Here is a 57,671-nt window from a genome sequence, read left to right as displayed (position 1 = left end):
ATGCCGTCGATGAAGTGGCCCGGCTGGATTTGCAAGCCTTGCGCCTGCAATGGTTTGATCATCAATTTAAAGGGTCAGCCAAACCAGCCCTACTGAAGGACAGGATCAATTACCAGGTCATGGGCGCAAATATCTGGAAGCATGTACATACACTGGCAGACATGCAGCAAGGGCAAACAGACTATTATCTGGGCTGCGACCAGCTTGCGGCAAACACCCACTGCCAGTTGTTGCCAAAGCCTTCTATACAAAAGAAAGCCACTAAAAAAATCCCCATGCTGCTGAGCGTCGATATGGCAAAGCGGGATGACATCGCCAGCTATCAGGACAATCCCCCAAGAGTCAGCAAGACACTCACGCCACCGAACGCGCTATTATTCCTGTCTGCCCCTTTGCAGAAAGCGACTGAAATCAGCGGCTTGTTTGCAGGGCACCTGGAATTGATCGTCAACAAAAAAGATGTCGATCTGCTGGTGACTGTCTACGAGCAAATGCCAAATGGTGATTATTTTGAACTGGCATCCTTCATGCGTCGCGCCAGCTATGCAAAAAACCGCAGTCAACGCCAATTGCTGCAGCCCGGCAAACGACAGGTCATCGATTTCACGGCAGAGCGCATTACCAGCAGACAGGCGCAGGCAGGCAGCAGGATCATCATCAGCATAGGCATCCCAAGGCAGCCCGATCTGCAAATCAATTATGGCAGTGGCAAGGATGTCAGCGACGAAAGCATAGCCGATGCAGGCATGCCAATTCAACTGCAACTGCTTGACGGCAGTTACCTACGCCTGCCTTTGGTGGACACGGGCAATGTCAGCCAGAACAGGCAAGGACCAGTTACCCCGTCACTTACTGCTGGCTCATCTGATAGACGACAATGATCCCCCATTTCAGCCAACAACAAGTTCGTAGCGCGTTGCCATATGCGAGGCTGATTCCTGCCTTGTGCCTGGCATTCACCGAAGACATGATCGCCCCCAAGCGACATGCGCATACCCTGTCGGAAGCAGACAGTTCCAGCCTCTTGCTGATGCCGGTCTGGCAAAACCATGGGCACCTGGGGGTCAAGCTAGTGACGGTTGCCCCGCACAATACCGACCTGCCTTCGGTGCATGCGATTTTTGTTTTATTTGATACGCAAACCGGTGCGCCGCTGGCTCTGATGGACGGTGAAGAACTGACTTTACGCCGCACTGCTGCGGCTTCGGCACTGGCGTCGTCATTTGCCTCAAGAACTGATAGCCAGCGCCTGCTGCTGGTCGGCAATGGCAGCCTGGCACCTCATATTGCGGTTGCCCATTGTCACACACGACCCATCAGGCATATCAGCATCTGGGGGCGATCAGGTGACAAATCTGCACAGGCCGCGAGGACGCTGCGTGAACATGCCGAACTGCCTGCATCTGTGGATATTGAAGTGGTCACCGATCTGGTTGCCGCCTGCGCCCAGGCAGACATCATCAGTTGTGCAACCACCAGCAAGACCCCTATCGTGCTGGGTGAGCATGTGCGGGCAGGTACCCATCTGGATCTGGTTGGTGGATTCCGGCCCGATATGCGCGAAGTGGACGATGCCCTGATGCGCAAGGCCATTGTCTACGTGGATACGTATGCAGGTGCACTGGCAGAGGCGGGGGACCTGACGCAAACCCTGGCGAATGGCAGCCTGGTCAGATCAGCCATCGTTGCTGAACTGGCCGAGCTATGCGCAGGCCGTCATCCCGGACGGACGCAAACAGCAGACATCAGTGTGTTTAAATCGGTGGGAACGGCAATAGAAGATTTATGTGCTGCCAACCTGGCCTGGGAAAGTCTGGCTGCCAACGCCTGATGCGTCATGCAGCCATTTCCCTGTCAAGTCAGCCGCATGGTTGCAGGCTGGCGCTGAGTCTTAACCCTTAAGCCTTAACTCTTGGAAAAGCCACCCAGCAAAGCTGCTTTTCTTTGTGGCTTGGCGCTTGTGCCAGCCTTGCTATCGGTTGCAGATGTCAATGGCGTGGCGGCAGATACGCTAGGTTCGTAAGGTTTCAGGAACCAGGGATCAATTTTTTCTCTTGGAGGCTGAAAACTGCGCGTTGGCCGTTCGCTTCTGTCGGCACGATCAGGCCGTTCCGTGCGTTCAGTACGTTCATTGGTACGATCAGCAGTTCTTTCGCTACCCCGGTCAGCACGTTCACGCGGTGCACGGTGTTCTGCCTTATGCACGGAGGTAGCAACAAAACCTGCCAGGTTCAGGCGCACGATCTTTTGCTTGATCATTTTTTCGATATCGATCAGCAGACGCTCATCCTGATCGGTGTGCAGGGAAATCGCATCCCCTTTGGCACCGGCACGACCAGTACGGCCTATACGATGTACATAATCTTCGGCGTTATACGGCAAATCAAAATTGATGACGCACGGCAGCTCTGCGATATCCAGTCCACGCGCAGCCACATCAGTCGCCACCAGCACTTCGACTTCACCCTGCTTGAATGCTTCCAGTGCAGCCATGCGTTCTTGCTGTGACTTGTCACCATGAATCGCCGATGCCTTGACGCCCTGCTTGACCAGATGAACGGCCAGGCGCGACGCACCTATCTTGGTATTGGAAAAGACGATCACCTGTTTCAAACCGCGCTCACGGATGATGAAGGAGACAGCATCGCGTTTTTCTTCGGTGGATACCTTGTACAGAATCTGCGTGACATTGTCAGCCGTGGCATTGCTGCGCGCCACTTCTATGGTCAGCGGATTGGTCAAAAAGCTGGCTGCGAGTTTCTTGATTTCTTGCGAGAAGGTGGCAGAGAACATCAGGTTCTGGCGTTGTTTAGGCAGCAGATTGATGATGCGTTGCAGGTCAGGCAAAAAGCCCATGTCCAGCATACGATCAGCCTCATCCATGACCAGAATCTGGGTCTGCGACAGGTTGATGGTTTTTTGCTGTACATGATCTAGCAAACGCCCTGGGGTAGCGATCACGATTTCGACGCCGGAACGCAGGGCCGCAACTTGCGGTGCCATGTCCATGCCGCCAAACACCACGGTAGAACGCAGCGGCGTGTGACGTGAATAGGCTTTCACATTGTCAGCCACCTGATCAGCCAGCTCACGGGTAGGTGTCAGTATCAGCGCGCGCACGGGATGGCGTGCCGGTGAAGCACTGGTACTCGCATGTGCCAACAGCAACTGGATGATGGGCAAGGAAAAGCCAGCGGTCTTGCCAGTGCCGGTTTGTGCCGCACCCATGACATCACGCCCTTGCAGAACAACTGGAATTGCCTGTTCTTGTATGGGTGTGGGATGGACATAACCCTGATCAGTCAGGGCACGCAAGATTTCCGGCGACAGGCCGAAATCAGCAAACTTCACGTCTGGTGTAGTTTGCTCGGGGACAGGTATAGCTGGGGACTTGATATCAGTCATGGTATTTGGTGGGCCTCCCGTGAGTCGAACACGGTACCAACGGATTATGAGTCCAGCCGTATATCGTCGAATTCTAGGGGACGAGATTAAACTTCTTGAATATTTGGGACAAATTTGGGACACTGTCTTCGACACGTATTATACACATATAAGAAATAGGGATTAAATTTGGCTACATTTACCAAACGGGGGGACTTTCAATGGCAAGCAAAAGTTCGTCGCCAAGGCTATGCACCGCAATCTAAAACTTTCTTGTCAAAATCAGATGCGGAAATCTGGGCGCGCCAAGTTGAGTCAGAAATTGATCGAGGCATCTTTGTTTCCCGGGTTGAGGCGGAAAGCACGACCCTAGCTGAGGGATTGGAACGCTATGCACGGGAAATTACACCACAAAAGAAAGGGGCCAACCAGGAACTGACGAGATTAAAGAAATGGCAATCTCATCCATTAAGTGTACGTTATCTATCAACAATCAAAAGTAGCGATCTAGCAAAATTTCGTGATGAGCGCCGCGCAACAGGTAAAGCAGAGAATACAATTCGGCTGGAATTAGCCCTACTGTCCCATTTCTTCGAGGTCGCACGCAAAGACTGGGGCATGGAGAGCCTTATCAATCCCGTCAAGAACATCCGGCTTCCCAGTGGATCACAACAGCGAGACAGGCGGTTACACGGCAAGGAAGAGAGTTACTTGTTAGATGCCCTAGATATTACAAGCCAACCTATTACACGTCCCATTGCTGAACTAGCAATACATACAGCCATGCGTCAGAGTGAAATTCTTGGACTGACATGGGACAACGTCGATTTCAATCGAAGGATTGTTTTTCTGGCAGACACAAAGAACGGTGATTCTCGCAAAGTGCCCCTATCAAAAGCAGCTTTGGCAATCTTCATTGCACTACCCCGACCGATTGAGGAAGGTCAAATTTTCAATATATCCCAAGATCGCTTGATTCGCACCTTTCAGCGTGCATGCGTGCTGGGTAAGGCAAAGTATTTGGAAGATTGTAAAAAGGTGAGCCAATTGCCAGAAAAGGATTTTCTTGACAACCTGCGATTTCACGATCTGCGCCATGAAGCTACAACCAGATTATTTGAAAAAGGCCTAGATATGATGGAGGTCGCAAGTATTAGCGGGCATAAGTCACTTTCAATGTTAAAGCGATATACCCACCTCCGTGCTGAAGATTTAGCTCACAAATTAGGTTAATTTGTGTAGCTTTAAAACTGTCATAAATTAGGTAAGCTTCTGGTTCTGCTCGGGGATTACCTTATTTATCTAAGATCGTGAACACGTTCTTAGATTTTTATACGCATACATTCGCTGGGCGAATGACAAAATATTATATCTGGCAAGAAGTGAGTCAATTATAAAAATAGTCAGTTTAATATTCAAAAATTCTGTGGTCTGCTCACGGCGGTGTTTACTTGCTTCCCCACAAAATGATGCAAGCAGGTTTTAAACATGCCTTTTTTTACGTAAATTGTTCGCCTTCGTATTGACTCTGATGGAGCGAACGATATCCCGGTGTCCGTTTTCAGCGTCTTGCCATGTTGAGTAGCGTTGCGCTGTTCCGGTTTCTGTATCGGTAAAAATCAAAGTCTCAAAAAAGTAGGGCGTACCCTGTTTTGAGAGTTCCAGTTTGCCGGTAAAAATGGTTGACACTAAAACATCGTCGTGATCGTATTTTGCGACAACTCTTTTTGCTTTTAGCATCCAATACGTCCAATCCAATATATTGACAGGCTTAGGCGTTTTGTTATCAGCATCTAAAATGTAATATTTTTTTGCTTGCATAAATTGCGTTCAGGATGCGAACCCAAATTCGAAATTCCAAGGATTCTGCATCATTGTATTTGGGAATGGATTCACACCAACTTCGACCCAACCACCTGATCAAGTTCCACAGCTGCCCGTAATTCCGGTACTGTAAGATCGGTTGAAGATTAGTACTAATCTACATCTCTTTTAAACAGGGAGTAAATCCACGCAACCGCGAAGCCCAATAGAAAATAATAGCCGAATATCTCCAAGATGACTGTAATGTCAAAAGACGTTACCTCCCCTTTTCGCACTCCCCCTAAAAGGCCGACCAAAAAACTCATAAAACCACATAATATTGGTTGCTTGAATTTTGAAATTTTCCAACGCATGTGTTATTCCTCGGTGACTGTATAGCCTAATCGAAGTAAATTTACTATTCCCTATGGGGTAGACCAATTTTTAGGCAAGTTTCAACCCAGTCACATCCTCAAGCACGGCCTTGGCCACCGCTGCCCGCACTTCCACAACGGTGCCGTCTTGTATAGACACCACACGTTCCGCCGCATTGATGGTTTCTGGCCTGTGCGCCACCATGATACGGGTAAGTTTCAATTGACTTAAAGCCTGATTGACCTTGTGTTCATTATTCACATCCAGATGACTGGTCGCTTCATCCAGTGCCAATACCTTGGGTTGCTTGTACAAAGCACGGGCCAGCAAGACACGCTGCTTTTGTCCGCCAGACAGACTGCTGCCCATATCCCCCACCAACGTTTGAAAGCCCATAGGCATGGCACTGATTTCCTGATGGATAGCTGCCTGCATGGCACTTTCTTCGACACGTTCCTGGTTGATGTGGCTATCAAAGAAACTGATGTTATCCATGATGGAACCAGCCAGTAAAACATCGTCCTGCATCACTGTCCCTACCAGCTGGCGGTAAGTCTTGACACCCAGTTGCGTGATGGGAATGTTATCAATGAGCACTTCGCCTTCAGTTGGCTTTAACAAACCAAGGATAATCTTGCACAAGGTCGTCTTGCCACAGCCACTGGGGCCAACCAGGGCAATGCTTTGTCCTGCCGGTATGGTTAGATTCACGTCCTTCAAGACCCAGGGTTCGCCTTCTGCATAACGGAATTTGATGTTCTTGAGCGTAATCTCAGGATGGATGCGCGAGATGTCCGTTTCCATTGCTGTTTCTGGTTCCGCTTCTTCCAGCACAATATCAGCCAGCCTTTCGCTATGCAGACTCAACATGCGGTAACTGATAAAGACATCAATCAGGCTGGAAATGCGGCCAGTGAACGTACCTGCATAACTGGAGAATGCCATCAACATGCCGACAGTCAGCGTGTTTTGCATGACCTGACCAGCACCAATATAAAACAGGGCCAGACCTTGCACACCAAAGATCAGGGTATTGCTGACCTTGAAGATGATGGACAATTTTTGCGTCTTGATATCGCGGTTCTGTACATCCATCTTCAAATTCTGCCAACGCGACAGGCGTTCAGTTTCACGACCAAACAGTTTTAACGGCGTGACCGCCCGCATGGTTTCCAGAAAGTGACTGCTTTCTTTGGAGGACAGGACCAGTCTTTCTTTCGATGCTTCACGAAACGGTTGGTAAAAGGCCCAGCGCAAGCCAGCGTACAAGGCCACAGCGCCCACCACCAGCGCGCTCAACTTCATGCTGTATACCAGCATCATGATCAGTGCAAGCATGGCCATCAAGCCGTCAAGCGCACTCTCGATGAATATACTGCTTAAAGTTCCTTGTATGGCTCCGATAGCTCCAAATCGAGACAGTATGTCACCCAGATGCCGTTTTTCGAAATATGAAACAGGCAGACGTACTAAATGCGCTAATACTCGCGAAGACCATTGCAGACTGATATCCATACTCCAACGCATCAGGAACCAGCTACGCGCCAGACCGATGGCATTCTGCGTAATCATCAATAAGATAAAACCAAAAACCAATACGGTTAATAGTTCTTTGTCACCACTGACGATGACTTCATCCACAACAAATTGATTGAACAAAGGTGCGCAAATCGCAAAGATTTCCAAGGCCAGGGCCAGGGCGATGACTTTGACAATAGCCGGACGCAGGCCAACGATGTGACCAGTCAATTCACGCAGGGCAACCTGCTTCTTTTCTTCCTTGGGTTGAAAGGCAGGGCTGGGTGCCAGCTCAAGGGCGACACCAGTAAAATGTTTGGATGCTTCTTCAACAGAGACGCGACGTTCACCCACAGCGGGGTCAAGCAAAATCAGCGTATGCTTACCGCGCCAGTCTTTGCGCACCGCTTTCAGTACCACGAAGTGATTCAGGTTCCAGTGCAGGATGCAGGGTACGGCCAGTTGATCGAGTTCGTCCAGTTCCAGACGCAAAGGGCGGCTACTTAAATGCATGGCCGACGCATGACGCATCAGTTGCGCCAGTGTCGCACCTTTGAGGCTGATGGAGAATTGACGACGCAGATCAGCGAGGTCAGTATGATAGCCAAAGTGACTGGCAACCATGGCGAGGCAGGCCAGGCCGCATTCGCTGGATTCGATTTGGAGTTTTAAGTTCATTTGTTCGACGTGAATTGTAGGAATACTTTTTTATTCACATCACCAGATGTGCATATGTTTTAAAATCAGTTAAAAAATAGTATTAATCGCCATCTCTTTTAAACAGCGAGAGACACCAAGCAACCGCGAAACCTAGTAGAAAATAATAGCCGAATATCTTCAAGATGACTGTAATGTCAAAAGACGTTACCTTCCCTTTTAGTATGCCCCCAAAAAGGCCGACCGAAAAACTTAAAAGCCCACATAATATTGGCTGCTTGAATTTTGAAATTTTCCAACGCATGGGTTATTCCTCAGTGACTGTATAGCCCGCTAATCGAAGTAAATTTACTATCCCTTCTGGCCCTGGAATATGAGATCCGCCAACAACAAAAAATACCGGCGCATCTTGTTTCATTAATTCGATAATTCTTTTCGACATTCCAATGTTGCGCTGATTTGTCAGTTTATTAAATATTTCAGGAGTCCAAGACAAATTTTGAATCATAAACTCTTCGTCAATTTTTTTTACGTTAGCAAAATCACCTTGCTTTGTCAGTTCAGCGAGTTTTTGGCTATGAGAAAAATTTTTATCTCTAAGCGTCCTGTTTTCAAACAACGTTATTACTGACTGCATCAATATGTCCATCTCGGGTAACGTAAAGCTTTTTACGGCATTGACGAAATCTGCTGGGTCCTCAAGGATCATTTTTTTAATGTTATTACGATCAGCAATGGCACCAAGATACATTTCAGTACCAGGTAAATATAGGCGGTTATCTGTGGGAACGATATCGCCAATTAATTGGTAAGTTGGAAATGGGTAGTAACGAGAAAATTGGTCAATGACTTGTGCAGGATAAGTTCCTTTGTTTTTTAAAATCGATTTAGCTTTTTCAAAATAAGCAGGTGAAACGAAATCTTCAATGTGTTCGTTGGCTGATAATTTCAATAGTTTCGCTAATGAATGACCCCATTCTGTATCTCGGCCAATTGCTCCCTCTGTTGCTAAGATTCGTGAAGTTTTTAATTTTTCTTCTAACTTGGGGTCTAAAGGATATAGATTTTCTGTACCTATATGCATTGCGCCAACTAGATAGCCACCACCATTTTTCCCATGAATTTTATAAATGACTGCGGCACTCGCCGTAGTTACTTGTCCTAAAAAAATAATGAGAAAAAACAACGAAAATAGTGTCCGAAATAGTCTCGCATTACCTGTATTTATATTCATATATTTTGGATCTGAGCCGAAATTTTCGCGTGACGAAAAAAAGGAGCGGCCAGTAGTATTCTGAACCGCTCCCAATTATTCCTACTTTTACTTATCCTTTACGGGCATCATATCGGAATAAAAAGTACCGCTGCCCAGTGAGCCAACAAATGAATTTGTACAACTAGAACCATTATCGTAATAGCTCGCGTTCAAGTTTATCGTTGTATCGGAAGTTGTGCATACTGCATTAGCAAATGAAGCTCCAGCATTAGTAGACGCGTTAGTTTGGCTATAGGCTGCACTTGCCAATGCGCCAAGAACTATATTCTTGGTGGCAAGACCTATTCCCAACCCAACTCCAAAATCTGCTGCAATAGTTGCAGCTGGTGCGACAAACCCAACACAGATTTCATTTGTGGACTTTGTCGTTGTTGTTATGGACCCCGAATCCGCTGGAGGCGGATCGTCGTCGAGTCCACCACTAACGTCATTTAACAATGCTTCATTTGTAATTACGTACATTTTGTGTATCCTTCGTATAGTTAAAGAGAACCATACCTAATGGTATGGCTTTACTGCTCCGTTCAAGGTCTAGACCACTTTGAACGGTTTTTTCGAACTGAGTCTGTTGGGTTTTCCCGACAGACTCAGCACTCGAATCTGAAATTCTCTGCTTACTTTGCATTCAGGCATGTTGCGTCATCGCCAATACTGGCTCCAGCACCCATTCCCAAATCTTTCTGCTGTCCTGTAATACATCTGCTTCCAGCGTCATGCCTGGTTTGATGGCTTGTGCCTGTCCGTAGGCTTGTATGCTTTGCTCATCCAGCCTGACCCTGATCCGATACAGTGCTTCATTGCTGTTAAACCCATTGATCGCCTGCTGGGCATTGCTCAAAATCGTGCTTGCCAGATGGGGTGGTAACTCTGACGGTGCAAATGGGGTACGGCTGACATCGGTCACTGTTGCGGTATGCAAGCCAAACTTCTGGTAGGGGAAAGCAGCATAACGAATCAATACTTGCTGCCCAGGTTGGATGAAGCCAGCAGTGCGGCTGGGTACATACAAATGCACTTCTAACAGGCCAGCGGTTTGGTCCGCTTTTGATTTATCCGCCCCCTCTTTGGTATCGGACGGTATCAAGCTCGCCAATACCTGACCTGCATTAATGGCCTGTCCATTTTGATTGGTCAGTGCAGTCACTGTCCCCGCCTGTGGAGCCGTAATCTGGCTGGACTGGCGGTTGGCGTTTTCTGCAACTTCTTGCTTCAGGCTGGCTTTGGCTCTGTCGATTTGGGTCAGGTCTGTTGCCAGGGTGTTTGCCAGGGTATTAAGTTCGTCTTGCAGGGCAATTTTATTCGCCTGTAACTGGGTCTTGTTACGTTGCAAGGTGCTCATGCGGGTGCTGATGTCGATCAAGTCTTCCTGCTTTTGCTGGGTCTGGGCGGCGGAGACATAGCCGCTCCCTTGCAAGGTTTCAAACTTGCTGACGCTTTGCTGGGCCAATTGTTGGCGACGTAGTGACAAGGTCAGTTCTTGTTCAAGTTGGCTGTATTCCTGCTCCAGGTTTGCTAGCCTTTGGCTCAATGCCAGTTTCTTTTCTTGATACTGGATTTGGCGCAGTCTTTGTTCTGCTGCCAGACTATCTGCACGGGTGGCTAATTGCTGGGCCACAAGGGCGGTAATTTCGCCCTGGCTGTTTTGTCTTTCAGTGCTGATGGTGAACAAGACTTGTCCAGCCTTGACCAGTTCGCCTTCTTTGACATGGGTATTCAGCAAGATACCAGCATTGGGCGCGGCGACGCTCAACTGACCACCTACAGGGACAGTAATGCCAGTGACGCGGGCTTTTTTGGTAATGCTGCCAAAAGTGATGTAGGCGACCAATGCTGCGGCAATCAGCATTGCCACGATAGCAATCAGACCTGCCGAGGCAGGTTGCGCCAAGCGGATAGAACCCATCCATTGACTACCTAATGCGGCGGTGACTTCGGGGCGGAACAAAGGGCTGGAATTACTCATTAACGCCCTTATTGGTATCAAATTGCTTATTTCTGTATCTCATCTTCGTTTATCTACGGCAATATTCATTGTTAGCGCAATCATGCGCCGTTTGATAAATCATAAGCCGAATTTGCAAACTTTTGTAAAAAAATGTAAAAAAAATTTTTTATTTGGCATGTACCTTGTTCAAATTCTTTTTGTTAAAATCGCGCGCTGGCACGCCTGCGATCATGCTTTTATCTGCATAAAATGTTATTCGGTTATCTGCGCCGCAAAACGCATGGATTACCGGTCGCCTGAGTATTTTGAAGGGCGCCCAAGAACTTCTGAGTCAACGTGGCATAAACGTGGACATTCAACTGCAAGAAGAAATTGCGAATGCAGTCGAAATTGACTCCACCGCTTGGCATTGGGAGGCATTGAGGAAGGAGCTCTTCCGCCTGACTCACGTCCTGACACATCGATCGCGCCTTGCTGTGACTTCTTGATTTCCAGTCGTTCCGAGTTCTGCCACGAGCAGACAGCCAATAGCACGACACATTAAATTACCAATGCAGTCTACATAAGATGAAATTTCATACAGGTATAAGTTTCACTAGTGGACTGCCCCTTGAAGAACTAGGCAACGTAATCCAACTTCACGATGCTACCTACGACTACGAAAATGAGGATGAATGGATTATAGGTACATGTGAGGGCGTGGACAAAATCGATATTTGTCGCACTCACCTGGTTTCGCCCATCGAAACTAAGACGACAGTGTTGCGATATGACTTTGGTGAAGGATCTGTTATACCCAGCGCCGCGCTAATTCAAATTGTAAATAGACTTACTAATATTGGCGTCGCAAATATTGAGGTGAATGGTTTTGACCAGTGGGGTAAATTCCTAACGCAAAGCTTCGACGAAGAGTTTGACCCTTAGTCCGATTTGGAGCGATAGCAGGCTTAAATCGGTGGAAATGTGTCAGGTCAAGTTCAAGCTGCTACAGCTAATCGTCCATAGACCCACATCCTATATGGCAAGCCAAATTGCGCTTTCGCCATTCGTGAAAATATTTGCATTCTTACACTTTAGGCTATCACTTCAAGTTCGGATGTACTCTATCCACAGCTTGTTCTCTTTGATCAACAAGCAGATCATCAAGAAGCGCGCAATTTAATTCATAGTCGCGGTCAAGGCAAACTTCAATGGCAGATAAGGCTGTAGCTCGAAGATAGCTATCGGTGTAAAATTTTTTATAATAAAGATTGCCCCATTTTTCAGTTCGTCCAGTTGCAAATAGCTTGGAAATACCAGAGAAATCGATCAATAACACAGCATCCAAATCATACGCTTGTCGTCTTGCCTCGATAGAATGCTGGGGTCCCATGGCGATTATGCTGCCCACATTGACATTGCCCGACGTCACGTCATCCAATTTTATCCAAATCGAGCCTTCTTTTTCAAAAAGGCCCGGAACTTCAGAATCTTTCAGATTTGCAATAAATAGTTTCAGTTCATCGGAAAGGCGTGCAGTTCCCAAGATTCCTTTGACAATTTCCAAACATGTTTCGGGCCGAGCGACCGAGTGCTGCATCAACATTGACCAATTCTCAAACCCTTCTCTCATTGCAATTGCTGACAGAGCAGTCATGAGCTTGACTCCCGTCGATCTAACCCTTTCTAAAGCCTCTCGTCTGTACCAGAAAATCTGGTACATATTAAAATTTTTTAGCATAATTAAATCCTCAGGCATTTGCATTCGCTCAGGCCACAACCCTCAAATCCAACGAAGTACCATAATCGTTTTGGAAGAAGCCCGGTCTCACTTCACTTGGCTAGTCAATAATATCGGCCAATCCAGCAAGCTCTCTAAACTGCGTGTTGTATCGTTTCGCTGTCCCAATTAGATTCAGAACGAGGATAAAGTCCGCTTCATCAACCGATTCGTTGTATTGAAGCTGGGTAAGTAGTTTTTCGCTTTCCAACAATGCCCCTTGCACAGTTTTTAGTTTTTCGGACATCTCGTAGTCTTTTAGAATTGCTTCTTTGTTCATTACAGCCTCCTTAAATGTAGTTCTAGCGTCCCAAATAAACGGCAGTTATTGCCTCACGTGCGTGCCCCAACTCAGCTGATATTATGAGCCGAGCACTTAAATCACTTTGTTTCATGTCCTGAGTCAATTGCCTGGACGACGGACCACCCCGCACGGGGCTTTCCCAACCTGTTAGTTCCAGATAACGTGTCTGCGCATACTGATGGCGTAGACCATGCAGTTTGTGAAGTCCCTCTCGCTTAGTGCAATTCTCGTAACGGCTCAATTGCTCTTTGTATTTTTGTCCCTTCGGTATCAGCGAGCTAGTTCCGGCGAATGCAGCGATCTTCCTCAAAACTTCACGTTGCAGTTCGTTTCTAATCGGCACTGTCCTTTCGCGTCCCCCTTTGCACCAGCTCGCTTTGAGTTTTATGTTGTCACCGCCATCTGCAACGGCGTAGGCATGCTGGAATTTGATTGATTCCTCCCTCCGCAGCCCAAATGCACGCTGTAATTCGAGCGATAGCCTCACCCTTTCATCTTTGATTCTAGCTAATGATAAATCTGTGACCTGTACAGCCTTGGTTTTATTTGTCACAAATGTTCTGCGCCCGATCCCCAATTCGCTGTTTGTTCTAGGAATTAAATTTTGCTTACCGATTTTCTCTGCCCACCATCGCAGGTGCGCCATTCTATTCTTAAGGGTCGCGTCACTGCATTCGTTCGATTTCCAAAGCCCCAACAATTTGGATACATGCTTTTGTTTCAGTCCAGCCGCAGGCAGGTTATAAATACCCAGCTCAAGCAATTGCCTACCTACCATTGATAGGATGTTTCGCCGTGCAGCCTGAGTTGAAAACGATCCATCTTTGTTTCTATTGCAAAGCTGGATCAATTCTCGCTCAGTATTAATTTTCATTTTGGTCAGTGTTTTATAAAACTCAAATGCAACCTTAGTTGCGTTTGAGGAGGTACAACTGATAAAGCAATCAACCTTAGTCGATTTAAAATTCAATCCATCAATAAATTTGACGCTGCCACTGTAGCGGCCAATCGTCAAATAATTAATGTGCAGAAGGTCTGCCTATTACTGCTCTGATTTACCTGAGTTGGTGTAAATATGTTGTCCGTACAACTGGACTCTATTTGCAATTTCAGGTATTTCAGCGGCCGCCAACAACATTGCACTAGCCGTCAAACTCAGTTCTGGTCGCATCTTGATCAAAGCCTGAGCTGCTTTCCTGACTTTTTTCACTGCGTCCATTGCCTCTTCACTGACTGGCAATTTCACTTCATTTGATGGCTCTATTTCAATGAACTCCGTTCCGCTCCACTGGTAGAGTTTTCCCTTCTGATACTCATTTTCCAATTTCAATTTCTCTCCAATAAACAATAAAGTTAACCCACATTTCTGTAAGCGGCGTTGGTTGCCAATGCACTGTTCAAATTTGCTTGCGCTCTATGAACTCTCTGCCGAGACCTTTTTTTGGGGATGAAAAAAAAGATAAAAAAACGACTTCGTTGCAAAAAAAACTCAAAAACAATTCATGTAAATTTATCGTTAAATATGTAAACGCATGTATACCGATGTAAATTTGTCGCCAATTATGTACACGTGAATAAAATTATCGCTACTCATGCAAACCTCACGACAAATTTACATCCTCTGACTTCATCTTATCCAGTTGGGTTTTATATCTGTTGGCTCTCTCGACACTACTTTTTTGCCTCTCCCTCAATTTCTTTAATTTCAATACTGATCGCACCAGCTCAGAATTTTTTGCTTGAAGTTGTAGTGTCAGAGACGCGACTTCATTTCTCACTACTGCCAATTCTTGAGCAAAAAATTTTCGCTCGCGCTGGTACTTAGCAATCTGTGTTTGCAGCTCTTTAATTTGCTCTGTTTTTTCACTGTCGAATAAGCCCATATTTCCATCCATTTATTACCAATAACCATTAATGCCAATTAATATAAGTCATTGATTTAATTGAATATTTTTGCATTTATGCGCCAAAGTCTATATGATGTTTTTCAATTCGTCACTAAAATTTTTATGGGCGGAGATCGCTTCGCGTCACTACGTCATTCTGACCGTAGAGACGCGAAGCAAAATCCAGGTCAAAATCAACTGCAAAAAGAGATATCTCGCATGCTGCTCGATAAAATTAAAAGCATCACAACGTGCGCAATTTGCTTTTGCTTTGCGCTAATGTTGTGCACGGCATGTTCGCTGAAGCTCATAGCCGTCAAGTACGTCGTAACACCGATGGACGTCGCAAAGTTTGCGCGAACTCAACCCTTTTTGAATTGGCCTTTGCCGTTGCTGTTATATTTTGTCGCTAGTCTAATTTTCTCAACGCTCTTTGCCTTTCTGATTTGGACTGTGCTGAAAAATTACAAGTGGAGTTGGCGGCCGCGATCCATTGATGGCAGTGAATCTGCAGATGCACTCATGCAGCTATCTGCTCAAAAAAATCCAAAAATTTTTGGTGGAAAATTCGATGGAAATAGTTTTTTTGCGTCCGTTGAAGATCGAGGATTGGTGATCGGCCCTCCTGGGACAGGTAAAACCGCCTTCTTATTCAATCAAATATTGAAGTTGACAAAAACAAGGACATCATTCGTAGCCATAGATTCAAAACCTGAGCTCCACAAAACACTTGCATTGACGCTGCAAAATGTCGGGTACAGGGTATTGCGCGTCAATCCTGCAAAGATTGACACGCAAGCAGATCATTGGAATCCTCTGAGCGATATAGATGATGAAACAGAGCTGGCCGAATTGTGCAGTGCTCTCTTGCCCATTCGCGATGCAAAAGAAGCCCCATTCATTGAAGCGCAGAGAGACTGGCTTAAAGCCGCCGTATTCCACGTCTCGTGCCAACCTGGAGGCAGTCTTCCTTCTGCCTTCAATTTTTTAGCATCCAATTCAGACCCGATCTCAATTCTCGATACGCTAAGCAAATCAGAGAGCGAAATAGCGTCACGCTTGGCGAGAAGAATGATTGCAGGGCTTACTGGGGTCAAACCAGACCCGCTAATTCTGCAGGGTTTAACCGGTGCGATGCGAAGTCTGGATTATTTAGCATTGCGAGGAGTCCAAGACGCATTGGGTTACTCGGATTTTTCAGTGAAAGAGGTTGGCATGAAAGGCCAACCTACTGCCCTCTTTCTTCAATTTGAAGAATCAAAAATTAATGCGTTGGGTCCGTTGCTTTCATTCATGTCGACTTCCGTCATCACCACGTTGATCTCAACTGCTGGCGACAGATTGCCTGTGGCACTTTTCCTTGATGAAATAGGAAATATGCCTCCCATACCAAACTTGCCCGAGAAATTAAATACTATCCGAAGCCGCCTCATGCCAACGTGGATGTATTTTCAAACTATCGAGCAAATGAATTTGCGCTACGGCCCAGGAGCGGAAAGTACCTTTTTTTCTTCGTCAGATTTTCAAATGACTTTTAGACTAAATGACGTGTCCAGCAGGGAATTATTTTCAAAACTGATCGGCACGACACAGAAATGGAAATTTTCAACCAATGCAACAGGAGTGACTCGCACTAAACAAACGGTCAATATTATTGATCCACACGAACTTGGTAGACTTAAACCCGGCGAAGTTGTAGTGCTCTATCGAGGTGAAGCAGCAAAAGGTCACGCCACACCTCATTTTAAAGATTACCCTCAATTTAAGCGAAATTAGAAATGCATCAATATATAAATGAAGAGCTAAGGAAGTGCGTAGGACTTGAAGCTCTGTACGCGTTCAAGGCGGTGGACAACTTAAAGAATGAGTTCACAGATGGGATAATCCATGGTGCCTTCCGCCGCACGACCGGAGAAATTTTTTTAAATACTCGTTTGGGTGCAACTCCACGACGCGCAGTAGCTACCTATCTGCATGAAGTTGGCCATTTATTGGCTTATGAATCATGTATGAGTACCAGTCCCAACGCCGACGCGCACAACCCTTACTTTGGAGTTTTGGTCGCGGTAATGTACCGACGAGCCAATCTACTTGAATACTTGGAGATATATGATTTCTGTGACACAAGTGTCGGCCAGAGGGCGAATCACCTTGATCAAATGGCAGAAGACGAAGAATTAATCGCTCGGTTTACATATATTCTGCGTCGTTCAGCAAGACTTGCAAAATTAGAACTCAGTATGGAGCTACTGGCTGCAAAATTGTACTACGAGGATTATGAACAACACAAAAAGACGGGAATTTTCCCCATTCCACCTGACCTCACTAAAGATTTGCCGTGGTTAAAAATAGGTATCGTTTTCTCTGCTTTAACTGGCCTTGCCGCTGCAACTGGCGCAATAGCAGCGGCTATTTTTCCTTGATGCTCCTAGACATGAATCAATACATTAATGAAGTACTAAAAGAGCGCGTCGGACTTGAGAAGCTATATGCTTTCAAAGTGAAGGACAACTTAGTGAGTCGTGTCACAGGTAAACAAATAAATGGCCTTTTCTGTTACAGCACTAAAGAAATTCTATTAGACTCTAGTTTGGGCGATAGCCCGAGGAAGTGCGTTGCAATATATTTGCATGAGGTAGGTCATTTGCTGGCACTAGAATATTGCATGGACACTAGCCCTAACGCCGATGCTCACAATCCTTATTTTGCAGTTTTAGTTGTGACAATGTATCGCAGAGCCAATCTTCTCGAATACCTGAAACTCTACGATTTTTGCGACACGAGTGCTGGTCAGAGGGCTTACCACCTTGATGAGATGCCGGAAGACGAGGAATTAATTGCACGGTTCGAATATATTGTTAGGCGTTCGGCGTCGCTTGCAAATTCAGACTTAAGTATGGAACAACTGGCAACAAAATTGTACTTTGAAGATTATAGGCAGCACATAGTATCGGGTATTTTTCCCACTCCATCTAAAAGCACAACGAAGACCTCTTGGCTCAAAATCTGCATCTATTTCTTTGCCTTGACTGGCTTTGCTGCCGTGAGTGGCGCAATTGCAGCATCTATTTTTCCGTGATGCTCCTATTCTCAATTGTCCGTTACACAGCAACAACAAAGAAACACCAGCATGAATAAACAAGAAGCTAGCATAATTGAACCGCACGACCTTGGGAGACTAAGACCAGGTGTAGTTATTTGACCGGCAGCTTACGCCCCTATACAACCGAAGGAATTTTTTCGGGTTGCGCAAGCACTGTCGGGATACGAGCAGTTTTTTGCTGAACTGCGAGAATATCAATGAATTCCCTCGTCGTTGGAACCTCGCTATCATTTTGCACAAAAACATAATCTATATCGTCAAGGCGAATAGGCAGACGTTTTCCGGTATCTCGCTCCCCGCCAAGAAAACCATGCTCTCCTACTATTCGCCACTCAAGTTCCTCCAGATGGCGTCGCACTTGGACGTACGACAGTAAATTCCAGACATTTTTCATCTCTTCACGCGTTTGCCCCCACAAAATTCCTTTTATTTTATCGATATGAAGAGTAGGAATTTTTGCGTCCATTAATATACGATAAAGGGCTCTTGAGATAGGGGAATTTTCCCCGACATATAAAACTCTCTCCGCTTTATTTTCTTCAAGCCAGGCACGTTTTACAATTATCCCGTAGGCCCCAAAACCAACATGCTGATTCGATAATATTCTTCCCTCCGCTATTTCTGTGAAGCAGAGCATGGGAATTTTTCCGGAAATATTAGTGACTCCATAGGAAAGTACTTGCTTTTCATTGTCGGATACGTTTCCCCTAAACCGGTCTAGATTGCCTAATTTTCGCTCTATTTTGGGATAAATTTCTTGATTTAGTAAAGCATTGAATTCCTTGTCGTCTGTAATCGGACGAAACTCGACTTCATGGTCAGTCAATAACAGCCCTTCAGTTAACGCTTGTTCCAAGAAGGTAAGTTCTCGCATGCTATGAAGAAACTGCAAGCCGCTGGAATATGGTCCAATTGTCATTTTCGTAGATGGTAGTGGTAGCACAGTGTAAGAGTATAAGGTTAAAATCACAACGGCGGCTTCTGGCCGTCTGCTGACATTTCCATTGTGAATGCCGCGGTTCAACTTCAAGTCATTCCGTTGTCCTGGCCAGCATTGTGAGGTGGGTTGAGACAGGATTGCGGTGCGTTAAGTGTCTCGCCCCAGTTCATATCGATACTCGTCGCTGATCGCCCCCTTGAACTCATCGGCATTCTTGATCAGCTCAATCTGCCTGAATCCCAACAGTGATAGGCGCCGATTGCCAGGGTGAGCTAGCGCTCCAGTTCACGCAGTGTCAGCGCCGCCATGCCATCCGAATCGTCCTTGCAGCGTTGGTTCGGGTTGGAAAACGTCGTGCCTGGCAATTCGTGGATCATCTGCATCGCGGTGCCGATGATCGGCTCCACGATGCCACCAAAATGCGGCAAGCCCGGTGGTCGATAGCTCAGCTGAATTCCGTGCTGTTCGCAGCCGCGGCGTAGCGCCTCGCTCTTGAACTCGGTAGCATTGTCCAGATACAGCAGCTTGGGCTTGTCGCTCATCGGCCAACCCATTTCCACATTCAGACGCTCCAAGCTCGGGCGTTTGTCGCAGGCGGCGCGAGCGCAGCCGCCTGCGTTCCTCATTACTGCCGATTCCAAAGGCTTAGCGTACTTTAATTTCTCTTTCGTCAAATGCCCCCGAAAGCATCGAGCCACACCCACGTTCACACCATTACAATGGCTAGCCTTTGGAGTTGCCATAGCACTGCTCATTCGTCAGTTAATCAGTATGTAAGTTGTTGAAATTTTTAAATCTAGGCAATAGGCAAAGATCAGTATGCGCTTCCGCCGGAACATTCCCCAAAGGGGAATAACCCGTCTCCAGCACACACTCATCATTGCCTACTGCATTCAACCTACAGAACGCACGACGCAATGCGTCCTGCTGCCTTCCGCTACGCTCCAGCGCTTCGCTTGACAGAAACTATTCAGGAGTGACCAAGGCCACTCAAAAGGCGCTATCGCGCCAATTGCTTATTACGATTCCGCCATTGAATGCGCGCTTGAGTTCAAGTCTGTCCGTACAGGCAAAACTGATACCAGGGCGCGTCAGGCCTGCAAGGGTCGCTACGCTCAAATCCTCACCCGTTCAGACTCGCCTACGGCTCACTTAGCTGCGGCTTGCGGTTTGCCCCTTTCCGGTCCTCCTTGCGCCCCAGTATCAATGCCTTACCGGCCAGCCATGAACTCAAGAAACAGATTCACGATTCAACAGTTGAAGACCGTACCAAGTAATAAGTACAACCCGGCAACCGAATCTAAGAATCAGATTTTAAAAATCAAAGACAGGAACCTATTTCATAAAATAAACATTATAATTGCAACAACATTTTATTAAGAACATATTGCCGCGAGCCAAAACGAGGCATATTGAAATTTACATAGCAGCGGGAATGAAAATGACCATCACATTAAAAATCGACAAGATAGATGACGGAAGCCAATCACTGGACGCAACAACAACCAATAATATAAATGCTTATCTTGCAGCAGTTGCTCTCGTTGTGAACAACCAACTTTTAACGAAAGACACAAACTTAAAAGTCACGTTTGGAATCATGTCGATGGGCTCGACGATAGGCAGGGCAGGATCATACTTCGGCACATTACCTGGCAGCACGAAGCTGATCAGCGAAGTGGAATCAAAATTGATCAAAGGTATTTCAATGAATGACTCGACTGTTGCTGGATTGCCGACCAACACGTCCGATTTACTCATCGATATATCACCGCAAATTGCCGACGAAATCAACGCAAACTTCAGTTCTGGCTCGACTACTGTAGATACCCATAGCCGTGCGTTTAAGCTTATGTTGCATGAATTCGAACACGCGTTGGGAATAGCATCTGCAAGGAGTCCGAACACTGGCGAAATCTACTCGACAGACTCTATGACTACGTATGACGGCAAAGTAAGCATAGTCAACGGAACACCATTTTTCATCGGAAAAACGGCAATGGCTGTCTATGGAAGTAAAGTGCCTCTCTTCCAATTGGGTGTGTCTGGCGAATCAATTTCCCATTTCACATTAGACTCGACAGGTGGTATCCCGTCGAAAATTGACGCAACAGAACTCCTGATTGGGAACCATTTAGTCACTGGTGCTGAGACGCCCTACTATAGCGATCTAGACTTGGCAGTCTTCCGCGATATCGGCTATCAGATTCGGAACACGATTACGTCACTGGATAAACACACCTTTATTCCGGGAGTACAAACTACCAAGATCACAGGCGATGTTGGCGTTTCAGAGAAAGTTTTTCTCGACGGTGCACGTAACAGTTTTTCGCTGTCACACGTTGGCAATGACACTCTGGTCAAAGCAAGCACCATCATTCCATTAACAGTGTCCAACATCGATACCATTCAGTTTGACGACTACACTGTGAATCTGAAAATTGGTGCAGACGCGAAAACGATTCCTACTGATCAGTTGAATAAATTGGTTCAACTGTACATGGCGTTCTTCAACCGCGTCCCGGATGCAGCGGGCTTGGATTATTGGGTCAATCGGGTTCACGATGGTATGCCGATGAACAACATTGCAGACTCGTTCTTTGTTAATGCCCAAGCGCAAAGCGCAATTACCGGATATTCACCAAACGCTACAAACAAGGAACTGGTACTCAATGTATACAAAAATGTGTTAAACCGCACGACATCGACAGTTCCACCGGACGATGCTGGCGTACAGTATTGGGTACACGATCTGGACTCTGGTGTTCAAACAAAATCGTCTTTGATCAATTCAATGATTGTGGCTGGCTATGCGGACCCGAACACGGCCAAGGTCTTGGACAACAAGTTGTATATCGGCAAGTATTTCGCCGTGGATCAAGGTCTCGGCTTTGCATCGTACGACAGTACGGCTGATGCGAAGGCTGTAGCGATCTCTGCGGCGGTAACGTCAACCGATTACACGGCAGCATTGAAACTCATTGGTGTCAGTGATGTGAGCTTTGCGGCTCAAATTACTTAATTTTTTGGACCGTGTGCGACAAAAAAGAGCTTCAACTGAGAGCTCTTTTTTGCAAGTACAGATGCTTGTTTTAGCTGTTACTTAGCGTTAGCTAAATCCCAGGCCGTTGGAGTACAGGTATTCCATCCTGACAAGCCAGTGGCCTGATTATAGGGCGAGTTCCCTACAGTACTAAAATCACTACCCAGACCCCAACCATACAGCCAGTAAAAAACACCATCATAATAAAATCTGAAACATACTTGGGTCAGCGCGGTACATGTGGGAAAGTCGGTGGCTCCATTTGTGCAAGTTGTGACAGGACTTTTATTCTCTGGCAGAAAAATACATGCGGTCAAGTTCCAATCGCCATATGTGACACCAGAAGGGCAATTATTGGTCACTGAACGATACCGAAATCCAGAATAACCTGCCGGACAAAAATCCCTCTCTGTTGACGTGGATGGTGTGCAACTGGAACCAGAATTACTTGGCGCAAAAGTGCAAGTTGAAGTATTCCACTCGCCATACATCGCGTTGCCGCCCGGGCAACTGGTAGAGACAACACGTGTCTTGTTACCGACAAATCCCGCGTCACAAGATGCTGTGTCCGTATATGAGATCGGTGAACACGCCCCGCCACTGTTACCAGCACAGCCAGAAAACCCCCAGTCAGAATAAGAGACAACATACCCCGGGCAATCAAGATACCGCGAGCGGTTCATCGTCCCAGCGCTGCCATCACTACAGGGAGCTGTTTCATTTGTTATAGTTGTTACACAAGCTGGCACACTACAAGTGTATACCGTACCAACACTGCTTAACATCCGTCCTGTGCAATCAAACGTATTTTCCTGTTGAGAAATACCTGTCTGTCCAGAAGGACAACTGTTATTTTGGGTAACAGTATAGTTCGAGCATGCAGGCGCTGGACTAGAGCAGATAGCACCATCCCAGCTTGGTAAACTGCTTGGGCACCCACATGAGCCATCAGGCTGAACGACCTGATTGCTTGGGCAAGTAATTACTATGCAGTTTGGTTCACCATCAATGGAGCTGTGAACGAGTTTATAACCAGCTGAGCAAGTGAAATCATCCCTCACACAGTGAGCAATTCCAGTGCCTTCAAGGGTCCAGTGCTTCCCTGCACCGCATGGCAGTGCGTTTGGTGTACCGGCACACGCATCAGGGTTCAAATCGCATCGCGGACCGGTCGGTGTTTTGATAGGAAAACAGTTTGAAGTATCGTACTCACGTGAAGATGAAACTTTTCCATCTGGGCATGTTTGGGTAGTCGTAAAATACTTCATGCCAGTGTACCCAGCCCCACATGCCACAGCAGATGAGGCTATTGGCGTAGAGTATGGGATGCATGCCTGTACACCCTGCAAGCCCCCATTTTTTGAGATTTGTGTGGCCTGAGAACTTGCATTCATTTGTGAAAGAAAAGTAAAACAGAACATTAAAACAAAAAGAAGCTTTTTCATAATTTCTGACTCCAGAATAGGTGGAATAGGTGGAACAGTGAAATAACTAAAATTTTCCCTCCTGCAAACCGCGCCAAGGGCGCCGCTGAAGGGGGAGCCGGACGCCCACAAGGGCGTCTGGGGGAAACAAAGAGTTTCCCCCAGGGGTCGAGTTCGGCACGAAGCCGTAGGCGGCGTGAGAGAGGGGCAGGATGCCCCTGCGAACTGGCACTGGCGCGCCCCAGCGCCGCACTTTTGAATTTGGTTGTTAAAAGCATGTTAAAAAAGTTAAGGCGCGCGCGTGTTACAAAACGCCAACTTCAGCAGGCATAAGGCTTTCCGGCCTATGAGTGCGTGTGATACCGCGTGTTCTTACACGTGTGAAACCGCGTGTTTTTACGTGTAAAACCGCGTCTCAATCACGTATGAAACCGCGAGTCTTCAAGTATGAAACCGCGTTAGTTATCCACAATCTTTTTCGTACTTTTCAGCAACTTATTTGTATCCTTCGAGTAAAAATGCACGTACCCGTCTTTAATCAAAAAGCGATAGTCAGGAATATTGTCTGCAGCACGAATGCACTCAAGACCTGCGCGAAATTCATTTATTCTGCTCTGACTGCTTCCACACTTACTTCTAAGCCCGTCAATTTTCATTTTCCAAGCCCCTTGGTTTCCAACGTGTTTCCTGGCGATTTCATAGAGTCGGCGCTCAAGTGGCTTTCTTAGCAAAAAATAATCTGGATGGATGGTTAACACTTTAGTGTTTACAACCTGGTGAAATAGCCAGTCCGATAAAGTGACTGAAACCAGCATTTTTCTTAAATCAGGCGCCGACTTTTCCAAAATTTGCCACTCTTCAATAAGTCCAAACCCCTTCCCCAATTTCAGTTTTTCATTCAAAGACTCTGACGTCTTTATTTGCGTACCTTTCAATCTGTCAAGAGTTTTTTTCAATCTCACATAATTGTCTTTGCGCGTGCCGCTCCGCATCGTCATAAAAAAATTGTGCGCAGTAAAACGAACTGTTCTATTTATTTGCCCACCGATATTTTTTCTGTGGACAAGATGACTGATGCAATAGATAAGAACATCCTTGTCGTGGATCGTTGCTCGCCCATAAAATCCCGGTGCCACTTCTACTGTTTTTTGACCGTCACTGCTCGACCACTTCCAAAGCTTCATATCTTTTTTTGTCGTCAAACTGAAAATAGGCACTTCCAGGGTTGCAAGGTCACTTTTAAAACTAATGATTTCAAGCTCTGCCAGAAAAAACTGTCCTGACGGTTCCTGAACAAATTGTCTTTTGTCCTCCTTGTGAGACGCTTCAATTACTTTCAAATGCATCTGGCGCACAAGGTCAACTGCATTTTTACGTTTACCAGCAATGTGGCTCGCCACTGGTTTCAGATGGTTTTGTGAATTCACTTTTGTCCCTTCACAAGGCTGCTCGTTTTACCTGATCAGCCTTCTTAGGTCGACCTCGCCCTCGTTTAAGTACAGGTGTGACTGCCTGACCTGCCTTGATCCAATCAGCAACATCAGATTCAATCCATGCCAGGCGGCGTGCGCCAGGGAGCTTGAACCATTTGGGCAAGAGATGGCCAAATTGAGCCGCGTTACCTGTGTAGTGACGAATTGTCGACACAGACAGTCCCATCAGCTTGGAGATATCTTCCGTGAACAATAGTCTTGGTAAAGATGTAGGAGGCAATTCACTTGCCCCGAGCGCAGTGCGTATCTGAGATATTTGACTTTGGTGTGCAGTGCTCATTTTCTTCACTAAATTGTTTTCAGTGAAGTCAGCGTACCTTCTGTACCTTGGCAACGCAAAAGCCTGATTTATTCAAATTCGCTAGAAAAAAAATCGCAATTTTTATCCATACACAAACACTTTAAGTATTTGAGCGATCATTTTCAGCTGCAATCTAAAAATTCGTGCATTTGGAAAGAATCGCTTATTTTTTTCCCTACTTAAATGCGAGAAAATCTCACAAAAAAAAGGGCTCTGAGAAAAAAATCACGAATTTACAAAAGGCTCAAAATAGTGGATTTCTGTCGCTTTTTGACCACTAAACACAAGTAACTAGCCAAAACAAAAAGCCCACTCAAGTGAGCAGGCTTTGGGACAATTGCGGGACAGCTAGTATAAATTTTTATTACTTATTGAAACCCACTGTCATTTATAATGAGTTGTAATTAATCACCGTAACACGTTGATTTAACAAGTAATATTTGGGGAATTTTGGTGGGCCTCCCGTGAGTCGAACACGGTACCAACGGATTATGAGTCCGCTGCTCTAACCAACATGAGCTAGAGGCCCAATTCTTTCTGCAAGCTCTGCCTGCTTTAATCTGAGGATAATCCAGGATTGGAAAAATACTTCAGGTTTGCAGGAAAAGCCCGATGCTGCCACCTGCAAAAATACTGTGCCGACAAACTACGCAACTCTGCACAATATCAATTGAATGGGCACCGAAAAAACCGACGCCCATTGTACAACATTAATTACCTTCTAGGAAGCTCTTCAGTTTATCAGAACGCGAAGGATGGCGTAATTTACGCAAAGCCTTGGCTTCTATCTGGCGAATACGCTCCCTGGTCACATCAAATTGCTTACCTACTTCTTCCAGGGTATGGTCGGTAGACATCTCCACACCAAAGCGCATGCGCAGTACTTTTGCTTCACGCGGCGTCAGCGAATCCAGCACATCCTTGACGACATTACGCATGGATGCATGCAGGGCCGCATCGGCCGGTGCCAGTGTGTGATTATCTTCAATGAAATCACCCAGGTGCGAATCATCATCGTCACCGATAGGTGTTTCCATGGAAATCGGCTCTTTCGCAATCTTCATGATCTTGCGAATCTTGTCTTCCGGCATTTCCATCTTGATCGCCAGGGTAGCCGGATCAGGCTCTACGCCGGTTTCCTGCAAAATCTGACGCGAGATACGATTCATTTTATTGATCGTCTCTATCATGTGCACAGGGATACGGATAGTACGTGCCTGATCAGCGATGGAACGGGTAATCGCCTGACGTATCCACCAGGTGGCATAGGTCGAAAACTTATACCCACGGCGATATTCAAACTTGTCCACGGCCTTCATCAAGCCGATATTGCCTTCCTGAATCAGATCCAGGAATTGCAAGCCACGATTCGTGTATTTTTTGGCGATGGAAATTACCAGGCGCAAGTTGGCCTCGGTCATTTCACGCTTGGCCTTGCGTGCCTTCATTTCACCGGCAGACATCTTTTTATTGATGTTGCGCAGATCGGGTAAAGGTAATACAACACGGGCCTGCAAGTCGATCAGTTTTTGCTGCAATTGCTGGACCGAAGGAATATTACGACCCAACACGGCACTATACGAATGACCTGAATTCACTTCGCCTTCGACCCAGCTCAGATTGGTTTCATTGCCAGGGAAGACCTTGATGAAATGCGAACGTGGCATGCCACAACGGTTGACGACTACTTCCAGTATCTGTTTTTCCACATGGCGTACTTCGTCTACCTGGCCACGCAAGGTATCGCACAGTTTTTCAACCACCTTGGCAGTAAAGCGTATGCCCAGCAATTCGCCGGAAATCGCTTCTTGTGCCTTGATGTAAGACTTGGAGTTATAGCCTTCTTTTTCGAAGGACCTGCGCATCTTTTCAAAATTCGTCGCAATGATTTCGAATTTTGCCAAGGAATCACGTTTCAATTGTTCCAGCTGTTCGGCAGAGATGGCAGCAGCGCCAGCGGCACCGCCATCATCATCTTCCTCGTCTTCTTCTTCGTCTTCTTCTTCGTCTTCTTCTGACTCTTCTTCGACGACGACTACAGCAGCGGCAACAGCCGCAGACTCTTCACTCGCATTCGGATCAACCAGGCCATCGACGATTTCGTCAATCTTGATTTCATCAGCAGCAATACGGTCAGCCGCCGCCAGGATTTCAGCAATCGTGGTGGGACAGGCAGAAATCGCCTGTATCATGTCTTTCAGGCCTTCTTCGATTTTCTTCGCGATGACGATCTCGCCTTCACGCGTCAGCAACTCGACCGAACCCATTTCACGCATATACATGCGGACAGGATCAGTGGTGCGGCCAAAATCGGAATCCACAGTAGACAACGCCGCTTCAGCAGCAGCTTCCACTTCATCATCATCAGTCGTAACGGTGACGACGTTATCCGACAACAGCAGGGTTTCTGCATCGGGGGCCTGTTCATACACAGCCACACCCATGTCATTGAAGGTACCGATGATGCCTTCGATCGCTTCCGGATCAACCACGTTTTCCGGCAAGTGATCGTTAATTTCAGCAAACGTCAGGTAGCCGCGATCCTTACCCAGTTTGATCAGGGTTTTCAGTTTCTGACGACGACGCTCGAGTTCTTCTTCTGTGGCTTCCGGATCAGATGAGAACGCATCTTTCAACAAGGCTTTTTCCTTGGCTTTGCGATCTTTTGCCTTGGCCTTGTCTATCGCTTTCATCTCGGCGCGTTCTACCGCGTTCAATGCAGCTATTTCTTCATTCTCAGGCTGATATTCCTTAGGCTTGCGACCACGACGACCAGGCACCTTCACTCCCGGCAATACATAGCCAGAAGTGTCAATGGCGGCAAGCACCGCAGCATCGGTAGTCTGGCTTACGGTAGGCGCAGAACCGGTCTTGATTTCCTGCACCTCTGGTGCAGCTTTTGCTGAATTCTTGGTTGGCTTAGTCACTGTCTTTGAATCGGTTTTGTTAATTGTCACAGAAGCTTTCGATGATACGGATACTGGTTCTGGCTGAGGCCTGGCTAGTGCTGCACTCTTGGCTTTTCCACTTGCCTGAGAACTGGCCGCCTCTGCAGGCAAATTCTCTTTTTTTGCCGGGGGTTTCGCATTCTTGCCGCTCACATCCTTACCAGCCGTTTTTGTCGCAGACCTGGACGTTTCAACATCCACGTCTTTGGCTTTTGTTGCCGCTTTCAATACTGCTTTACTTGCTACCTGTTTTGTTGCCTGTTTTGTTGCCAGCGGTTTCGCTGCAACAGTATTCTTTATTACTTTAGGCGCTTTAACGTCTTTCGCAACCCCTTTTTTCTCAGGCACTTTTCCTGCAGTCTTCACCGGTTTGCTACCGGACTTTGATGCTGATGGCGCGGCAGCAGCGGTTTTACCCGGCTTGCCGGCAACCACCTTCACAGATGCCTTAGCTGCAGCATTACTGCCTGCACTTGCCGCTTTCGCGGTGCTGGCAACGGTCTTTACCGTTTTTGTTACGGTCGTGGCCTGCGCTTTTTTCGGCGCGGTCGTCACGGTTTTTTTAACCGTAGTGGATGTCAGGGTTTTCGCGGGTTTCTTCATTGCGTTAGCCATTGAATCAAACCATCCGGAACTGAGGAAGTCGCCTGTTTGGATTTCACAAAAAAGAAAATGCGCTGCCATCAGATCTTGCGACCTGCATTGCAGAGCAAACTCTTGTTTGTTTCAGACTTCCCGAGTCTCAGCGCCAGTGTTTTGGGTTACTCGGAGGAGCATTACACTCACCTAAACAACACATTCCACGCAAATGCCAAGAGCTTTGCCCAGAATGAAACAACCTAAGACCTTGAATCGAAAGCCTTTAATTATAACACGCGAGCGTACTTTACTCCAGCCCAAGACTATGCCATATAGCTGTTTCCTGAACAAAATTTAGGCAATATCAAGGTAGTTACAGGCACTTCCAAACAATTTTGCACATGACAAATTGCCAAATGATTTAGCAAAATGTGCAATCAACGCGATAATTCTTCAAGTATGTACAGCAATTGATGGCGAAAGCCGCAATAACAAGGGCCAAGTCAAGCAATCATCAGGCCAGCGATGAAAAATCCCCGGAACCTACCTTAAAGGCAACATGTAGGCAGGATAAACGAGCTCAAAACGCCACATCATCGATTGGCCGCTTCAGCATCTGCCTCTTTGCGCAATTGTGCTTGCAACAACATAATTTCACGATAACGCGCAATATCCGCTTCTTCACGCAAACCGCGTGCCGCCAGCGCATCCAGTTCCGAACGCAACACCTGCAAACGCACCTGGCGTATGGCACCCGCCAACTCCTGCCTGACCATGTCGATATCGGTTTCGGTCTGCTCTGCCACTTCTGCAATCAAGCCATCAAAATCCGATCCACTTGCGCGCAACTGTTCCGCCAGGGCGGCAAACTGGGCATGCTCGCCCATGCTTTGTGCAATTGCCACCAATTGCCCCAGCATGGCGGCACCATCCGGTGCCAGCATGGCTGCATCGGACAACATGCTGTCGTCCAACATCATCGCCAGTGAAGGATGCGCCACCAGAATGCGGATAATTTGTCGTTCCAGCCCCACTGGCGCGCTGCGCTTGGATCTGGCAGGTGCCAGCTTCTGGCGTGCCACCGGCTGGCTCAATTCAAACATGGTTTCAATTTCTGCCGGACTGGTCTGCGTCACCTGCGCCAGATTACGCACCAGTTGCAAACGCAGGCCGGAAGGCTGCATCGCCTGCAACAAAGGCTTGGCATCAAACTGCGTCCTGGCCCGCCCTTCTGCCGTCGTCAGGTCATTGTCGCCTATGGTTTCACGCATGAAGAATTGCGACAGTGGCATGGCATCATGCACTTCCTGCTCAAAGGCTTCGGCACCAAATTCACGAATGAAACTGTCCGGATCATGCTCAGTGGGCAAAAACAAAAACTTGATGATCTTGTCGTCATTCGCATGTGGCAGACAGGCATCCAGCGCCCGTCTTGCGGCACGCCGCCCGGCACTGTCACCATCAAAACTGAAAATCACGTGATCCGTCTGACGCAGGAGTTTTTGCACATGGGTCGGCGTACAAGCCGTCCCCAAGGTGGCCACGGCTTGCGGAAAACCCATTTGCGCCAATGCCACCACATCCATATAACCTTCTGTCACCAGCACATAACCGGCCTCACGTATCGGTTGACGCGCTTCAAACAGGCCATACAGTTCAAAGCCTTTTTGAAATAAAGGGGTTTCTGGCGAGTTCAGGTATTTAGGCTCGCCCTGCTCCATGATGCGGCCGCCAAAACCGATCACCTGCCCTTTGGTATTGCGAATCGGGAACATGACGCGATCACGAAAACGGTCATAGCGCTTGCGCCCGCCACCTTCTTCTTCGCTCTTGTCTATCACCAGACCGGCCTCGACCAGCGAGGGGTCACTATAATCATTGAACACAGAACGCAGGCCATCCCAGGCATCGGGTGCAAAACCAAGCCCGAAACGCGCCGCCACTTCACCTGTCAAACCACGTTTTTTTAGATAGGCAATGGCTTGTGGCGCGGTGCGCAATTGCTGTTTGTAATATTCACCGGCCTTGGTCATGACCTCGGACAATGCCAGGCTTTTTGCCTGCACCTCAGCCCTTTGCGCCGGCAACATACGATCTTCTTCCGGCACGATCATGCCATTGCTTTGCGCCAGATCGCGAATCGCATCAACATAGCTGAGGCCGGAATACTCCATCAAAAACCCGATGGAACTGCCATGCGCACCACAACCAAAGCAGTGATAAAACTGTTTGGTGGGACTTACTGTAAAACTGGGGGATTTTTCATTATGAAAGGGGCACAAACCCATGTAGTTTGCGCCACCTTTTTTCAACTGTACGTATTTACCCACCACGTCAACAATGTCAACGCGGGCCAGTAAATCCTGAATAAAACTTTGAGGTATCAAAGCAGGATGCCAGCAAATGAATTCAACACGCGCAGCGCAGGCAAATTATTTCGCCAGCGCTGCCTTGACCAGACCAGACACCTTGCCCATATCGGCACGACCAGCCAGCTTAGCCTTCAATACATCGATGACTTTGCGCATATCTTGCGGACCAGCAGCACCGGTTTCAGCCACAGCGGCAACCACGGCAGCCTGCACTTCTTCATCCGACAGCGAAGCAGGCATGTACTTCGACAAAATTTCCAGCTCGGCTTTTTCTATGTCAGCCAGATCCTGGCGACCACCGGCTTCAAACTGGGTGATGGAATCTTTGCGCTGCTTGAGCATTTTTTCTATGATCACCAATACCATGGCATCGTCCAGCTCTACGCGTTCATCCACTTCTTTTTGCTTCATGGCGGCGGTCAACAGGCGAATAGTACCCAGCTTGACTGTTTCTTTGGCGCGCATTGCAGCCTTCATGTCGTCGGTGATCTGTTCTTTTAAAGTCATGGCCAACCCCTGATGTTAATTAATCAAATAGCAGTCAAAATAATTCGACAAAAACAACAAAGCCCGCTGCGGCTGACCGGAGCGGGCATGCAAACCTAAGCAGATAACCGCGATGCACCCGGCAAACAAACCGCCGAACACAACAGCAGGATTAGTACATCTTCTTAGGTAATTGCTGACTACGAATACGTTTGTAGTGACGCTTAACAGCGGCAGCCAGCTTACGCTTGCGTTCTGCTGTTGGCTTCTCGTAGAACTCGCGAGCGCGCAATTCGGTCAACAGACCGGTCTTTTCGATAGTGCGCTTGAAGCGGCGCATGGCGACTTCGAACGGCTCGTTTTCTTTAAGGCGAATTGTGGTCATGTAAGTTCAAACCATGGAAAGATTTATAGGAAGACCGAGATATTAACAGGAAAATTAGATTAATGGAAGGAGCTTGATCAAATCTTGTCCAAATACTTGCCGCGCCCTTAAGCAAAAGCCTACACAAGGCCCCGCCGCTATTCTTATTTTCCCAAAACTCACGGGAGTATATCGAAATATCAATCAACTCCCCCAGCTACAGCAATAAACTGATATTTATACTCCCTATGAGTATAAATATTACAAAGATCTTATGCAAAAACACAACGCCAGACTGGCCCTCATTAAACAGACAGGCCCGCGGCTGTTCCCGATGCCCAGGCCCACTGGAAGTTATATCCCCCCAGCCAGCCGGTCACGTCGACCGCCTCACCAATAAAATACAGGCCAGGCACTTTATTGCTCATCATGCTTTGCTGTGACAGCTCACGGGTATCAACGCCACCCCGCGTTACTTCGGCCTTGCGATAACCTTCAGAGCCATTCGGCACCAGTTCCCAGCGATTCAGCTTTTCACCTATCAGGCGCAGGCGCTTGTCTGGCATATCGGCCACCCTGGCATCGCCGGCAAACCCGTGCGCCAGCAGCAAGCCATCCACCAGTCGGGCCGGCAGGTATTGTGACAAATGGTTGGCCAGGTTTTTCTTGATCGTGGTTTTGTTTTCCACCAGATCCTGCGCCACATCGACTTCTGGCAAGAGATTGATACGCAAGGCTTTGCCCGGCTCCCAGAAGCTGGATATCTGCAAGACTGCCGGGCCAGACAAACCACGGTGGGTAAACAATAAATCCTCCCTGAATACAGTACGGGCTTTTTTCTCACCGGTCTCTATATCTACTTCCAATGAAATACCGGACAGCGGTACAAACGGCTCCCATGCCTTGGCATCAAAAGTCAGAGGCACCAGAGCAGGACGTGGCTCTATGATTTTCAGGCCAAATTGACGCGCGATTTTATGGGCAAAATCAGTTGCGCCTATTTTGGGTATGGACAAGCCGCCAGTCGCAATCACCACTTGCCCGGCCCGCATTTCACCAGCACCGGTATGCAGGATAAATCCATGGCTATCTTGCTGCACCTGGTCCACCTTGCAGCCCATGCGCCACTCCACTTTGCCGGCATCACATTCGGCTTTCAGCATGCGTATGACATCTTCTGCACTGTCATCACAAAATAACTGGCCTTTGTGCTTTTCATGCCAGGCTATGTGATAACGCTTCATTAGCGCCAGAAAATCTTGCGGCGTATAACGTGAGAGTGCACTTTTACAAAAATGCGGATTCTCGGACAGGAAATTATTCGGCGTCGCATGCAGGTTGGTAAAATTGCAGCGACCACCACCAGAGATACGGATTTTTTCTGCCAGGCGATCCGCGTGATCTATCAATACCACGCGCTTGCCGCGCTGGCCGGCGACTGCTGCACACATCAAACCGGCAGCACCGGCGCCGATAACGGCAAGATCAAACTGTTTGCTCATGGCTTTTTACTTTCACAAAAATCAGGCGAGATTGTAGCCCATGGCCTGATTTTTTCCCGCATCTGCTTCATTCATGTATTCAAAAATAATTTCAAGCGCTGTAACATCTTGATACACAAATGCTGCTCATTTTTCCAATGTCATAATTGGTTTGAAAACTGTCCTATCGTTTTGTGCACACATCAAATGTGACGCACCAAAGCGCCCACTTGTCGCACCATAAAAAGGCAACTCAATTTTGCGTCAATTCATGCACATCCCTGTTTGAAATACACAACATATTTCACGCAAACAGACTATTTAGTTCTAACCAAATAAGTAATTCTTGACTTGTTTCTGGCCAAGAGAGATAACAGCAACGCGGCCACGCAAACGATTACGCAAACGATTGCGATGGTTCCCGTAGTGAAATTTTGATTTCACCACGCCCCATTTCAGGGACGGTGCATATGCACCATCCCGGAACAATCTCGATCAACATCATTTTGGGAACATACCTATGCGCAAAACTATTTCTCAGCAACTACACAAGGGGGTCGGACTGAGCGCCATCGCTTTGGCCGTTGCCGCCGCCTTCCCCATGCAAGCTGCCTGGGCCCAGGAAGCCAAGCCCGACGCAAAAAACGATGGCACGCAGCTCGATACGGTAATCGTGACAGCCAACCGCCGCGCAGAAAACATCAAGGAAGTACCGATGTCCATTTCCGCCATTAAAGGCGAAGCGCTGGATACGTATAATGCCAGTGGTCAGGATATTCGCTTCCTCGCAGCCCGCGTACCAAGCCTGAACGTGGAATCCGATTTCGGCCGTTCTTTCCCGCGTTTCTATATACGCGGTCTGGGCAATACCGATTTCGATTTGAACGCATCCCAGCCGGTAGGCCTGGTCTATGATGACGTCGTGCAGGAAAGCCCGATGCTGAAAGGCTTCCCGGTATTTGACGTGGATCAGGTTGAAATTCTGCGTGGCCCACAAGGCACGCTGTTTGGCCGCAACTCCCCTGCCGGTGTATTGAAGTTTGACTCTACCAAACCAACCCGCCGCTTTGAAGGCTATGCCAACGTCGGCTTTGGTAACTACAAGGCGGTCAATCTTGAAGGAGCCGTCAACGTTCCTCTGAGTCCGGACTGGGCAATGCGCTTCTCTGGTCAGTCACAGACCCGTGATGACCGCGTGACCAATCCACGTTCCACTGGCGAGAAGAACCTCGAAGGCTATCGTGATAACGCAGCACGCCTGCAATTCGCGTATAAAAACGGTGATTTCAGCGCCCTGGTCAATCTGCATGGCCGCGACATGTCCGGCAACGCCACGCTGTTCCGCGCCAATATCATACAAAAAGGCACGAATGAACTGGTCCCTGGTTTTAACTATGGCAGCTACCCGACTGACGGCCTGAACAGCCAGTCCCTGAAATCTTCTGGTGGCAGCCTGCGCCTGAGCTGGGATTTGCCAGGTATCAGCCTGCATTCCATCACCGCCTATGACAAAGCGAAGTTCTACAGCCGCGCCGACGTTGATGGTGGTTATGGCGCATCCTTCATGCCAACCATGGGTCCTGGCTTTATTCCCTTCCCGGCAGAAACTGCTGATGGCTTGCCGAACCTGAAACAGGTCACGCAAGAGTTCCGTGTTGAATCCAATACCAAAGACCCATTGCAATGGATCGCCGGTCTGTACTATTTCAGCGAAGAGCTGCAGGTCGACAGTTTTGACTATAACTCCTTCGCACCAGGCAATCCACAAGATGGTTATGCAGTACAACATCAAAATGCCAAATCCTGGGCAGCCTTCGGTACCTTGAACTATGCGGTGACGGACCAGTTCAAACTGCGCGGTGGCTTGCGTTATACCAGCGATAAGAAGGATTTTGATGCGCAACGTACCTGGACACCAGGCACAGCCTTCGGTACACCGGGCACACCGGTACTCAGAGCCAACCCATCGGCTACCAACATCAGTTGGGACATCGGTGCCAACTACACACTGGACAAGGCAACTTCCGTCTTTGCCCGTATCGCCACCGGCTATCGCGCCCCAAGTATCCAGGGCCGCGTTCTGTTTGGTGACAGCATTTCTGTAGCCAACTCGGAAAAAACCCTGTCTTTCGAAGCCGGTATCAAGAAAGACATCCTGGATAACACTGCACGTGTCAGCGCTACGGTATTCCAGTACATCGCCAAAGACTTGCAGTTGACAGCCGGTAGCGGTGCAGTCAATCAGAACAAGCTGGTGAATGCAGACAAAGCCGTTGGTCAAGGCTTTGAAATGGATTTGCAAGCCAACCTGAACCGCAACTGGAAAACTACCGTTGGTGTCAGCTATAACGACACTGAAATCAAGGATGACAAACTATTCGTCGCCCCGTGCGGTAACGGCTGTACAGTCACCAATCCTGCCGGCCCGGTCAAAGGCACGGTACTGGTCGGCGGCAACCCCCTGCCACGCGCACCTAAGTGGGTAGGTAACTTCTCGCTGCGCTATTCCACACAAATCGGCGAAGGCACGCTGTACGCCAGCACCGACTGGTCTTACAAGGACAGCTACAACATGTTCCTGTATGAAGCCAAGGAATACAAAGCCAAGTCCCTGCTGGAAGGCGGCTTGCGTCTGGGCTATGTATGGGCAGACGGTAAATATGAACTGGCAGCCTACGGTCGCAACATCACCAACAAGCAACAGGTCATCGCCGCCATTGACTTCAACAACCTCACAGGTATCCTGAACGAACCACGCAACTACGGCGTGCAATTCAAGGCCAACTTCTGATCGTCTGTTAAGCTGATAAAAACGCCGGAGTGATCCGGCGTTTTTTTTATGTCTGTAATACATCAGCGACTGTTCAATAGCTTATAAAGAAAACTATTCCAAGCCGAATGTTGCTGTTGAATTGGTTTTTGACTGTTGCAGTTCCGCTATGGCTACGCTGTTTGTGCGGCACAGTAATGGCTTCGTCAATAAATATGAATAACGGTTGTGTTGACGTTGCTTTTGACTTTGTTGTTGACTTTAATCCGCTTGGGACAATGTAATTTGTGCTTCACAGAAAATGGAAAAAGAAGATCCGATGTTTGAGGTGCAGCAGGTGTTTCGGGCAACGTGTTGCCCGCCTGCGTAACGGCAATCGCTTGCAAGCGATTGTGCGCCCTGCAAGGGAAGCGAGTTGCGGATCTTCCCATTTTTTGTGATGCACAAATTATGCTGAAGCGCAGCGTAAGCACCCGAAGGGCGAGTCTGCGGTCGCCTTTCTTTGATTCCGTTCTTTGGCGAAGCAAAGAAAGGAATTCGGCCGCCGGGCCGAGACCCGGCTTGTATCCACGAAGGGCAATAGTTGTAACCAAAGTACGGCATACAACGAACGCCACTGGGCTCCAGCCTTCGCTGGAGCGACGTCTTTATGATTGCGGTTAATCGACTGGCACTACTCCGTTTTTCTCTGTGTCTCTGTGGTGAGAGGTCTTGGGTTCGACGTTATTTAACAAATACGTTATTCAGAGGTCCGGCCCAACCCACAGCTACTGATTTACATTGAGGCGACAAGTACCTTGACACACGCCGAAGAAAAGAAAAATGAGTAGCCCCGGGCTACTCCCGCATCCACCTCAACATCTTCGGAAACGCCAGCTTTCCCTCCTTCTCAGCCCGCACCGCCCCCAAACTCAAGCCCGCCCATTCCAAAAACGGCAAGCCGATATATGTCCCCGCTTCGAAGGTCTCGATCAACCAGGCCGAATCATCTTTATAGCCATCGCCATGAAACACAAAATCCAGCGGCAAATCCAATTCACGCGCAACGGCAAACGACCACAGAATGGCTGCAATTTCTTCACCCTGTGGCGGCCAGTCCTTGTCCTGCTGCGCACTGCCGATCAAGGCGCGCTGGGCTGAAGGCGTCACCGCCAGATGCCCCGCTTCATGCACCATATCACCGGGATATTTCAGCCTGTCATAATCGACATAAATACAGCCAGGCCCCAGATCAAGGCCAGGCAGAAACGTGGTGTGCAATAACTCGCGCTCGACGACCTCGACACCGATCTGATCCAGGAAATGCAGGACTGTTTTCAGGCGTGGGTCATCCCTGACGATATTGCTATTGGTATCTGCCAAATCCAGTTCCATGATGTGTCGGGCGTTAAGTAAAGTGCTAAGTCAAGTGTCACGCATGTTCTTGCAGTGCTTGCGCCACCGTGACGCAATGCTCGACCTGGGCCGCGATATTTTCCGGTATGGCGATATCACCTGCCAGTACCACCCTGATCCAGGTGGCGGTAGCGGCGGCATCAATGCTATCTGGCACCGCCGGTACTTCAGCCAGGGGTTCTTGCTGCACGGGCACCAGTGTCGTCAGTTGCCTTTGATGGAACCAGTCTATCTGTTGTGCACGTCCGGTACTGGCAACGGTCTCGCCTTCGGTACCGCGCATCAAAAAGACATCACCCGTTTCGACGGGTGCACAAGCTGAAAAATAGTCTTTCAGCATGATCAGGTATTCCGGATGCGTGTAAGAACTCAAACGCAGGGCGGGCGCAGCAAAAGGCTGCAAGATTTTCACCAGCGTATGGGTGGAATTGCGCACCCCCAGGATGCGCCGCAGGCTCAGCAAATGTGCCATGGCCGGCGACAAGACATCAACAGGCATGAAGGCAGGCTGCATCTGCTGCATTTGCTGCAGCGCCTGTTCTGCTGTCGCCACCAGAGGCAAACCCAAAGCCTGGAATATTTCAGCCGTGGCCACACGGCCCGCGTCCGTACGGACCCCGTGCACCAGTACCGGCACCCCGCGCTTTGCCAGCAGCAAGGCCAGCAAAGGCGTCAGATTGGCTTTTTTTCGTGCCCCGTTATAGGTGGGAATAATGACCGGCGCATACGCGCTGCCAGCCGGTGCCTGCATGGGCAATATATACGGTTGCGCTGCCTGCAAAAAACCTGCAATTTCTTCTATCGATTCCCCCTTGATGCGCATGGCCAGCAAGATCCCGCCCATTTCCAGGTCAGACACCCGGCCTGCCAGCATGGCACTGTACAAGGTGGCGGCATCGGTCTGCGTCATGCTGCGCGCACCATCCTTGCCACGCCCTATCTCTTTGATAAATTTGGCAGCAGCCAGGGGTTCAGTCAGGTCGGTCAGGTCTGCTGCAGCCGTCGTGCTAAATGGCAAGAACTTCAAAGTTTTTTCTCCAAAAGCTTTTGAATGAAACGCCATTCATCCGCCGTCACCGGGGTAATCGACAAACGGCTGCCTTTTTGCAGCACCGTCATGTTTTCCAATTGCGGATAAGTCCTGAGTTCAGCCAGGCTCAGCAAACGGGTTTTACGTTTGGCCTTGACATCCACCATCATCCAGCGCGGGGTTTCCTGGGTGGCCTTGGGATCAAAGTATTTGCTGTCTTTTTCAAACTGGGTGTGATCCGGATAAGCCGTGCTGGCTACTTCGGCCAAGCCAGCGATACCAGGTTCAGGGCAACTGGAATGATAGAACAGCACGCCATCACCGACACGCATGCCATCACGCATGAAATTGCGCGCCTGATAATTGCGCACACCAAACCAGGGAATGCTGGGCAGCGCCAGCACATCGTCGATGCTGATCTCATCCGGCTCAGACTTCATTAACCAATAGGCCATGGCAGAATAGTTGAAAAATCAAAAGGAAATTGTCGCACATTTCTTCATGATTTTTCATTCAAGGCACCAGGATGGTGCAGAAATAAGCCACGACCATCGCATCACCGGTCAGCTTCTTCATCGTGGATTACTTCCAGCAAGCCGCAACAGCAGCATCCATCGCAGGCAAATGCATGGATACATACAGAGAGTGACGATTGTGACGGGATGCATGAATTCTGCCGGTCAAATTCATGCCTGGAACTGAGCAGGCTTATGTGCTGTCGTGCACATAAGAAGCAGGTGACGAATGTCACGCAGCGATGGAACAGGCAAAAAAAACGGCTGTCATTGATAGACAGCCGTTCTGGTATAAGTCCCCACCGATGCCGCTATGCCGGCATCCTGAACCTGGCGGTTCAAGTTGGCCACAGTCAGTTCAATTTCGGGTTCATCGGACTAGCGACGCTCACACCAATCAAACAATTTCCACGGCCTATGCACATAAATGGTTCAAGGAATATATGGCATTGGCGAACACGGTAGGGATCTAAAGTGTAACCCCAAATGCCCATACGCTGCCAGCTATTTTGATTAAATTAAATAATAATGGATGCAATCAAAATAGTTTTTCTTGTGGGGTCAGTGCTTGATCCATGGTCTCGTGCATGCCGTGAATTTTTTGCTTGACTTCTGCCAATGACATGCCAGAGAGTGGACCTTCAGGTGACTTGGTCGCCAGCAACTCGGTTGTCATGCTCAGCGCGGCCATAACAGCGATCCGGTCATTGCCTTTGACCTTGGCCGCATCGCGCAGAGTCGACATCTTGGCGTCAAGATAGGCTGCGGCTTCACGCAAGGCGCGGTCTTCACCTTCCTTGCAACTCAGCTTATAGCTTTGCCCCATGATGGTGACATCAACGCGTATCAGTTTGGCTTCGCTCATGCCGCTTCCTTGTTATTCAATACCTCGGCCGGTAATTGGCCAAGCAAGGCAGCAACACGATCATGTGCCTGATGCATGCGTTGTTGCAGATCTGCATTCTGCGTCGCCAGGGATGTCACATCATTCCTCAGCCCCGCATTTTCACTGCGTAAAGCATGAGCCAGCTCGGCAAGCCGCGCTACTTTTTCTGCAAGCAATTCGAAATCGGAAATCATCATGTCTCGGTAGTAAGGATCTGGAACTCAGCCTTTAATTATACGAGTAAATTTTCCTTCAGAGCAGCTCTCGCATGCTGCCATCGCTTAAAATAAGTGCAGCGTAGACACTTTTATTGAAAAATACCGGCTTTAAAGCACTGACATAGGCCTGTAACTGGTTACGGTAGGCAGTTTCCTCTAAAGCCAATAACTGACGTTTGTAATCCAGTACCCATACCGTATCAGAAAAAACCACAACGCGGTCCAACCGCATCAATTTTTGGTCCACCAATACGTCCATTTCATTGCGCGCATAGTCAAATCTGGCCGGATCATAAAATTTCTGCAACTGTTCATTCGCAAAAATACGCTCTGCCTGCTGGCGTATGGTCTGGGCTACACTGGTTGCACAGGGCAACCAGGCGGCTATCGTCTCCGCTACCGGCAAGACCACTGGCCAGGGCTGGCCCGGATTGCTCAGGCGTTCCATCAGGGTATGCAGGGCAATGCCCTCAATCTGCTCGTCTGTGACCGTTTCCACTTCCATGTCTGCAAGCGGCAGGGCGGGCGGGTCAAACACGGCCAGGCTGAATTCTGTATTCGCCTGCATACCTGAAGTCTGCAGCTTACCAGCAGGAGCTTTCAGTTCTGCACCTTCAAGATACCCATACCAGCTGGAGCTGGCTTGTTTCTTACCGCTGACCACGCCACTGATGATCAGCAATTGCCTGGCCCTCGTCATGGCGACATAGAGCAGGTTCCAGTTTTCTTGCATGGCCTGACGCTCTTCCTGCAAAAACAGCTGGTCACGCGCAGCACCACGCTGGTCTTTCTTGCCAAACACCGAGAAATGACGTGCCTCCCCTGCCTGCAAGGGCCAATGGCATAAGACACCTATCTTGTCTTTCAGCGATTCGCTATGATTGGCATCGAGCATCGCCACGATGTTTGCTTCCAGGCCCTTGGCGCTATGTATGGTCAAAATGCGCAAGGCATCGGTCGCGCTGTCCACTGCTGATTCATCCGGCGCATCACTGTCACCGGCACGGCGCAGGGCATGCAGGGCCGCGATGAATTTCGGCAGGCTGGGGTAACGCCCGCCATCCAGATTCAATGCCAATTCAGTAAAGCTATGGATATTACCTGTCACCTGTGAACGCTGTGCTGCTGGCACACACTGGGCATAGCGTTGCAGCACGTCGCCCTGATGCAGGATGCGGTCCAGCAAATCATGTACAGGCAGATAGCAGGACGCTTCCATCCATTGCTGCAGCAGACGGCAGGCACGCTGCAAACGCGGATTACCATCGTCTGCATGCCAGGCTTGCAGACGCTTCCACCAGGTTGCACCGTCTGCCTGCGCGATCAGCATCAGGTCAGCGTCACTGCTACCCATGATGGGGGATTTCAAGACATGGGCCAGTGCCCGGTTATCCCCCGGTGTCATCAAAAAGCCCAGCAGGGCAATCAGGTCCAGCACTTCCAGCGCATCCAGCAAACCGCCACGACGGCTCGATACAAACGGGATACCGGCTTCCCGCAATGCTTTTTCATAAGCAGAAAGATGGGTGCGACGCTTGACCAGCAACATCACTTCCGACCATAGGAAATTATCTGCACCCTGCTGCGCACGCAGGTCCAGCAAGGCATGCGCAAGTTGCCGCCCTTCTTCATAACGTTGCTGATTTTCTGCTTCTTCCAATGGCGTCGTCAGCGAATTACGCAAAGGAAAACGTCCTTTGGTCACAGCCACCATATCGGCTTCGGCATCATCGGGGAGCGTGTCTTCAACGATAGAAGTATCTACCCCTATCAGTGGCAGACGCCAGACACCACCACTTTGCGCAGACGCCGTGGTCTGCGCTGCAAACAAGGGGTTGCCGCGCATGCTCAGGTTCAGCATGTCGACTATGGCTGGTGCATTCCTGCGGGTCTGGTTGGTGCGCAAGACCCTGGCCCCCTGTTGCGCCAGCATAGTGCGGGCCGCAGTAAACACCCGAGGTTCGGCACGGCGAAAGCGATAAATCGATTGCTTGGGGTCACCCACAATAAATACCGTAGGCCGTGATGCATCATCACCATAGGCATACAGCCATGCCTGCACGATATCCCATTGCAGGGGATTGGTATCCTGGAATTCATCCAGCAAGATATGTCTGTAGCGTGAATCCAGGCGGCTATGCAGATAGGCGGCATATTCATCATTGCTCAATAAGCGATAGGCCTGCCATTCCAGGTCGGCAAAATCAAAGACGCGCTGGTCCGATTTCAAACCCTGATAACAATCCAGATAAGCAGCACCCACTTTGAACAAGGCTTCATTGAGTTGCAACACCATTTTTTCAGCGCTGCGTCTTTGCAGGGAATTCAGCGCCGCCATGATGGCCTGGCATTCATCTTCAAATGCCAGCACATGGTCTGGCCCCAGATGTTTGTCTATGGAAGCCAGCAATGCCTTGCCCTTGGTATTATGCGAGCGGGCCGAACCGCGACTATCAAAAAACCCTGTGCACAATAATTCAAACGCCGGCAGCGACGGGCCCTCGCTCAGGCCTTGCTCAATCTTGACGGCATTGCCCTGATTCTGTTTCGAGCCCTGCCCCAGGATCAGTGCCAGCGTACGAATGCGGTCATACAGACCGGCATCTTCCCACAGGCTGAGACGGGCATCGCGATACGCATCGGCCCCGCACAAATCCTGTAACCATTGCAACGGGTCGCCAGCGTCGGATGACTGGTTCGATGCCCACCATTCTGCCCGCTTGTCGAGGAATGCTTCCAGCATTTCACGGGCGGTGAAATCACCGATTTCCTGATACAGGAACAGCAGTGCTTCCCTGATCTCGCCATGCTCTTCCTGCGCGATCATCTGCATCAATTGGCCATAGGCTTCGCGCTGTATGTCACCACTGGCCTCAACCAGGCTGAAGCCATGCGGCACGCCGGACGCCAGCGGTGCCAGTTGCAGCAAACGCCCGAACCAGCTGTGGAAGGTATCCATGGACAGGGATTGCGGGCTGGACAATACCTTTTCATACAGGCTGCGTGCCAGCGGTATCAGTTGCGGCATTTCGGCTTCCTGCACACCGCGTTCTGCCAGCAATTGACGGACCTGGTTAATATCTGCCAATGCCAGTTCATGCAGCAGGCTCATCAGTCGCTCACGCATTTCCTGTGCGGCTTTGCGGGTAAAGGTAATGGCCAGCAGCTCGGCCGGTTCTGCACCGGCCAATAGCAGGCGCAACATGCGCGATACCAGCAGCCAGGTCTTGCCACTGCCAGCACAGGCTTCCACCACCACGCTATGGCGCGGGTCACAGGCCGCTGCGGTGAACTGCTCATGGCTGACCGCAGCACCATCAATTTCATACGCATGGGTGGCCGGGATGGCAGATATGGCAGATGTCATGCCCGTCATTACCATGCTCCCTTACGACACAGACCACGCATTTCGCAATACTGGCACGCCTGCTCTATACCGTGGGCAGGCAGGGCTGCGCCTTGCTGCAGGGCCGCCATGCTGTTCCTGATCGACTGTGCCAGCTCGGATACCCAGCGTTCAAAATCGTCGGCATCGGTCTGCCCGGTTTTGCCCTGGCTTAGTTCCAGTGCGACATAGCTGGCTGAGCTGACCGGCAATTCCGTCAGCAAGCCATAAAACGGTAACTGATGGTCTTCACCATCTTTCAAACGCTTGCGCAAATCATTGACATTCCTTGTTTTGTAATCCAGCACGGCCAATTCACCATCCTGATGTTTATCGATACGGTCTATACGCCCTTTCAGGTTCAGGCTTCCGCCCGGCCATTCCAGTGTCTTTTCAGCCTTGATTTCACCCATATCAAATTGCCAGCCATCGTCTTCACGCGCCTGTACCCAGGCCACATAGGCGGGGATCACTTTTTCCCAACGCACGCTGTAAGCCAGCGCGGCCGGGCTTTTTTGCAGGACACCAGCAAAGAAGTCAGACGACACTGCTCTTAGCAAGGCTTCCTTGTCCACCTGCTCCTGTTCCTGTTTCGGTTCTTGCATGGCGGTTTTAAGTTGTTCATGAAAGCGCTTCAATATCGCATGCAGCCAGTCACCATAATCCCGTTTTTCAGGCATGTCGGACAGTTCATCCATGGCACTTAGTCCCAGCATGCGCCCGGCAAAAAACTGATAAGGACAAACGACCAGGCTGGTATAGCCACTGGCAGACAGGCTGGCTGGCAATAGCTGGGCGGCGGACGGTGCCGGCATTTGCTGCGGCAAGACCGGCAAGTGCGTGACAGGTAAATCCAGGGGCTGGCGATCCAGTCCAGCCTGCTGGGTTCTTTCCAAAGTCAGGCCCAGTTGTTCCAGCCAGGGACTGACGGGATTATGTTCACCGTTCAAACTACCCTGCCAGGACAGCACCACCTCGGTATTGCTCAGCAACAGTTCGGCAAAATCACGCAACTGTTGTTGCTGACGGGATTCGCGGGTTTCCAGTCCACATTCACGCCTGACGGCATTGGCAAAGAACAAGACCTCGCTAGCCTGCGAGGGCAGATGCCGGGCATCGGCACCGACCAGCAATACCGCATCAAAAGAACGCAGGCGGGCACCGTTCAAAGGCAGCATCACCACCCGCTTGTCGGCATGGGCAACCACAAACGGTGTACTCTCCATTTGCAGGCTCATCAAGGAACGCCATTCTGCAAACGTAAAACCGGCCTTCATGTCTTCGCAAGACATCTGCATTTTCTGTAGTAGCTGGATAATCTGCGCGCCCGCCGGATCAGCCTGAAAGGCATTGAACATCGACAGGTCAAAAAAAGACTGCAGGCTGAGTGCGCACCATTCCGGCAAACTGCGACGGCCAGTAAACTGATTCGCCTGCCTGGCGATGGCCCGCAGCCAGCGCCTTGCAGCCACGGTATCCTGTGCGGCATCCAGCGCCGATAGCACCGCGTCCCATCCCCCCAGGATATTCGCCCGTCGCAACACGGTTTCTATACGCATGACGATGTCAGCCTTGTCGCGGCTACTGATGTCACCATCTGCTAATTCTGTATCCTGTTCGCTGTCTTTCCAGATGACGTAAGGCGATTTCAAAAAATCCAGCAAGGTCATGGTATCGGCGCGGGTCGCCACCACTTCCAGCCAGGCAGCGATGGCAGCAGCGGCGCGCGTGGTCGACAGCTTCCAGCCCGTTTCATCGGCGACCATGATCTGCGCTCTTTCCAGCAATGCCCGCATGCGGCGTGATACCACCCTGTCCTGCGCCACCACGGCCACGTTTTGCTTGCCTGCCTGCAGCCAGTTGATGATGGTCTGTGCCCCCTGTACGGCTTCATCTTCCAGCGAAGCGGCACAACACAGGCGTATCGACGAGGTATCCACATATTCAGTCAGGGCTTGCTGATGACTGGGGCCGCCGGCATCCTGCAAACCTGGCCAGGCATGGTAATACGGTTGCGGCAAGGTTTCGGCGCGCCAGTCCAGCGTGCATTGCATGACCGTCTGTTTTTTTGCCCAGGCTTGTAAAAACGCCCCTTCCATCGCATCCGGTGCAGTCGGGCTGATCCATAACAAGGGTTCTGCGGCCTGCCCGGCCAGTTGCATCAGGCGGCCATAGCGTTGCAACATGGGGTCATTGCCATCCAGTTGCCCCTGCCAGACAGACCACACCAGTTGCGATTCTTCCGAGAGCATGGCCTGCGCCGGTGCCGGTAACTGCGCCAGCGCAGCCTGCCACTCGCGTTCCAGCTTCGCCTGGTTGGCAGTGGTTCTGCCGGTGCCATCTTTATTGCTACCGCTACCCTTGACGGCCAGCGGCAACAAGGCGGCGGTCAGTTCATCAGACAGCGTCAACAAAGTCTGCGCCAGCGGCAATAAATCGGTATTGCTGCGTGCACCGAATAATTTCTTCAGCCATGGGTGTTGCCGCAATTCGGCATATAAGCCCATCAAACGTTCGCTGGCATCTGTGCCTGGCTGGCCCTGCGTATCTGGTGCCTGCATTTCCAGCAGGGCAAACAGGGTATGGATGCGCGGCGGAATAAAATTACCCTGCAGACTGGCACCCAGCGCCCGTAGCAGCAAATTGGCATGCTGGTAGGTGGGCACCACCACCCGCACCGCAGAATAGTCGCGCCCCTGCTCCAGCCCCCAGCCCTCGGCCCTGGCCATCCGCAGGAAGGCTTGCGCCAGCCGGGGCCAGAAATCAGGTGAAGCGGGAATCAGTTCGGGTGGACGCAGCATAGAGGGAACGATAATAAGAACGGTAATAAGCAAAGATGAATTTTGTCTGTAGAGCAAGTATACTATGCGACAGCATAGGCAATTTAGCTATGGGCATCACACTTTATTTAAAAATAGGTTATTATCACCGCATAGCCAGCCACGCTCGGCTCTGGTTGTAGTCATGCTGATACACTGTTCAATACCATTGAATTCGTGATTATCACCCCCAGATTCATACCAGAATGCGGCGCTGTCCGATCACACCGACATTCAGTGGCGCTGTTACCCCTTAATTTTTCCCTCTCGTTGAGGATTTCATGAGCGAAAACATCAAATATGTAAGCGACGCTTCATTCGAAGCTGACGTAATCAATTCCAATGTACCAGTCCTGGTTGACTTCTGGGCCGAATGGTGTGGCCCTTGCAAGATGATCGCGCCTATCCTGGAAGAAGTTGCCAAAGAATACAATGGCAAAATCGTGATAGCCAAGATGGACGTGGATGCCAACCAGGCTGTTCCAGCCAAATTCGGTATTCGTGGCATCCCTACCCTGATTTTGTTTAAAAATGGCACTGCTGCAGCGCAAAAAGTTGGCGCGCTGGCAAAAGGGCAATTAATCACTTTCATTGACAGTAATATTTAAGGTATTATCACGGTCTGAAGCAAACTCCGTAAGTAAAAGAACTAAAAGAACTTTACTTACGGCGCTTGCATGTGAAATACGGCTACACGGGAATTACCCATTACCCGGTTGCGACTGATTCAGACCCGAGTTCAAACTAAAATTTAAATCACGACAGAACTTCTTTCTATCCTGTTTATTCTGCAGTTCCTCCGTTCACTCCCCCACCTCATAATCCCATCCCGGGACACTCACCATGCATCTATCTGAATTAAAGGCCTTACACGTATCCGCTTTGCTGGAGATGGCCATCGGACTCGACATCGATAACGCTGCGCGTATGCGCAAGCAGGAATTGATGTTTGCGATCCTGAAAAAACGTGCAAAATCAGGCGAACAAATTTTTGGCGATGGCGCCCTTGAAGTATTGCCCGACGGCTTTGGCTTCCTGCGCTCGCCCGATGCCAGCTATATGGCATCCACTGACGATATCTATATTTCTCCTTCGCAAATCCGCCGTTTCAACCTGCACACTGGCGATTCAATAGAAGGTGAAGTACGCACTCCCAAAGATGGTGAGCGCTATTTTGCATTGGTGAAGGTGGACAAGGTCAACGGCGAATCGCCGGAAGCGTCCAAGCACCGCATCCTGTTTGAAAATCTGACGCCGCTGCACCCGAATAAAGTTCTGACGCTGGAGCGCGAAATGCGCGGCGAAGAAAATACCACTGGCCGCATTATCGACATGATTGCCCCCATTGGTCGTGGTCAGCGTGGTTTGCTGGTGGCATCACCCAAATCCGGTAAATCCGTCATGCTGCAACACGTGGCACACGCGATCACCACCAACCACCCCGACGTTACCCTGATCGTTTTGCTGATCGATGAACGTCCAGAAGAAGTAACAGAAATGCAGCGTTCCGTACGCGGTGAAGTGGTTGCATCGACTTTCGATGAACCAGCCACCCGTCACGTACAAGTCGCTGAAATGGTGCTGGAAAAAGCCAAGCGCCTGGTAGAAATGAAAAAAGACGTGGTCATCCTGCTGGATTCCATCACCCGTCTGGCGCGCGCATACAATACCGTCATCCCTGCTTCCGGCAAGGTACTGACCGGTGGTGTGGACGCCAATGCGCTGCAACGCCCCAAACGCTTCTTCGGTGCAGCACGTAATATCGAAGAAGGCGGTTCCCTGACCATCATCGCCACTGCCCTGATCGAAACCGGCAGCCGCATGGATGACGTCATCTATGAAGAATTCAAAGGCACCGGCAATATGGAAGTTCATCTGGAACGCCGCCTTGCCGAAAAACGCGTCTACCCAGCCATCAACCTCAACAAATCCGGCACCCGTCGTGAAGAATTGCTGATCAAACCGGATCAGTTGCAGAAGATCTGGATCTTGCGCAAATTACTGTATAGCATGGACGAAATCGAAGCGATGGAGTTCATCCTCGACAAGATGAAAGCCACGAAAAACAACGCAGAGTTCTTTGAAATGATGCGCAGAGGCGGATAAGTCCCCTCCTGTTTTCCGGCTGACGAGCCGCCACTTGTGTGGCGGCTTTTTTTATGGAATTATTTATTTGGCAACGGGCAATCATCCCCGTTGCCCGTTCTGGCATGGCGACCCCGTCCATTTGCCTTCCAGCACTAGTCCACTTGGCGGATAGGCATCGCCTCTGATCGCTTCTACACTTGATCATAATCAGTTTGTCGGAGATCAGTGATGGCAAAATTAAATGTACTTGGCTTACTGGAAAACCATGCCTTATTCCACAATATTACCGCCATTGAACTAAGCGAGTTGCAAAAAGAGGTTGGCAAGATCGAGCTCGGCAAGGGCCTGACCTTGTTTCGCAAGGGCGATAGCGCCGAAAATACTTATATCGTCGTATTCGGCCTGATCAAACTCAGCATCCCCTCGCCGCAGGGGAACGACAAAGTTCTGGAATTAATCCGTCCAGGCCAAAGCTTTGGTGAAGCCATGATGTTCCTGGATGAGCCTTACCCGTTCCATGCAGAAGCCCTGGAAAGCACCTTGCTACTCAAGATACCAAGAAAAGCGCTACTGCAATTGCTGGACAAATCTCCCGCAATTTCGCGCCAGATGATGGCAGGCCTGTCTTTCCGCCTGCTCGGGTTTATCCGCAATGTTGAACGCTATTCCCTGCAGAATGCATCACAAAGAGTGATCGATTACCTGTTGCAGACATCCGCGATGCAAAGCACGAATGAGGTCCGGCTGGAATTGAAAAAACACCTGGTCGCATCCCTGCTCAACCTGACGCCAGAAACCTTGTCCCGCGTCCTGCACCAGCTAAGGGATGAAAACCTGATCCGCGTGTGTGGCTCGACCATACATATAGGTTCGGCAGATGCCTTGAAGTCATACCAGCAGAACGTACCGGCATTGCATTGAATCCCTTCGCAAAGCCCTTACGTGTTTACGATCTTATGACGTGAGCGGGTGTAAGATGCGCAGATACCTTGCTGCCAGCAATAGAAAGAAAATGATGACGACACCAGCACCGACCGGCGAGATTGAGCTTTCCGAAGAATTGATACGCCGCTTTGACAAAGCGGGCCCACGCTACACCTCGTATCCCACTGCGGACCGTTTCAATAACAGTTTTAATGAACAAAGCTATATCCACTATTTGGAAGAACGCAAGACAGGTACTGACAATCCACTGCTGTCGCTGTATTTGCATCTGCCGTTCTGTGAGTCGCTCTGCTATTTTTGTGCATGCAATAAAATCATCACCAAAGACCATAGCCGGACCACAGAATATCTGCGTTATCTGGAAAAAGAAATAGAACTGGTAGCCGCCAGAATCGGCCCTGACCGTAAGACCGGGCAATTGCATCTGGGTGGCGGAACCCCCACTTTCTTCAGTGGCGACGAGTTGCGTCAATTGATGTCCATCATACGCAAACACTTCCAGTTCACTGATGATGCAGAACTGGGTGTCGAAATTGATCCTCGCACTGTCAAGCCAGCAACCCTGGCATTGTTGGCAGAATTGGGCTTTAACCGGAATAGTTTTGGTGTACAGGATTTTGACCCTGCCGTGCAACAGGCAGTGAACCGGATACAACCATTCGAAATGGTAGAGGCAGCGATAACAGAAAGCCGGAAAACCCATTTCAAATCTGTCAATGCGGATCTCATCTATGGCTTGCCTAAGCAAAACCTGGCCAGTTTTGGACGTACCCTGGATAGCCTGATCGCATTGGCACCAGACCGGATTGCACTCTACAATTATGCCCATCTTCCCAGCCGCTTCAAGGCGCAACGGCAGATCATTGCAAGTGATTTGCCGTCGGCTGAAGATCGCCTGCAAATCTTTATGATGTCAACCAGGCGCTTGCTTGATGCAGGTTACATATATATCGGCCTGGATCATTTCGCCAAACCGGATGACGAATTAAACAAGGCGCAGCTGGACCAAAGTCTGCACAGAAATTTTCAGGGTTATACAACCCGTGCTGATTGTGACCTGATTGGTTTTGGTGTATCCGCGATCAGTAAAGTCGGCAATTCCTATTGCCAGGCAGTGCGTACTATCAAGGAATATTATCACCTGCTGGATCAAGACTGCATGCCAGTAGACAGAGGCATAGAAGTGGATAAAGATGACCTTTTGCGTCGCGAGATCATCATGCGCCTGATGTGCAGCATGCCCCTGCATATTGCCGATATTGAGCAAAGCCACCAGATTGAATTTCCTGATTATTTTGCCGAAGAAATCGCGCAATTGCGCCAATATGAAGAAGTTGGCTTCCTCACCATCACACCAGCAACGATCAGCGTGACGCCCAAAGGTCGCTTATTCGTCCGTGCCATCGCCATGGTATTTGACAAATACCTTAAAAAAGTAACGACGGCAACTTACTCCAAACTGATTTAAGGAACTTCCACCGGCTTACTGCATTGTTACTGCATTGCAGTTTTCAGCAATACCATCGTCACCAGAAAAGAAGTATTGGTGATTGCCAGCACTGCATGCGGTACATCGGCGGCAAGATACAGCAGGTCACCGGCACGCAGTGCCTTTTTCCCCGTTTCCACTGTAATTTGCAGATCACCGGACAGGCATTGTATGGTGATGGGGCCATTGACATGGTGTGAAGGAAAACTCTTTCCCGCAACCAGATTCATGTGTATGACTTCAAGATGCGCGTCTTTAAACAAGGCATGAGCTGGCACCGTCAGGGATTGCTCGTCAGCAGCAATCAAGTTGATTATTTCCCCTGAGCGTAAATGTGGTGTGGCCATTTCATTTCTCCTCGTATTGCATTACATTGCATTCAGGCATTGCGACATTGGCGACATTGAAGTGCTGGGCAGGTTACATATTGAAAGAAGGCTGATTCCAGACATTCGCTGGTAATGTCGCCTACGCTCAACATCAAACCTGCCTCTTTTTGCAGCTTAGCGCAGCTGAATGCAGCTTAAGTTGTCACATGAAAATCAATGATAATTTCTCCTGGCTCATTGGAAACATAAGCCATTTTTACACCATCGCCATAATGATGCTCGATTTGCGCGAGCAATGGCAAAGGATTATGGTCATTGCAAAAACGCATGGTCTCGCCTGGTTTTAACGCAGACAAGGCACCAAAGATTGCCGCATGGCGAAACCGCTTGGCAACGCCACGTGCATCAAATTCATAGACACCTTCGGCAACAACAGGAATGGAACAATCGTGAGCCATGGTAGGACTCCTTTCAATATAGATCAATTTGATAAAAAACACAGGGAGGGTTATTTCTGCCCTCCCCTGAATAAACTACTAAAATAAACGACTAAGCTTTGTTAGCAGCTTTGGCGTAGGCTATGTCGGCCACACTTGTTTGTGTCTGCTTCTTGCCGGTCAGCAGACGCAATGCAAATACAGCGAGGCAAACGACACCAATCGAGAATACGACATCACCGGGAACCCGCATCCAGACCAGGGTTTCCATGAAATGTGAATGTATTACCTCGGGCGAACGTGCATACCACATGCCTTTGGTGATGCTTGCCACCGCCTGATAAATACCAGCTGGTACCAGCGACATAAACACCATCATTGCCAGGCCTATATTGAGCAGCCAGAACATCGCTTGCAATAATTTGTCTGACCAGACTGCACGATCGGACAAGCCTCGCAAACAGAACAGCAACAGCCCGATACCAAGCATGCCATAGACACCAAACAGTGCAGCGTGACCATGTGCAGCAGTCATGTTCAAACCTTGCATGTAATACAGGGCAATCGGCGTATTGATGGAAAAGCCAAGCAAGCCTGCACCAACGGTATTCCAGAACCCTACAGCAATAAAGCACAGTATCGACCACTTGTATGCTTGCACCCAGGGCGCAGCTTTCGAACGTTGATAGTTACGGAAAGCTTCGACACCTATCATTGCCAGTGGTACCACCTCCAGCGCAGAGAACATGGCACCAATCGCGATCACAAAAGTGGGCGTGCCTGTGAAATACAGATGATGCAACGTCCCCAAAATACCACCGAACAGGAAGACTATGGTTTCCAGAATAATCGCACTATTCGCCGTTGCCGCACGTATCAAGCCAAGGCGGGTGAACAACAAGGCGATGACTGCCGTAGCGAACACTTCAAAGAAGCCTTCTACCCACAGATGCACCAACCACCAGCGCCAGTACTCAATCATCGAATAATGCGTATGTGGTCCCCAGGTCAGGGATGTGGCATAGAAAGCACCTATACACATCGCTGCCAGAAATACCATCGCAATCAAGCCACGACTCTCAGACGGTTTTTTCAGTGCGGGCAATAAACCACGTCCCAGCAAGGTGACCCAAAACAGCAAACCGACGAATAACAGTATTTGCCAGACCCGGCCCATGCTGGTGAATTCCAATCCCTGATTACCAATCCAGAAGCTGAATTCATTGCCTTTGTGTTGCAGGCTACCCAGCCAGCCAAATGCGGTAGAACCCACAACGATAAACAGCAAGGCATAAAACAGGACATTCACACCAAGCTTTTGAAATTTCGGTTCATGACCTGAAATTGCAGGCGCTATATACAGGCCAGTCGCCAGCCAGGCAGTGGCAATCCACAACACGGCAAATTGTGTATGTATCGTGCGACTGACCGTGAATGGAAGAATGTCTGCCAGAGGGAAACCAAAGAAACTATGCCCTTCCACAGCATAGTGGGCCGTAATCACACCCATGCCGACTTGCGCCAGTATCAGGCCTATGACGACATAAAAATATTTCCTGGTTGCCCGCATCGACGGCGTAGGCTTCAGATCAAACAAAGGATCGGCTTTGGGTGGCACCGGGTCACCCTCTTCCTTGCTGATGGAATGATAAAAAATCATGCCTGCAATGGCAGCGATCATCAGTATGATACTGGCGACAGACCAGATACCTGCGCCGGCAGTCGGCGTATTATCTACCAGCGGTTCATGCGGCCAATTGCTGGTATAACTGAGATCAGCAGCACCCGGCCTGTCAGTGGCAGCAGACCATGCAGACCAAAAGAAGAATGCAGGCAAGGCTTGCAAATCCTTGGGATCTGGCAAGGTTCCTCTATTCATCGCATATTGCTCACGCAATTTTTCCAATGAAGGGTCGTTACCAAACAGGGCAATATAATGCTGCGCAACCTGCTGTATAGCCTTTGCACGTTCTGCACTGACAGTAATCGCATCACTGGCAGCATTATACGTATTGCGCCGCATCTCTTCCTTCAAGCGCGCTTTCAGCTCTGCCTGACGTCCTGGGCTAAGTTGCTCAAACGATGTCTGCGATTCTTTTTGTGCCCATATTTCCAGCAAAGCCAGCGATTCGCGATGCAGCCAATCGGCAGACCAGTCAGGAGCGACATAACTGCCGTGCCCCCACACCGAACCCAATTGCTGCCCCCCAGCCGAGAGCCAGCTTTCCTGACCACGCTGGACCTGACCTTCTGAAAATAAGACAGTACCTTCGGCACTGACGACTTGTTTAGGGATAGGCGGCGCGGTCAGATAAATTTCTGTGCCTACCCAGCCGAGGACGGCAAAAGATAAGACACAGATGACGGCGAGCCAAGTCCAGAGTTTACGCGTGGCATGCATGGCGTGTTTCCTTATTGGTGAATTGAAAGAATTTGCTGAATCAGGAATGTTTTTTTGGCGTTTCATTGACGATGAAACCCCGTATAAAACATTCCTGATGTCATTGAAGATTCATTTTATATAGAGGCATTTAAAGATACAAACAAAATGAATGTTTAATTCCAATCCCTTGATAAAGATCAAGCCTGCGTCTTATTCGGGCCAAAACCCATAAACATCTATACTATATGTATCTTAATAGGCTCTTGCTAAATCAGGCTTGCGTTTTACCTCAGCCTATCAAGAGAAATCGTCTTGATCGCGCAGCAGCGATGAAATGCAATGTCCTTTGCACATGCTTTCTCAATTGCATAATTTGAATTTGGAATCAATATGAGATTAACTGCATTTACCGACTACACATTGCGTACCCTGATTTATCTGGCACAACATAAAGACAGACTGGTGACCATTCAGGAAATTGCTGAACTGCACAGCATTTCAAAAAGCCATTTGACCAAGGTGGTCCATCAATTGGGAATGTCAAACAAAGTGGAAACCGTACGCGGCCGCCATGGTGGTTTGAAACTGAATCTGCCTCCAGAAAAAATCAATCTTGGTGAGGTGGTACGCGATACCGAATCTGATTTTTATATGGCAGAGTGTTTTGACCGCGACAGCAACACTTGCACCTATGCTGGTGCATGCAATTTAAAAGGCGTGCTCAGCAAAGCGACCGCCTCCTACCTGTCAGTGCTTGACGCAGTAACGTTGGCAGATTTGGTCACACAAAAAAATGGCACTGGGAAAATACAGATTTTCCCCACCAATAAGGTAAAACGAAAATAGCACTCGATAGTACTCATTTAGTACTCATTTCATGCGTTACATCAGTGCATGCATGAAAAATGATCACTTCCTGGGAAAACTGCCTGCTTCTTATTGCATATCAAGGATTTTTGAGAAATACACCAGTATTGTGAGTATCGACGATATTTTGTCCCCCAATGCTTCCTATATCACATAAAAAAGGTGCTCATATGAAAGACATGCTCAGAGGATTCTCTGCTTCCGTAGCCTCACGGATATTATTCGCTTCCTTATTCCTGGCTTTATCAGCGCATGCAGCCGGAACTAAAAGCAGTAAAAGCGCCAGTGATTTTGGTCCTCCACAGGGGCAACCCATCCATGCAGTACTGACCAGCCCACCCAATGTGCCACCACCGATACACCGCAGCTATCCGGCAAAGGTCATTGTCGAACTGGAAGTCGTGGAAAAGGAAATGGCAATTTCTGAAGGTGTGAAGTACATGTTCTGGACCTTTGGTGGCACTGTTCCCGGTAGCTTCATCCGCGTGCGCCAGGGTGACACGGTTGAATTTCACTTGAAAAACCATCCCAGCAGCAAGATGCCGCATAACATCGACTTGCATGGCGTGACCGGTCCTGGCGGTGGTGCATCATCCAGTTTCACCGCACCTGGCCATGAATCGCAATTTACCTTCAAGGCGCTGAATGAAGGTATCTACGTCTATCACTGCGCCACTGCACCTGTCGGCATGCATGTTGCCAACGGGATGTATGGCCTGATCCTGGTTGAACCGCCACAAGGCCTGACACCTGTAGACCATGAATACTATGTCATGCAAGGTGACTTCTACACCACAGGGAAATACCGTGAAAAAGGTTATCAGCCCTTCGACATGGAAAAAGCCATTGATGAAAAACCGACCTATGTCTTGTTCAACGGTGCCGAAGGGTCCATGACAGGTGACAAGGCATTGACTGCAAAAACGGATGAAAAAATTCGCTTGTTCGTCGGCAATGGTGGTCCTAACCTGGTGTCAAGTTTCCATGTGATTGGTGCTATCTTCGATAAAGTACGTTTTGAGGGCGGTAGCAACTTCCAAAAAAATGTACAAACTACACTCATCCCGGCGGGTGGTGCCGCTGTTGTTGAATACCAGACCAAAGTACCCGGTAGTTATGTACTGGTCGATCATTCGATTTTCCGCGCATTCAATAAAGGTGCCCTGGCCATCATGAAAGTGGATGGTCCTGCCAAGAAAGACATCTATTCCGGTAAAGAACTGGATTCAGTCTATCTGGGTGACCGCGCACAAGCCAATCTGGCAGCAGTCAGTACCGCGACCAAGGCGGCAGAAAGTGGCACCCTGACGGTACAGGATCAGGTGAATGCAGGTGGGCAATTGTTTGCAGGTACTTGCTCTGTCTGCCACCAGGCAAATGGTGCCGGTCTGCCCGGTGTGTTCCCTCCCCTGGCTCAGTCTGACTATCTGAATGCTGATCCCCAAAGGGCAATCAGCGTACTGTTACACGGACTGACTGGCAAGGTCAGCGTGAATGGCAAAGAGTTTGATTCTGTCATGCCAGCCATGAACCAATTGAATGACGATGAGGTCGCCAATATCCTGACGTATGTCTTGAACAGCTGGGGCAACAAAGGTGGACGCGTACAAGCCAGTGAAGTCAAGGCGGAACGCGCCAAGGCGGTACCGGTGAAAGCCGCCGCGCATTAATCACATAATCAACTGAGCGATAAATTCATGGCCAATTGGTGCAGGTGCGACAGCAAGTTAAATTTCCAGCCAGTTTTGTTAAGCGCAATTTTCTTGCTCTTTTCACCTGCCACCAATGCTGCTGATTACCTCTCTATTCCCGGTAATCAGCTGGCCAGCGTATTGTCAGGGCCGGATGCCAAAGACAAGGCAAAGGTCAAGCCCTTTTCTATGCGTGCCAGCCCGGTAACGAATGGCGAATACCAGGAATTTCTGCAAACGCATCCAGAATGGCAGAGAGACCAGGTGCCTTCTATTTTTGCCGATGCCAGTTACCTGCATGCATGGACATCACCAGGTGAAACTGGCGATGTGCAAAAATTGACACAGGCAGTCACCAGTGTTAGCTGGCATGCAGCCCAGGCCTATTGCGAGTCTGAAAATGCGCGATTACCCAGTTGGTATGAATGGGAACTGGTGGCCGCAGCAGATGAGCAACATGCCGATGCCCGCAGTGACCCGGCATGGCGTGCGCGCATACTTTCCTGGTATTCAGAATCGTCGGCTCAGTCGTCAACTAAAATCAGCCATGTACCCAATTATTATGGCGTCAAAGATATGCACGGCATGATATGGGAATGGGTCAGCGACTTTAATGCCTTGCTGATCAGTCCTGACAGCCGTACTCAGGGCGACCCCGACAAGTTGCAATTCTGTGGCGCCGGGGCCATCAGTCTGCAAAACAAAGAAAACTATGCCATCTTGATGCGGGTCGCATTGCTGTCATCGCTGACTGGTGCCAGCACCACCGACAATCTTGGATTCCGGTGTGCCCGGGATGGAGCGAAAGAAAGAAAATGAAAATGATGCTGAACCTGGCACTAAAGCTAAGGCTGAACGCATGCAAAGCAATTGCTGCAGCTTCTGCCCTCTGCCTGTTTGCGCTGACTGCACATGCAGGCGCAGTCGAACCACCAAAACCCGCAAAACAAGCGCAGGCGTTTCCGGGTGATTCTGTTTACCAA

47 protein-coding genes, 1 tRNA gene, 1 other RNA gene and 1 pseudogene (2 of these 50 cut by a window edge) are annotated in these 57,671 nt (G+C 49.1%); 18 read left to right on the top strand and 32 right to left on the bottom strand.

Translation table 11 applies throughout. From position 1 onward, the window contains the following. Both ACO0LM_RS12410 and ACO0LM_RS12405 read left to right on the top strand, forming a co-directional pair. On the top strand, positions 1-881 hold the end of the coding sequence (locus ACO0LM_RS12410) for a CocE/NonD family hydrolase (RefSeq protein ID WP_423037484.1). It extends 1,501 nt beyond the left edge of the window; only the last 881 of its 2,382 coding nucleotides appear in the window; its start codon lies off the left edge, out of view; the stop codon is at positions 879-881. Then, complete coding sequence (locus ACO0LM_RS12405; protein WP_423037482.1) at positions 878-1,831, top strand: ornithine cyclodeaminase family protein; 954 nt, start codon at positions 878-880, stop codon at positions 1,829-1,831. Before ACO0LM_RS12410 ends, ACO0LM_RS12405 begins: the two co-directional genes overlap by 4 nt. A gap of 74 nt (positions 1,832-1,905) precedes the next feature. On the opposite strand, the gene ACO0LM_RS12400 is transcribed toward ACO0LM_RS12405, so the two are convergent. Next, positions 1,906-3,405: a DEAD/DEAH box helicase gene (locus tag ACO0LM_RS12400; RefSeq protein WP_423037480.1), complete on the bottom strand. Its 1,500-nt coding sequence runs from the start codon at positions 3,403-3,405 to the stop codon at positions 1,906-1,908. Positions 3,406-3,573: 168 nt separating this feature from the next. On the opposite strand from ACO0LM_RS12400, the gene ACO0LM_RS12395 reads away from it, so the two are divergent. Beyond that, a complete protein-coding gene (locus tag ACO0LM_RS12395; protein WP_423037478.1) occupies positions 3,574-4,617 on the top strand; it encodes a site-specific integrase in 1,044 nt (347 codons plus the stop codon). Positions 4,618-4,866: 249 nt separating this feature from the next. On the opposite strand, the gene ACO0LM_RS12390 is transcribed toward ACO0LM_RS12395, so the two are convergent. From ACO0LM_RS12390 to ACO0LM_RS12370, 5 genes are all read right to left on the bottom strand, one after another. Continuing rightward, positions 4,867-5,205, bottom strand: coding sequence for a hypothetical protein (locus tag ACO0LM_RS12390; protein ID WP_423037476.1), 339 nt, complete (start codon positions 5,203-5,205; stop codon positions 4,867-4,869). A 426-nt stretch (positions 5,206-5,631) separates the two neighbouring features. Beyond that, positions 5,632-7,758 (bottom strand): peptidase domain-containing ABC transporter, encoded by a 2,127-nt coding sequence (locus ACO0LM_RS12385; RefSeq protein WP_423037474.1) that lies wholly within the window; start codon positions 7,756-7,758, stop codon positions 5,632-5,634. Positions 7,759-8,044: 286 nt separating this feature from the next. After that, positions 8,045-8,971 (bottom strand): TraB/GumN family protein, encoded by a 927-nt coding sequence (locus ACO0LM_RS12380; RefSeq protein WP_423037472.1) that lies wholly within the window; start codon positions 8,969-8,971, stop codon positions 8,045-8,047. A gap of 87 nt (positions 8,972-9,058) precedes the next feature. Next, a complete protein-coding gene (locus tag ACO0LM_RS12375; RefSeq protein ID WP_423037470.1) occupies positions 9,059-9,475 on the bottom strand; it encodes a hypothetical protein in 417 nt (138 codons plus the stop codon). A 163-nt stretch (positions 9,476-9,638) separates the two neighbouring features. Further along, positions 9,639-10,976, bottom strand: coding sequence for an HlyD family secretion protein (locus tag ACO0LM_RS12370; RefSeq protein ID WP_423037468.1), 1,338 nt, complete (start codon positions 10,974-10,976; stop codon positions 9,639-9,641). A gap of 549 nt (positions 10,977-11,525) precedes the next feature. Between ACO0LM_RS12370 and ACO0LM_RS12365 the strand changes: the two genes are divergently transcribed. Continuing rightward, positions 11,526-11,882 (top strand): hypothetical protein, encoded by a 357-nt coding sequence (locus ACO0LM_RS12365; RefSeq protein WP_423037466.1) that lies wholly within the window; start codon positions 11,526-11,528, stop codon positions 11,880-11,882. A gap of 157 nt (positions 11,883-12,039) precedes the next feature. Here the strand turns inward: ACO0LM_RS12365 and ACO0LM_RS12360 are convergent, their stop codons facing one another. From ACO0LM_RS12360 to ACO0LM_RS12340, 5 genes are all read right to left on the bottom strand, one after another. Then, on the bottom strand, positions 12,040-12,594 hold the full coding sequence (locus ACO0LM_RS12360) for a hypothetical protein (RefSeq protein WP_423037464.1): 555 nt from the start codon (positions 12,592-12,594) through the stop codon (positions 12,040-12,042). Positions 12,595-12,778: 184 nt separating this feature from the next. Further along, positions 12,779-12,997: a hypothetical protein gene (locus ACO0LM_RS12355; RefSeq protein ID WP_423037462.1), complete on the bottom strand. Its 219-nt coding sequence runs from the start codon at positions 12,995-12,997 to the stop codon at positions 12,779-12,781. A 22-nt stretch (positions 12,998-13,019) separates the two neighbouring features. Then, complete coding sequence (locus ACO0LM_RS12350; RefSeq protein WP_423037577.1) at positions 13,020-13,895, bottom strand: phage integrase N-terminal domain-containing protein; 876 nt, start codon at positions 13,893-13,895, stop codon at positions 13,020-13,022. A gap of 168 nt (positions 13,896-14,063) precedes the next feature. After that, the gene (locus tag ACO0LM_RS12345; protein WP_423037460.1) at positions 14,064-14,351 is read right to left on the bottom strand and encodes a hypothetical protein; all 288 of its coding nucleotides are present in this window, start codon (positions 14,349-14,351) and stop codon (positions 14,064-14,066) included. A gap of 271 nt (positions 14,352-14,622) precedes the next feature. Beyond that, positions 14,623-14,904, bottom strand: coding sequence for a hypothetical protein (locus ACO0LM_RS12340; RefSeq protein ID WP_423037458.1), 282 nt, complete (start codon positions 14,902-14,904; stop codon positions 14,623-14,625). A 60-nt stretch (positions 14,905-14,964) separates the two neighbouring features. On the opposite strand from ACO0LM_RS12340, the gene ACO0LM_RS12335 reads away from it, so the two are divergent. Genes ACO0LM_RS12335 through ACO0LM_RS12325 form a run of 3 tightly spaced genes read left to right on the top strand, consistent with a single transcriptional unit; the run spans position 14,965 to position 17,986 of the window. Next, on the top strand, positions 14,965-16,683 hold the full coding sequence (locus ACO0LM_RS12335; protein ID WP_423037456.1) for a type IV secretory system conjugative DNA transfer family protein: 1,719 nt from the start codon (positions 14,965-14,967) through the stop codon (positions 16,681-16,683). Positions 16,684-16,685: 2 nt separating this feature from the next. Then, the gene (locus tag ACO0LM_RS12330) at positions 16,686-17,330 is read left to right on the top strand and encodes a hypothetical protein (protein WP_423037454.1); all 645 of its coding nucleotides are present in this window, start codon (positions 16,686-16,688) and stop codon (positions 17,328-17,330) included. Between the two features lie 11 nt (positions 17,331-17,341). Further along, positions 17,342-17,986 carry a hypothetical protein gene (locus tag ACO0LM_RS12325; RefSeq protein WP_423037452.1) on the top strand — a complete coding sequence of 215 codons (645 nt, stop codon included), beginning with the start codon at positions 17,342-17,344 and terminating at the stop codon, positions 17,984-17,986. Positions 17,987-18,125: 139 nt separating this feature from the next. On the opposite strand, the gene ACO0LM_RS12320 is transcribed toward ACO0LM_RS12325, so the two are convergent. Next, on the bottom strand, positions 18,126-18,884 hold the full coding sequence (locus tag ACO0LM_RS12320) for an abortive infection system antitoxin AbiGi family protein (protein WP_423037450.1): 759 nt from the start codon (positions 18,882-18,884) through the stop codon (positions 18,126-18,128). A gap of 341 nt (positions 18,885-19,225) precedes the next feature. Beyond that, positions 19,226-19,552: pseudogene (locus ACO0LM_RS12315) on the bottom strand (transposase); the annotation flags it as partial. Positions 19,553-20,385: 833 nt separating this feature from the next. On the opposite strand from ACO0LM_RS12315, the gene ACO0LM_RS12310 reads away from it, so the two are divergent. Beyond that, positions 20,386-21,972, top strand: a complete 1,587-nt coding sequence (locus ACO0LM_RS12310; RefSeq protein ID WP_423037448.1) for a DUF4214 domain-containing protein — start codon at positions 20,386-20,388, stop codon at positions 21,970-21,972. Between the two features lie 1,903 nt (positions 21,973-23,875). On the opposite strand, the gene ACO0LM_RS12305 is transcribed toward ACO0LM_RS12310, so the two are convergent. From ACO0LM_RS12305 to ACO0LM_RS12275, 7 genes are all read right to left on the bottom strand, one after another. Next, the gene (locus ACO0LM_RS12305) at positions 23,876-24,844 is read right to left on the bottom strand and encodes a replication initiator protein A (protein WP_423037446.1); all 969 of its coding nucleotides are present in this window, start codon (positions 24,842-24,844) and stop codon (positions 23,876-23,878) included. An 818-nt stretch (positions 24,845-25,662) separates the two neighbouring features. Then, a tRNA-Ile gene (locus tag ACO0LM_RS12300) sits at positions 25,663-25,740 on the bottom strand. 181 nt (positions 25,741-25,921) lie between these two features. Further along, the gene (rpoD, locus tag ACO0LM_RS12295; protein ID WP_423037575.1) at positions 25,922-28,525 is read right to left on the bottom strand and encodes an RNA polymerase sigma factor RpoD; all 2,604 of its coding nucleotides are present in this window, start codon (positions 28,523-28,525) and stop codon (positions 25,922-25,924) included. A gap of 806 nt (positions 28,526-29,331) precedes the next feature. Beyond that, positions 29,332-31,125 carry a DNA primase gene (dnaG, locus tag ACO0LM_RS12290; RefSeq protein ID WP_423037444.1) on the bottom strand — a complete coding sequence of 598 codons (1,794 nt, stop codon included), beginning with the start codon at positions 31,123-31,125 and terminating at the stop codon, positions 29,332-29,334. A gap of 45 nt (positions 31,126-31,170) precedes the next feature. Then, positions 31,171-31,617, bottom strand: a complete 447-nt coding sequence (locus ACO0LM_RS12285; protein ID WP_423037442.1) for a GatB/YqeY domain-containing protein — start codon at positions 31,615-31,617, stop codon at positions 31,171-31,173. Positions 31,618-31,768: 151 nt separating this feature from the next. Continuing rightward, positions 31,769-31,981 carry a 30S ribosomal protein S21 gene (rpsU, locus tag ACO0LM_RS12280; RefSeq protein WP_005877634.1) on the bottom strand — a complete coding sequence of 71 codons (213 nt, stop codon included), beginning with the start codon at positions 31,979-31,981 and terminating at the stop codon, positions 31,769-31,771. Positions 31,982-32,265: 284 nt separating this feature from the next. Continuing rightward, entirely contained in the window at positions 32,266-33,462 is a 1,197-nt protein-coding gene (locus ACO0LM_RS12275; protein ID WP_423037440.1) for an NAD(P)/FAD-dependent oxidoreductase, read from the bottom strand. 499 nt (positions 33,463-33,961) lie between these two features. Here ACO0LM_RS12275 and ACO0LM_RS12270 point away from each other — a divergent pair, with 499 nt between their 5' ends. Beyond that, a complete protein-coding gene (locus ACO0LM_RS12270) occupies positions 33,962-36,232 on the top strand; it encodes a TonB-dependent receptor (RefSeq protein ID WP_423037438.1) in 2,271 nt (756 codons plus the stop codon). A 185-nt stretch (positions 36,233-36,417) separates the two neighbouring features. Here the strand turns inward: ACO0LM_RS12270 and ACO0LM_RS12265 are convergent, their stop codons facing one another. The 4 genes from ACO0LM_RS12265 to ACO0LM_RS12250 form a co-directional block, all read right to left on the bottom strand. Further along, the gene (locus ACO0LM_RS12265) at positions 36,418-36,828 is read right to left on the bottom strand and encodes a hypothetical protein (protein WP_423037436.1); all 411 of its coding nucleotides are present in this window, start codon (positions 36,826-36,828) and stop codon (positions 36,418-36,420) included. A gap of 220 nt (positions 36,829-37,048) precedes the next feature. Continuing rightward, complete coding sequence (locus ACO0LM_RS12260; RefSeq protein WP_423037434.1) at positions 37,049-37,585, bottom strand: hypothetical protein; 537 nt, start codon at positions 37,583-37,585, stop codon at positions 37,049-37,051. Between the two features lie 37 nt (positions 37,586-37,622). Further along, positions 37,623-38,624: a DNA-binding protein YbiB gene (gene ybiB / locus ACO0LM_RS12255; RefSeq protein ID WP_423037573.1), complete on the bottom strand. Its 1,002-nt coding sequence runs from the start codon at positions 38,622-38,624 to the stop codon at positions 37,623-37,625. 5 nt (positions 38,625-38,629) lie between these two features. Then, on the bottom strand, positions 38,630-39,091 hold the full coding sequence (locus ACO0LM_RS12250; RefSeq protein ID WP_422987413.1) for an EVE domain-containing protein: 462 nt from the start codon (positions 39,089-39,091) through the stop codon (positions 38,630-38,632). A 10-nt stretch (positions 39,092-39,101) separates the two neighbouring features. Here ACO0LM_RS12250 and ACO0LM_RS12245 point away from each other — a divergent pair, with 10 nt between their 5' ends. After that, the gene (locus tag ACO0LM_RS12245; protein ID WP_423037432.1) at positions 39,102-39,338 is read left to right on the top strand and encodes a hypothetical protein; all 237 of its coding nucleotides are present in this window, start codon (positions 39,102-39,104) and stop codon (positions 39,336-39,338) included. A gap of 105 nt (positions 39,339-39,443) precedes the next feature. Here the strand turns inward: ACO0LM_RS12245 and ssrS are convergent. The 5 genes from ssrS to ACO0LM_RS12220 all read right to left on the bottom strand — a co-directional run bounded on the left by ssrS (position 39,444) and on the right by ACO0LM_RS12220 (position 46,441). Next, a non-coding RNA gene (ssrS, locus tag ACO0LM_RS12240) (6S RNA) lies at positions 39,444-39,622 on the bottom strand. Positions 39,623-39,689: 67 nt separating this feature from the next. Then, positions 39,690-40,001, bottom strand: a complete 312-nt coding sequence (locus ACO0LM_RS12235) for a cell division protein ZapA (RefSeq protein ID WP_423037571.1) — start codon at positions 39,999-40,001, stop codon at positions 39,690-39,692. Positions 40,002-40,012: 11 nt separating this feature from the next. Next, positions 40,013-40,234: a DUF904 domain-containing protein gene (locus ACO0LM_RS12230; protein ID WP_423037430.1), complete on the bottom strand. Its 222-nt coding sequence runs from the start codon at positions 40,232-40,234 to the stop codon at positions 40,013-40,015. A gap of 55 nt (positions 40,235-40,289) precedes the next feature. Next, on the bottom strand, positions 40,290-43,631 hold the full coding sequence (locus ACO0LM_RS12225; RefSeq protein ID WP_423037428.1) for a UvrD-helicase domain-containing protein: 3,342 nt from the start codon (positions 43,629-43,631) through the stop codon (positions 40,290-40,292). After that, positions 43,631-46,441, bottom strand: a complete 2,811-nt coding sequence (locus tag ACO0LM_RS12220; protein WP_423037426.1) for a PD-(D/E)XK nuclease family protein — start codon at positions 46,439-46,441, stop codon at positions 43,631-43,633. Before ACO0LM_RS12220 ends, ACO0LM_RS12225 begins: the two co-directional genes overlap by 1 nt. A 299-nt stretch (positions 46,442-46,740) precedes the next feature. Between ACO0LM_RS12220 and trxA the strand changes: the two genes are divergently transcribed. From trxA to hemN, 4 genes are all read left to right on the top strand, one after another. Beyond that, positions 46,741-47,067, top strand: coding sequence for a thioredoxin TrxA (trxA, locus tag ACO0LM_RS12215; RefSeq protein ID WP_422987421.1), 327 nt, complete (start codon positions 46,741-46,743; stop codon positions 47,065-47,067). 235 nt (positions 47,068-47,302) lie between these two features. Then, positions 47,303-48,565: a transcription termination factor Rho gene (gene rho / locus ACO0LM_RS12210; protein WP_422987423.1), complete on the top strand. Its 1,263-nt coding sequence runs from the start codon at positions 47,303-47,305 to the stop codon at positions 48,563-48,565. A 210-nt stretch (positions 48,566-48,775) separates the two neighbouring features. Then, complete coding sequence (locus ACO0LM_RS12205; protein ID WP_422987425.1) at positions 48,776-49,468, top strand: Crp/Fnr family transcriptional regulator; 693 nt, start codon at positions 48,776-48,778, stop codon at positions 49,466-49,468. Positions 49,469-49,562: 94 nt separating this feature from the next. After that, the gene (gene hemN, locus ACO0LM_RS12200; RefSeq protein ID WP_423037569.1) at positions 49,563-50,960 is read left to right on the top strand and encodes an oxygen-independent coproporphyrinogen III oxidase; all 1,398 of its coding nucleotides are present in this window, start codon (positions 49,563-49,565) and stop codon (positions 50,958-50,960) included. A gap of 26 nt (positions 50,961-50,986) precedes the next feature. Here the strand turns inward: hemN and ACO0LM_RS12195 are convergent, their stop codons facing one another. The 3 genes from ACO0LM_RS12195 to ACO0LM_RS12185 all read right to left on the bottom strand — a co-directional run bounded on the left by ACO0LM_RS12195 (position 50,987) and on the right by ACO0LM_RS12185 (position 54,148). Further along, complete coding sequence (locus tag ACO0LM_RS12195) at positions 50,987-51,328, bottom strand: cupin domain-containing protein (RefSeq protein WP_423037424.1); 342 nt, start codon at positions 51,326-51,328, stop codon at positions 50,987-50,989. Between the two features lie 176 nt (positions 51,329-51,504). Continuing rightward, positions 51,505-51,768, bottom strand: coding sequence for a DUF2249 domain-containing protein (locus ACO0LM_RS12190; protein ID WP_423037422.1), 264 nt, complete (start codon positions 51,766-51,768; stop codon positions 51,505-51,507). A gap of 91 nt (positions 51,769-51,859) precedes the next feature. Next, positions 51,860-54,148 (bottom strand): nitric-oxide reductase large subunit, encoded by a 2,289-nt coding sequence (locus tag ACO0LM_RS12185; protein WP_423037420.1) that lies wholly within the window; start codon positions 54,146-54,148, stop codon positions 51,860-51,862. A gap of 372 nt (positions 54,149-54,520) precedes the next feature. On the opposite strand from ACO0LM_RS12185, the gene ACO0LM_RS12180 reads away from it, so the two are divergent. The 4 genes from ACO0LM_RS12180 to ACO0LM_RS12165 form a co-directional block, all read left to right on the top strand. Continuing rightward, positions 54,521-54,976: an RrF2 family transcriptional regulator gene (locus ACO0LM_RS12180; RefSeq protein ID WP_423037418.1), complete on the top strand. Its 456-nt coding sequence runs from the start codon at positions 54,521-54,523 to the stop codon at positions 54,974-54,976. A gap of 191 nt (positions 54,977-55,167) precedes the next feature. Further along, complete coding sequence (gene nirK, locus ACO0LM_RS12175; protein ID WP_423037416.1) at positions 55,168-56,667, top strand: copper-containing nitrite reductase; 1,500 nt, start codon at positions 55,168-55,170, stop codon at positions 56,665-56,667. Between the two features lie 93 nt (positions 56,668-56,760). Continuing rightward, positions 56,761-57,507, top strand: a complete 747-nt coding sequence (locus tag ACO0LM_RS12170; RefSeq protein ID WP_423037414.1) for a formylglycine-generating enzyme family protein — start codon at positions 56,761-56,763, stop codon at positions 57,505-57,507. Then, positions 57,504-57,671, top strand: partial view of an SCO family protein gene (locus ACO0LM_RS12165; RefSeq protein ID WP_423037412.1) — the 5' end (the start) only. The gene runs 495 nt beyond the window's last position; only the first 168 of its 663 coding nucleotides appear in the window; the start codon lies at positions 57,504-57,506; its stop codon lies off the right edge, out of view. Before ACO0LM_RS12170 ends, ACO0LM_RS12165 begins: the two co-directional genes overlap by 4 nt.

It is taken from the genome of Undibacterium sp. Di26W (assembly GCF_049340265.1).
In the GTDB taxonomy this organism is placed as follows: Bacteria; Pseudomonadota; Gammaproteobacteria; order Burkholderiales; family Burkholderiaceae_D; genus Undibacterium.
This window is presented reverse-complemented; position numbering and strand designations above follow the sequence as displayed.

What these genes read in the sequence shown, in the direction of transcription:
- ACO0LM_RS12405 (WP_423037482.1), top strand. Translation starts at nt 878, where the DNA reads ATGATCCCCCATTTCAGCCAACAACAAGTTCGTAGCGCGTTGCCATAT.
- ACO0LM_RS12400 (WP_423037480.1), bottom strand. Translation starts at nt 3,405, where the DNA reads ATGACTGATATCAAGTCCCCAGCTATACCTGTCCCCGAGCAAACTACA.
- ACO0LM_RS12390 (WP_423037476.1), bottom strand. Translation starts at nt 5,205, where the DNA reads ATGCAAGCAAAAAAATATTACATTTTAGATGCTGATAACAAAACGCCT.
- ACO0LM_RS12385 (WP_423037474.1), bottom strand. Translation starts at nt 7,758, where the DNA reads ATGAACTTAAAACTCCAAATCGAATCCAGCGAATGCGGCCTGGCCTGC.
- ACO0LM_RS12380 (WP_423037472.1), bottom strand. Translation starts at nt 8,971, where the DNA reads ATGAATATAAATACAGGTAATGCGAGACTATTTCGGACACTATTTTCG.
- ACO0LM_RS12375 (WP_423037470.1), bottom strand. Translation starts at nt 9,475, where the DNA reads ATGTACGTAATTACAAATGAAGCATTGTTAAATGACGTTAGTGGTGGA.
- ACO0LM_RS12370 (WP_423037468.1), bottom strand. Translation starts at nt 10,976, where the DNA reads ATGAGTAATTCCAGCCCTTTGTTCCGCCCCGAAGTCACCGCCGCATTA.
- ACO0LM_RS12365 (WP_423037466.1), top strand. Translation starts at nt 11,526, where the DNA reads ATGAAATTTCATACAGGTATAAGTTTCACTAGTGGACTGCCCCTTGAA.
- ACO0LM_RS12360 (WP_423037464.1), bottom strand. Translation starts at nt 12,594, where the DNA reads ATGACTGCTCTGTCAGCAATTGCAATGAGAGAAGGGTTTGAGAATTGG.
- ACO0LM_RS12355 (WP_423037462.1), bottom strand. Translation starts at nt 12,997, where the DNA reads ATGAACAAAGAAGCAATTCTAAAAGACTACGAGATGTCCGAAAAACTA.
- ACO0LM_RS12350 (WP_423037577.1), bottom strand. Translation starts at nt 13,895, where the DNA reads ATGAAAATTAATACTGAGCGAGAATTGATCCAGCTTTGCAATAGAAAC.
- ACO0LM_RS12340 (WP_423037458.1), bottom strand. Translation starts at nt 14,904, where the DNA reads ATGGGCTTATTCGACAGTGAAAAAACAGAGCAAATTAAAGAGCTGCAA.
- ACO0LM_RS12330 (WP_423037454.1), top strand. Translation starts at nt 16,686, where the DNA reads ATGCATCAATATATAAATGAAGAGCTAAGGAAGTGCGTAGGACTTGAA.
- ACO0LM_RS12325 (WP_423037452.1), top strand. Translation starts at nt 17,342, where the DNA reads ATGAATCAATACATTAATGAAGTACTAAAAGAGCGCGTCGGACTTGAG.
- ACO0LM_RS12320 (WP_423037450.1), bottom strand. Translation starts at nt 18,884, where the DNA reads ATGCGAGAACTTACCTTCTTGGAACAAGCGTTAACTGAAGGGCTGTTA.
- ACO0LM_RS12310 (WP_423037448.1), top strand. Translation starts at nt 20,386, where the DNA reads ATGAAAATGACCATCACATTAAAAATCGACAAGATAGATGACGGAAGC.
- ACO0LM_RS12285 (WP_423037442.1), bottom strand. Translation starts at nt 31,617, where the DNA reads ATGACTTTAAAAGAACAGATCACCGACGACATGAAGGCTGCAATGCGC.
- rpsU (WP_005877634.1), bottom strand. Translation starts at nt 31,981, where the DNA reads ATGACCACAATTCGCCTTAAAGAAAACGAGCCGTTCGAAGTCGCCATG.
- ACO0LM_RS12275 (WP_423037440.1), bottom strand. Translation starts at nt 33,462, where the DNA reads ATGAGCAAACAGTTTGATCTTGCCGTTATCGGCGCCGGTGCTGCCGGT.
- ACO0LM_RS12270 (WP_423037438.1), top strand. Translation starts at nt 33,962, where the DNA reads ATGCGCAAAACTATTTCTCAGCAACTACACAAGGGGGTCGGACTGAGC.
- ACO0LM_RS12260 (WP_423037434.1), bottom strand. Translation starts at nt 37,585, where the DNA reads ATGGAACTGGATTTGGCAGATACCAATAGCAATATCGTCAGGGATGAC.
- ACO0LM_RS12250 (WP_422987413.1), bottom strand. Translation starts at nt 39,091, where the DNA reads ATGGCCTATTGGTTAATGAAGTCTGAGCCGGATGAGATCAGCATCGAC.
- ACO0LM_RS12230 (WP_423037430.1), bottom strand. Translation starts at nt 40,234, where the DNA reads ATGATGATTTCCGATTTCGAATTGCTTGCAGAAAAAGTAGCGCGGCTT.
- ACO0LM_RS12225 (WP_423037428.1), bottom strand. Translation starts at nt 43,631, where the DNA reads ATGACGGGCATGACATCTGCCATATCTGCCATCCCGGCCACCCATGCG.
- ACO0LM_RS12220 (WP_423037426.1), bottom strand. Translation starts at nt 46,441, where the DNA reads ATGCTGCGTCCACCCGAACTGATTCCCGCTTCACCTGATTTCTGGCCC.
- trxA (WP_422987421.1), top strand. Translation starts at nt 46,741, where the DNA reads ATGAGCGAAAACATCAAATATGTAAGCGACGCTTCATTCGAAGCTGAC.
- rho (WP_422987423.1), top strand. Translation starts at nt 47,303, where the DNA reads ATGCATCTATCTGAATTAAAGGCCTTACACGTATCCGCTTTGCTGGAG.
- ACO0LM_RS12205 (WP_422987425.1), top strand. Translation starts at nt 48,776, where the DNA reads ATGGCAAAATTAAATGTACTTGGCTTACTGGAAAACCATGCCTTATTC.
- hemN (WP_423037569.1), top strand. Translation starts at nt 49,563, where the DNA reads ATGACGACACCAGCACCGACCGGCGAGATTGAGCTTTCCGAAGAATTG.
- ACO0LM_RS12195 (WP_423037424.1), bottom strand. Translation starts at nt 51,328, where the DNA reads ATGGCCACACCACATTTACGCTCAGGGGAAATAATCAACTTGATTGCT.
- ACO0LM_RS12190 (WP_423037422.1), bottom strand. Translation starts at nt 51,768, where the DNA reads ATGGCTCACGATTGTTCCATTCCTGTTGTTGCCGAAGGTGTCTATGAA.
- ACO0LM_RS12185 (WP_423037420.1), bottom strand. Translation starts at nt 54,148, where the DNA reads ATGCATGCCACGCGTAAACTCTGGACTTGGCTCGCCGTCATCTGTGTC.
- ACO0LM_RS12180 (WP_423037418.1), top strand. Translation starts at nt 54,521, where the DNA reads ATGAGATTAACTGCATTTACCGACTACACATTGCGTACCCTGATTTAT.
- nirK (WP_423037416.1), top strand. Translation starts at nt 55,168, where the DNA reads ATGAAAGACATGCTCAGAGGATTCTCTGCTTCCGTAGCCTCACGGATA.